Origin of the sequence: Mucilaginibacter sp. UR6-11, from assembly GCF_020880695.1 — a bacterium.
Classification (GTDB): Bacteria; Bacteroidota; Bacteroidia; order Sphingobacteriales; family Sphingobacteriaceae; genus Mucilaginibacter.
This window is the reverse complement of record NZ_JAJIWO010000008.1, coordinates 1-57671: the sequence shown is the minus strand read 5'-3', so window position 1 is coordinate 57671 and position 57671 is coordinate 1. Positions and strand designations below refer to the sequence as shown.

General features: G+C 44.8%; 60 protein-coding genes and 1 pseudogene (1 of these 61 running past the window's edge). 38 read left to right on the top strand and 23 right to left on the bottom strand.

Translation table 11 applies throughout. From position 1 onward, the window contains the following. Positions 1-132, bottom strand: the 5' portion of a protein-coding gene (locus tag LJ658_RS16865) for an ATP-dependent helicase (protein ID WP_230547711.1). 2163 nt of this gene lie to the left of the window's left edge; 132 of the gene's 2295 nt are visible here — the first part of the coding sequence; the start codon lies at positions 130-132; the stop codon falls past the left edge of the window. 213 nt (positions 133-345) lie between these two features. Here LJ658_RS16865 and LJ658_RS16860 point away from each other — a divergent pair, with 213 nt between their 5' ends. Next, on the top strand, positions 346-1752 hold the full coding sequence (locus LJ658_RS16860; RefSeq protein WP_230547710.1) for a hypothetical protein: 1407 nt from the start codon (positions 346-348) through the stop codon (positions 1750-1752). An 87-nt stretch (positions 1753-1839) separates the two neighbouring features. Here LJ658_RS16860 and LJ658_RS16855 read toward each other — a convergent pair whose 3' ends face one another. After that, on the bottom strand, positions 1840-2742 hold the full coding sequence (locus LJ658_RS16855; protein ID WP_230547709.1) for an SDR family oxidoreductase: 903 nt from the start codon (positions 2740-2742) through the stop codon (positions 1840-1842). A gap of 123 nt (positions 2743-2865) precedes the next feature. Here LJ658_RS16855 and LJ658_RS16850 point away from each other — a divergent pair, with 123 nt between their 5' ends. Beyond that, the gene (locus tag LJ658_RS16850; protein WP_230547708.1) at positions 2866-5505 is read left to right on the top strand and encodes a glycoside hydrolase family 2 TIM barrel-domain containing protein; all 2640 of its coding nucleotides are present in this window, start codon (positions 2866-2868) and stop codon (positions 5503-5505) included. A 131-nt stretch (positions 5506-5636) separates the two neighbouring features. Beyond that, positions 5637-6017: a VOC family protein gene (locus LJ658_RS16845; RefSeq protein WP_230547707.1), complete on the top strand. Its 381-nt coding sequence runs from the start codon at positions 5637-5639 to the stop codon at positions 6015-6017. Between the two features lie 100 nt (positions 6018-6117). Here the strand turns inward: LJ658_RS16845 and LJ658_RS16840 are convergent, their stop codons facing one another. The 6 genes from LJ658_RS16840 to LJ658_RS16815 all read right to left on the bottom strand — a co-directional run bounded on the left by LJ658_RS16840 (position 6118) and on the right by LJ658_RS16815 (position 13410). Then, positions 6118-7338, bottom strand: a complete 1221-nt coding sequence (locus LJ658_RS16840) for an ABC transporter permease (protein ID WP_230547706.1) — start codon at positions 7336-7338, stop codon at positions 6118-6120. Beyond that, positions 7325-8092 carry an ABC transporter ATP-binding protein gene (locus LJ658_RS16835; RefSeq protein ID WP_255670520.1) on the bottom strand — a complete coding sequence of 256 codons (768 nt, stop codon included), beginning with the start codon at positions 8090-8092 and terminating at the stop codon, positions 7325-7327. Before LJ658_RS16835 ends, LJ658_RS16840 begins: the two co-directional genes overlap by 14 nt. Then, entirely contained in the window at positions 8089-9273 is a 1185-nt protein-coding gene (locus LJ658_RS16830; protein WP_230547705.1) for an efflux RND transporter periplasmic adaptor subunit, read from the bottom strand. Before LJ658_RS16830 ends, LJ658_RS16835 begins: the two co-directional genes overlap by 4 nt. A 10-nt stretch (positions 9274-9283) precedes the next feature. Next, a complete protein-coding gene (locus LJ658_RS16825; RefSeq protein WP_230547704.1) occupies positions 9284-10609 on the bottom strand; it encodes a TolC family protein in 1326 nt (441 codons plus the stop codon). A 216-nt stretch (positions 10610-10825) separates the two neighbouring features. After that, positions 10826-12802 (bottom strand): ATP-dependent zinc metalloprotease FtsH, encoded by a 1977-nt coding sequence (gene ftsH / locus LJ658_RS16820; RefSeq protein WP_230547703.1) that lies wholly within the window; start codon positions 12800-12802, stop codon positions 10826-10828. An 86-nt stretch (positions 12803-12888) separates the two neighbouring features. Then, complete coding sequence (locus tag LJ658_RS16815; protein ID WP_230547702.1) at positions 12889-13410, bottom strand: ferritin-like domain-containing protein; 522 nt, start codon at positions 13408-13410, stop codon at positions 12889-12891. A 267-nt stretch (positions 13411-13677) separates the two neighbouring features. On the opposite strand from LJ658_RS16815, the gene LJ658_RS16810 reads away from it, so the two are divergent. Beyond that, positions 13678-14226, top strand: a complete 549-nt coding sequence (locus LJ658_RS16810) for a hypothetical protein (protein ID WP_230547701.1) — start codon at positions 13678-13680, stop codon at positions 14224-14226. A 22-nt stretch (positions 14227-14248) separates the two neighbouring features. On the opposite strand, the gene LJ658_RS16805 is transcribed toward LJ658_RS16810, so the two are convergent. The 3 genes from LJ658_RS16805 to LJ658_RS16795 all read right to left on the bottom strand — a co-directional run bounded on the left by LJ658_RS16805 (position 14249) and on the right by LJ658_RS16795 (position 16762). Next, positions 14249-15352 (bottom strand): acyl-CoA desaturase, encoded by a 1104-nt coding sequence (locus LJ658_RS16805; protein WP_230547700.1) that lies wholly within the window; start codon positions 15350-15352, stop codon positions 14249-14251. A gap of 99 nt (positions 15353-15451) precedes the next feature. After that, the gene (locus LJ658_RS16800; RefSeq protein WP_230547699.1) at positions 15452-16084 is read right to left on the bottom strand and encodes a phosphoribosyltransferase; all 633 of its coding nucleotides are present in this window, start codon (positions 16082-16084) and stop codon (positions 15452-15454) included. Between the two features lie 27 nt (positions 16085-16111). Next, positions 16112-16762: a dienelactone hydrolase family protein gene (locus LJ658_RS16795; RefSeq protein WP_230547698.1), complete on the bottom strand. Its 651-nt coding sequence runs from the start codon at positions 16760-16762 to the stop codon at positions 16112-16114. Between the two features lie 202 nt (positions 16763-16964). Between LJ658_RS16795 and LJ658_RS16790 the strand changes: the two genes are divergently transcribed. Beyond that, positions 16965-18302 (top strand): erythromycin esterase family protein, encoded by a 1338-nt coding sequence (locus LJ658_RS16790; protein ID WP_230547697.1) that lies wholly within the window; start codon positions 16965-16967, stop codon positions 18300-18302. Between the two features lie 85 nt (positions 18303-18387). Here the strand turns inward: LJ658_RS16790 and LJ658_RS16785 are convergent, their stop codons facing one another. Further along, complete coding sequence (locus LJ658_RS16785; protein WP_230547696.1) at positions 18388-19263, bottom strand: universal stress protein; 876 nt, start codon at positions 19261-19263, stop codon at positions 18388-18390. 193 nt (positions 19264-19456) lie between these two features. Beyond that, entirely contained in the window at positions 19457-20095 is a 639-nt protein-coding gene (locus LJ658_RS16780) for a nitroreductase family protein (RefSeq protein ID WP_230547695.1), read from the bottom strand. 336 nt (positions 20096-20431) lie between these two features. On the opposite strand from LJ658_RS16780, the gene LJ658_RS16775 reads away from it, so the two are divergent. Then, on the top strand, positions 20432-21055 hold the full coding sequence (locus LJ658_RS16775; protein ID WP_230547694.1) for a DUF4136 domain-containing protein: 624 nt from the start codon (positions 20432-20434) through the stop codon (positions 21053-21055). A 349-nt stretch (positions 21056-21404) separates the two neighbouring features. Here LJ658_RS16775 and LJ658_RS16770 read toward each other — a convergent pair. Beyond that, positions 21405-22907: pseudogene (locus tag LJ658_RS16770) on the bottom strand (excinuclease ABC subunit A); the annotation flags it as partial. Between the two features lie 91 nt (positions 22908-22998). Further along, positions 22999-23385: a YidH family protein gene (locus tag LJ658_RS16765; protein WP_230547692.1), complete on the bottom strand. Its 387-nt coding sequence runs from the start codon at positions 23383-23385 to the stop codon at positions 22999-23001. A 632-nt stretch (positions 23386-24017) separates the two neighbouring features. On the opposite strand from LJ658_RS16765, the gene LJ658_RS20585 reads away from it, so the two are divergent. The 21 genes from LJ658_RS20585 (at position 24018) to LJ658_RS16670 (ending at position 40618) form a co-directional block, all read left to right on the top strand. Then, positions 24018-24263: an ATP-binding protein gene (locus LJ658_RS20585; protein ID WP_370633088.1), complete on the top strand. Its 246-nt coding sequence runs from the start codon at positions 24018-24020 to the stop codon at positions 24261-24263. Positions 24264-24370: 107 nt separating this feature from the next. Then, positions 24371-24562, top strand: a complete 192-nt coding sequence (locus LJ658_RS16760; RefSeq protein WP_230547691.1) for a hypothetical protein — start codon at positions 24371-24373, stop codon at positions 24560-24562. 47 nt (positions 24563-24609) lie between these two features. Then, the gene (locus LJ658_RS20475; protein WP_255670519.1) at positions 24610-24744 is read left to right on the top strand and encodes a hypothetical protein; all 135 of its coding nucleotides are present in this window, start codon (positions 24610-24612) and stop codon (positions 24742-24744) included. 6 nt (positions 24745-24750) lie between these two features. After that, on the top strand, positions 24751-25092 hold the full coding sequence (locus tag LJ658_RS16755; RefSeq protein WP_230547690.1) for a class I SAM-dependent methyltransferase: 342 nt from the start codon (positions 24751-24753) through the stop codon (positions 25090-25092). Between the two features lie 710 nt (positions 25093-25802). Continuing rightward, positions 25803-26723 carry a hypothetical protein gene (locus LJ658_RS16750; protein ID WP_230547689.1) on the top strand — a complete coding sequence of 307 codons (921 nt, stop codon included), beginning with the start codon at positions 25803-25805 and terminating at the stop codon, positions 26721-26723. After that, entirely contained in the window at positions 26686-27471 is a 786-nt protein-coding gene (locus LJ658_RS16745; RefSeq protein WP_230547688.1) for a molybdopterin-dependent oxidoreductase, read from the top strand. Before LJ658_RS16750 ends, LJ658_RS16745 begins: the two co-directional genes overlap by 38 nt. Positions 27472-27691: 220 nt before the next feature. Beyond that, positions 27692-28513, top strand: coding sequence for a DUF2249 domain-containing protein (locus LJ658_RS16740; RefSeq protein ID WP_230547687.1), 822 nt, complete (start codon positions 27692-27694; stop codon positions 28511-28513). Continuing rightward, positions 28510-29796, top strand: a complete 1287-nt coding sequence (locus LJ658_RS16735; protein ID WP_230547686.1) for a cytochrome C oxidase subunit I — start codon at positions 28510-28512, stop codon at positions 29794-29796. The genes LJ658_RS16740 and LJ658_RS16735 overlap by 4 nt, the downstream gene beginning before the upstream one ends. Next, on the top strand, positions 29783-30115 hold the full coding sequence (locus LJ658_RS16730; protein WP_230547685.1) for a metal-sulfur cluster assembly factor: 333 nt from the start codon (positions 29783-29785) through the stop codon (positions 30113-30115). Before LJ658_RS16735 ends, LJ658_RS16730 begins: the two co-directional genes overlap by 14 nt. Continuing rightward, on the top strand, positions 30115-31296 hold the full coding sequence (locus LJ658_RS16725; RefSeq protein ID WP_230547684.1) for a hypothetical protein: 1182 nt from the start codon (positions 30115-30117) through the stop codon (positions 31294-31296). Before LJ658_RS16730 ends, LJ658_RS16725 begins: the two co-directional genes overlap by 1 nt. Before the next feature lie 79 nt (positions 31297-31375). Continuing rightward, positions 31376-32329, top strand: coding sequence for an iron-sulfur cluster repair di-iron protein (gene ric / locus LJ658_RS16720; protein WP_230547683.1), 954 nt, complete (start codon positions 31376-31378; stop codon positions 32327-32329). A 24-nt stretch (positions 32330-32353) separates the two neighbouring features. Continuing rightward, positions 32354-32782 (top strand): Rrf2 family transcriptional regulator, encoded by a 429-nt coding sequence (locus LJ658_RS16715; protein WP_230547682.1) that lies wholly within the window; start codon positions 32354-32356, stop codon positions 32780-32782. Between the two features lie 179 nt (positions 32783-32961). Further along, a complete protein-coding gene (locus tag LJ658_RS16710; protein WP_230547681.1) occupies positions 32962-33456 on the top strand; it encodes a cytochrome c in 495 nt (164 codons plus the stop codon). An 18-nt stretch (positions 33457-33474) separates the two neighbouring features. Further along, positions 33475-35460, top strand: coding sequence for a Sec-dependent nitrous-oxide reductase (gene nosZ, locus LJ658_RS16705; RefSeq protein WP_230547680.1), 1986 nt, complete (start codon positions 33475-33477; stop codon positions 35458-35460). Between the two features lie 51 nt (positions 35461-35511). After that, the gene (locus LJ658_RS16700; protein WP_230547679.1) at positions 35512-36087 is read left to right on the top strand and encodes a hypothetical protein; all 576 of its coding nucleotides are present in this window, start codon (positions 35512-35514) and stop codon (positions 36085-36087) included. Beyond that, positions 36084-36524 carry a nitrous oxide reductase accessory protein NosL gene (locus LJ658_RS16695; protein WP_255670518.1) on the top strand — a complete coding sequence of 147 codons (441 nt, stop codon included), beginning with the start codon at positions 36084-36086 and terminating at the stop codon, positions 36522-36524. The genes LJ658_RS16700 and LJ658_RS16695 overlap by 4 nt, the downstream gene beginning before the upstream one ends. Next, on the top strand, positions 36524-37759 hold the full coding sequence (locus tag LJ658_RS16690) for a nitrous oxide reductase family maturation protein NosD (protein ID WP_230547677.1): 1236 nt from the start codon (positions 36524-36526) through the stop codon (positions 37757-37759). Before LJ658_RS16695 ends, LJ658_RS16690 begins: the two co-directional genes overlap by 1 nt. Beyond that, positions 37747-38463, top strand: a complete 717-nt coding sequence (locus LJ658_RS16685; protein ID WP_230547676.1) for an ABC transporter ATP-binding protein — start codon at positions 37747-37749, stop codon at positions 38461-38463. The genes LJ658_RS16690 and LJ658_RS16685 overlap by 13 nt, the downstream gene beginning before the upstream one ends. After that, complete coding sequence (locus tag LJ658_RS16680) at positions 38457-39224, top strand: ABC transporter permease subunit (RefSeq protein ID WP_230547675.1); 768 nt, start codon at positions 38457-38459, stop codon at positions 39222-39224. Before LJ658_RS16685 ends, LJ658_RS16680 begins: the two co-directional genes overlap by 7 nt. Then, on the top strand, positions 39224-39643 hold the full coding sequence (locus LJ658_RS16675; RefSeq protein WP_230547674.1) for a hypothetical protein: 420 nt from the start codon (positions 39224-39226) through the stop codon (positions 39641-39643). The genes LJ658_RS16680 and LJ658_RS16675 overlap by 1 nt, the downstream gene beginning before the upstream one ends. A 282-nt stretch (positions 39644-39925) precedes the next feature. Next, positions 39926-40618 carry a Crp/Fnr family transcriptional regulator gene (locus LJ658_RS16670; RefSeq protein WP_230547673.1) on the top strand — a complete coding sequence of 231 codons (693 nt, stop codon included), beginning with the start codon at positions 39926-39928 and terminating at the stop codon, positions 40616-40618. Positions 40619-40901: 283 nt separating this feature from the next. On the opposite strand, the gene LJ658_RS16665 is transcribed toward LJ658_RS16670, so the two are convergent. The 7 genes from LJ658_RS16665 to LJ658_RS16640 all read right to left on the bottom strand — a co-directional run bounded on the left by LJ658_RS16665 (position 40902) and on the right by LJ658_RS16640 (position 48540). After that, the gene (locus LJ658_RS16665) at positions 40902-42125 is read right to left on the bottom strand and encodes an efflux RND transporter periplasmic adaptor subunit (RefSeq protein WP_230547672.1); all 1224 of its coding nucleotides are present in this window, start codon (positions 42123-42125) and stop codon (positions 40902-40904) included. Further along, positions 42118-43386 (bottom strand): efflux RND transporter periplasmic adaptor subunit, encoded by a 1269-nt coding sequence (locus LJ658_RS16660; RefSeq protein ID WP_230547671.1) that lies wholly within the window; start codon positions 43384-43386, stop codon positions 42118-42120. The genes LJ658_RS16665 and LJ658_RS16660 overlap by 8 nt, the downstream gene beginning before the upstream one ends. Continuing rightward, positions 43361-44584 (bottom strand): TolC family protein, encoded by a 1224-nt coding sequence (locus LJ658_RS16655; protein ID WP_230547670.1) that lies wholly within the window; start codon positions 44582-44584, stop codon positions 43361-43363. Before LJ658_RS16655 ends, LJ658_RS16660 begins: the two co-directional genes overlap by 26 nt. Continuing rightward, positions 44584-46476, bottom strand: a complete 1893-nt coding sequence (locus LJ658_RS20470) for an efflux RND transporter permease subunit (protein WP_255670517.1) — start codon at positions 46474-46476, stop codon at positions 44584-44586. Before LJ658_RS20470 ends, LJ658_RS16655 begins: the two co-directional genes overlap by 1 nt. Beyond that, complete coding sequence (locus LJ658_RS20465) at positions 46473-47747, bottom strand: efflux RND transporter permease subunit (RefSeq protein WP_255670516.1); 1275 nt, start codon at positions 47745-47747, stop codon at positions 46473-46475. Before LJ658_RS20465 ends, LJ658_RS20470 begins: the two co-directional genes overlap by 4 nt. Positions 47748-47790: 43 nt before the next feature. Further along, complete coding sequence (locus LJ658_RS16645) at positions 47791-48036, bottom strand: heavy metal-binding domain-containing protein (RefSeq protein WP_230547669.1); 246 nt, start codon at positions 48034-48036, stop codon at positions 47791-47793. 123 nt (positions 48037-48159) lie between these two features. Next, entirely contained in the window at positions 48160-48540 is a 381-nt protein-coding gene (locus tag LJ658_RS16640; protein ID WP_230547668.1) for a hypothetical protein, read from the bottom strand. A gap of 256 nt (positions 48541-48796) precedes the next feature. On the opposite strand from LJ658_RS16640, the gene LJ658_RS16635 reads away from it, so the two are divergent. From LJ658_RS16635 to LJ658_RS16605, 7 genes are all read left to right on the top strand, one after another. After that, complete coding sequence (locus LJ658_RS16635; protein ID WP_230547667.1) at positions 48797-48967, top strand: hypothetical protein; 171 nt, start codon at positions 48797-48799, stop codon at positions 48965-48967. Between the two features lie 13 nt (positions 48968-48980). Then, complete coding sequence (locus tag LJ658_RS16630) at positions 48981-49295, top strand: hypothetical protein (protein ID WP_230547666.1); 315 nt, start codon at positions 48981-48983, stop codon at positions 49293-49295. A gap of 171 nt (positions 49296-49466) precedes the next feature. Beyond that, positions 49467-50822, top strand: coding sequence for a site-specific integrase (locus LJ658_RS16625; protein WP_230547665.1), 1356 nt, complete (start codon positions 49467-49469; stop codon positions 50820-50822). Between the two features lie 10 nt (positions 50823-50832). Next, complete coding sequence (locus LJ658_RS16620) at positions 50833-51651, top strand: hypothetical protein (RefSeq protein ID WP_230547664.1); 819 nt, start codon at positions 50833-50835, stop codon at positions 51649-51651. A gap of 136 nt (positions 51652-51787) precedes the next feature. Continuing rightward, positions 51788-52066 (top strand): helix-turn-helix domain-containing protein, encoded by a 279-nt coding sequence (locus tag LJ658_RS16615; RefSeq protein ID WP_230547663.1) that lies wholly within the window; start codon positions 51788-51790, stop codon positions 52064-52066. 165 nt (positions 52067-52231) lie between these two features. Next, the gene (locus LJ658_RS16610; RefSeq protein ID WP_230547662.1) at positions 52232-52519 is read left to right on the top strand and encodes a hypothetical protein; all 288 of its coding nucleotides are present in this window, start codon (positions 52232-52234) and stop codon (positions 52517-52519) included. 4 nt (positions 52520-52523) lie between these two features. Further along, complete coding sequence (locus tag LJ658_RS16605; RefSeq protein ID WP_230547661.1) at positions 52524-53420, top strand: hypothetical protein; 897 nt, start codon at positions 52524-52526, stop codon at positions 53418-53420. Between the two features lie 445 nt (positions 53421-53865). On the opposite strand, the gene LJ658_RS16600 is transcribed toward LJ658_RS16605, so the two are convergent. Next, the gene (locus LJ658_RS16600; protein WP_230547660.1) at positions 53866-54072 is read right to left on the bottom strand and encodes a hypothetical protein; all 207 of its coding nucleotides are present in this window, start codon (positions 54070-54072) and stop codon (positions 53866-53868) included. Positions 54073-54547: 475 nt separating this feature from the next. On the opposite strand from LJ658_RS16600, the gene LJ658_RS16595 reads away from it, so the two are divergent. The 4 genes from LJ658_RS16595 to LJ658_RS16580 are packed head-to-tail and all read left to right on the top strand — an operon-like array spanning position 54548 to position 57497. Beyond that, complete coding sequence (locus LJ658_RS16595) at positions 54548-55417, top strand: hypothetical protein (protein WP_230547659.1); 870 nt, start codon at positions 54548-54550, stop codon at positions 55415-55417. A gap of 12 nt (positions 55418-55429) precedes the next feature. Then, complete coding sequence (locus LJ658_RS16590) at positions 55430-55615, top strand: hypothetical protein (protein ID WP_230547658.1); 186 nt, start codon at positions 55430-55432, stop codon at positions 55613-55615. Next, positions 55612-56262 carry a DUF6046 domain-containing protein gene (locus LJ658_RS16585; protein ID WP_230547657.1) on the top strand — a complete coding sequence of 217 codons (651 nt, stop codon included), beginning with the start codon at positions 55612-55614 and terminating at the stop codon, positions 56260-56262. The genes LJ658_RS16590 and LJ658_RS16585 overlap by 4 nt, the downstream gene beginning before the upstream one ends. 8 nt (positions 56263-56270) lie before the next feature. Next, complete coding sequence (locus LJ658_RS16580) at positions 56271-57497, top strand: hypothetical protein (protein WP_230547656.1); 1227 nt, start codon at positions 56271-56273, stop codon at positions 57495-57497. Positions 57498-57671 lie beyond the last annotated feature (174 nt).

Genomic DNA, 57671 nt, shown 5'->3' with positions numbered 1-57671 from the left:
GATCAAATGCGCCACCCTGTAGGTAATTACCCGTGTCTTGCCCGATCCCGCGCCGGCAATAATCATTACCGGGCCGTGTATTTGTTTAACCGCCGCCTGTTGTTCCGGATTTAATCCCGCTAAATAATCCAATGCTTTTCCCTCTTTTCTGTGAGCAGCGAAATTAAGGTTTTGGGCTGAAAGAAGAAAGCATTTTTGATGCCATGCTAACATTACCCGGTAAAAACTTCAGCCAATGGCGTAACAACATTTGCTTGAATTGCGTATACCGGCGTAATCTCCCTGAAGTTGAACAGCCTCACTGTGTCTGATTTCTGATTTAAACTATTAAAACCCTTGTCAACCATGAAAAAAGGTGCCTGCTTTTTGTTCATTATTTGTGCCGGCATTATACTGAGCGGTGCAAGTGCCTGTAAATCAACGTTTGTTAATCCGGAGATTATGCCTGTTGTGGTTCCGGAGCATTATGTTAAAATTTATAACGTCGGGACCGGCAGCGGTGACCTTATCATAGACGGCGACGCAGCTGAATATATAGATAACGCATTGATTATCATTGCCCCGGGTGTATATGGTTCAATCAATATCAATAACTTACATCCGGCAACCAAAATAACCATTAAGAATGGCAACGGCGTTGTAGCCATGGATGGTGGCAATTATACCGGAGGAAACAAAAATATGTACGCAGGCCTGAATTATAGAAATTGCAGCAACGTCGTCATCAGCGGTAATGGCTCTGTCGGCGAATATGGCTTTGATATCCACGACAACTTTTACAGATCTACCACAATTGCAGGGAAAAACAAGAACGTTACTTTACAATATTGCAGCTATGAGCGGATTGGCGATAGCCCGATATTCATCTACAGCAGTAACACTGCCTGGGACGGAACAGACAATACCATTAACAATCGCGATCTTAAATTTCTGCACAACAAATTTGAGTTTTGCCAGGGCACCACTCAACTGGGCGGCACTGTAACCACAATGGAAGTTAACGACCTTACAAAGGGGATAGAATTTGGTTATAACGAATGGATAAACTGCGACGCGGGCATACTGGTTTTTGCCGGTGCTGCTGACGGGATGCAGCTACATGATAACGTTTTCAAAAATATTAACCAGACTAACAATAATGACAACGGCTTTTTCCTGATTGTAGGTAATGGTGATTTTTACCGCAACTATGCAAACAGCTACCAGGGGCATATGATCAGGTTATGGTCGCTTAGCTTTGGTACTACACCTGCCGATTGTTTGATTTGTGATAATATCAGCATCGGCTCGCGAAAGTATAGTCCATTTGAATGGCAGTCAACCGAGGGGCTTAATGTCAAGGCCGCACCCAATACAACCTATGTAAATATCAAACTATGTAACAACACTGCCGGTAACTTAAACTACGAGCAACACCCCGAATTTGGCGCTTGTTTGGCAGACAACTACAGTATGCCTGCCGGTTCAAAATTGGAGGTGTATAACAATCTGTTATACAAAACTTTTACAGCAACCGGTATACCAAACCGGATTTTTCAATTCTCTGATGTTGAGTTGGAGGCCCGTGCTGTCGTAAATAAAAATACCTATTACAGTAAAAATACCGCTGCCGGTTTTGATGAAACAACCTTAAAACTTCTTAGCAACTCGCCGGCTAAAAATGCAGGATTAAAAGGCCATTTAATTAGTCCGGTAGACTATCATAAGCTGCCGTTTAATTTGTCAAAGCCATCAATCGGCGCGTCAAACTAAATCAATGTGAAAGATACTATCGACTGTAGTATGTATTTTAACAAGATCTACAATACCAGGTGTTGTAGATCCTGTTAAAATAGGATATTATGGCTGCCCGGCGCCGCCTGATGCACCATATATAGCCCCGGTTGTAAAGCTGGCATCGCTTGCAGCTAACTGTACATAGATGGATGCTAGCTCGGCCGGCTGGCCCGGCCTGCCAAATACGGTTTGGCTGCCAAAGTTCTTAAGCTTTTCCTGGCTGGCACCACCGCTTACCTGTATCGGTGTCCAAACGGGGCCGGGTGCAACGCCGTTAACTCTTATCCCTTTAGGGCCTAACTGTTTGGCCAACGATTTTATGTAATTCATAGTCGCAGCTTTGGTCTGGGCGTAATCGTACAAATCCGGAGTAGGGTCATACGCCTGTTCTGAAGTGGTGCCAATTATGACCGAGCCCGGTTGCAAATGCGGCAATGCGGCTTTAATGATCCAAAATGGGGCATAAATATTGGTTTTCATGGTCCAGTCAAATTGTTCGCTTGTAATGTCCAGTATCGAGTCGTTAGCCTGTTGCCGGCCGGCATTGTTTACCAGTATATCCAACCCACCTAAGCCCTCAATAGCTTTTTCAACTAACTCCTTACAAAATGATTCTTCCCGTAGGTCGCCCGGTATAGCCACGGCATTACGGCCGGCTGCCCTTATCAACTCAATTACTTCGCGTGCATCTTCCTCCTCATCCGGTAGATAGTTAATGGCAACATCTGCACCTTCGCGCGCATAGGCAATAGCTGCTGCCCGCCCCATGCCCGAATCGCCGCCGGTAATTAATGCTTTACGGCCCGTCAACCTGCCGGCGCCCTTATAAGTATCCTCGCCATGATCGGGGCGGGGTACCATTTTGCAGGCAAGGCCGGGCCAGGGCTGCGATTGTCCTTTAAACGGCGGTTGAGGATATTTTCCCGCCGGGTCTTCTAAAGGTATTGTTTGATTAGTATCGTTCATGATGTCGTGTTTATTCAATCAAACAACTATCACCTATTCGCTTGGTTTTAATTATATTTAAATAATACGCAAATGGTTGATAATTGTATAATTATTACATTTGAATACCAAATCAATATTACTATGCCAACCTTTTCTAAAGTCCTGTTATCAGCTTGTCTGCTGTTAGTTACGCAATATGCATCGGCACAAACCAGTTATGAGCTAAATACAGGTTGGAAATGCAGCCCAATCAAGTCCGTGACAGACCAGGGCGAAATAATTTCTGATCCGGCGTATCCGCTCAGTGGCTGGATACCCGCGGTTGTGCCGGGTACTGTATTAACAACTCAATTGTATAACAAACAAATCCCTGATCCTTTTTACGGGATGAACAATAAGCTGATACCCGACATCTACCACACCGGCCGCGATTATTATACTTATTGGTTCGCTAAAGACTTTAAAGAACCCATGCCAACAAATGACGGGCAGGTTTACTTAAATCTGCGGGGGGTAAACTATAGCTGCAACATATTTTTTAATGGCCGCCAGTTAAATGAGAAGCTGCATTCGGGCATGTTTTTACGCCAGCGCTATAACATTACCAAATGGCTTTCAAAAAAAGGTAATAACCGGTTAGCGATAATTGTATACCCGCCTGATCCGGTTGGTAACCCCAATGGCGGCCAGGGGGGCGACGGCACCATAGCCCGCAATGTAAGCATTCAATATACCGCCGGCTGGGATTGGATTCAACCTATCCGCGACCGTAATACGGGCATCTGGGACAAAGTAACCATTGACAAAACCGGCGGGGTGCAGCTACTTGATCCGCATGTGGTAACGCTGGTGCCTGGTGTGAGGTTAGCTACCGGGCTGCAGCAACCTGCAATTATACAGGTATCGGCACACCTCCAAAACGCAACGAGTGCGACGGTTAGCGGCTTTTTAAGATATGAACTGGAAGGTAAAACGATATCAAAAAAGGTAACCTTAAAGGCCGGCGAGCTACAGGAGGTCAGGCTGAGCGATTACTCACTGAAAAATCCAAAGCTTTGGTGGCCAAACGGCTATGGCGCGCAAAACCTTTATCATTTAAACCTGCAATTTGCCACCGCCGCAAATAAAATATCCGACCAGAAAAATATTGAAGTGGGCATACGCCAGCTCACTACCGAATGGAATGCCCATACCCAAAGCAGGCAGATTAATGTTAACGGGCAAAAGATCTTTATTAAAGGAGGAAACTGGATCGTGTCGGATGAGATGCTGCGTTTTTCAAAAATACGGTATGATGCCGAAATTCGTTTCCACAGGGATATGAACCTTAACCTGATCCGGGTTTGGGGTGGTGCCCTGGTTGAGCGCCCCGAATTTTATGAGGCCTGCGACAAATATGGTATCCTGGTTTTCCAGGACATGTGGGGATCGGGCGATTGTAACGGCCGCTGGTTTGACAAAATGAAACTGGACGACCAGGCAACCCGCCGCAAATATCCCGATGAGCATGGTTTATATATCAGATCAATAGAAGACCAGGTTAAAATGATCCGTAACTACGCCTCGCTGGCAATTTGGTGCGGTGGGAATGAGATTACGCAGCCTGACGATATTTTAGCCGCGGTGCGTGATACCATTCTGCCTAAATTTGATAACACCCGCTGGTTTGTAGATTTCTCCAATTCGCTGGATATGTCGAAAAACGAAAAGGGGCAAAATGGAGACGGGCCGTACAGTATCCAGCCGGTATCCGTTTTCTGGGCAAAACGTACGTATCCTTTTAATTCAGAAGTAGGTTCGGTGGGTATTGGCGATTACGAATCATTGAAAAGATTTATACCGGAGGCTAATCTGGTTGCGCCGCAGTATGATGCGGTAGCCCGGCGTGAAAAGATCGACTCGGTTTGGCAATATCATACTTATATCGGGTACGAAGATTATATTAACAGGTACGGGGTGGCTAAAAACGTAAAAGACTTTGCCGAAAAGGCCCAGCTGATAAACTACGATCAGTACCGCGCGCTAATGGAGGGATTTAGCGCCCATATGTGGGATTGGTACACGGGCAGCATCATCTGGAAAACACAAAATCCGTGGACGGCTATGCGGGGGCAGATGTATGATTATTACCTTGACCCTAATGCCTGTCTTTACGGCCTGCATAATGGAAGCGAGCCTGTACACGTTATGTTTAACCCTACAGACAGCGTAATAAGCGTGGTCAATAATACCTTCACCAGCCTTAAAAATATTAAAGTAACCGTGAAGCTTTATACCATAACGGGGCAGGAGCTGCCGATAACCACGTTGATGCAAACCGTAGCCGCTACCAGCGTTGCCAACGTCTTGTCTATAAAAAAAGAACTGGTAGCGGCGGCTGCAGATAAAGGCGCGTTTCTTGCCTTAAGGATGACCGGTGCCAATAAAAGGATACTAAGCGACAATGTGTATTGGCTTGCTGATAAATATGGCCAATATTCGGGCCTTAATGAAATGCGGCCATCAAACCTAAGGGTTAGCGCCAAACAATTATCCAAAGGAAAGATTGCGGTAACCCTAACCAATAGCAGGCAAAATCCGGTAGCTTTCTTTAACCGGGTCTCGTTAATTGACCCGGCAACAAAGCAGCGGTTGCTGCCTGTTTTTTATTCGGACAATTACGTAACAGTATTGCCGGGCGAGCGAAAAGTAGTGATATTGGAATATAATTTACCAGTAAAGGACCCGAAAGTTTCAATTCGCGGCTGGAATCTGATTGAACAAGTAATAGCAGCACAATAGCTGATCTCACTATAGTTTAACGGTGGATACAAAATAGTGAGCGAGGTTTTTTTACTAAGATATCCGGCGATTTTATTTTTGGCGAATAACACTTAATTTCAAACAGGAAAGCGCTTTAAATTCTGTCTCTTATGTCAAATCTTGTTTTTATATCGCCTTTTTTTATTGTTGCCGATTTACAGGCTTCGGTAAACTTTTACGTCCATAAGCTGGGTTTCGAAGTGCAGTATATAGGCCCTGAAGAGGAATCTTATTTTGCGATGGTCGGACGCGGCCCGGTTTCGCTCATGTTAAAAAGCAGTGGCCAGCCGCTGCCCAATCATACCCGGTACGACTGGGCACGCAGGGATGCTTTTATCTCTGTTACCGATCCCGATGCTTTATCTGAGGAATTTAGTGCCTCCGGAGTTACTTTTAATGAACCCCTTGGGGTTGATACCGATAACTTGCGCGGCTTTTCTGTTGTCGATCCTAACGGATATGTTTTATTCTTTGGAAAGCCCGATAAATAAACCTGGGGCAGAGGGGAATTTTATATCACTGACGCTGATGGCAACATGTGCTCTTGTGTCAAATTTTAACGACAACTGTTCAAGCCGACCTGGCGTCTCATCACTCATAATGTAAAGCATCGATTGGATTTAGTCCTGATGCTTTTTGCGCGGGATAGTAGCCGAAGAAAATGCCGGTAAGTGCGCATACCATAAAAGATAAAAGTACGGAAGACTCAGAGACGACGGTGGGCCAGTGCAGTGTTAATGTAACCGTTTTAGCGACCAGCAAACCGAGTAGTACACCTATTATTCCGCCGGTGATACTGATCAGGATGGCCTCTGTTAAAAATTGTAACAGGATGTCTTTTCCCCTGGCACCGATAGACAGGCGAAGCCCGATCTCGCGGGTACGTTCTGTCACCGAAACGTACATAATATTCATAATACCTATTCCGCCGATCACCAGTGAAATACCGGCGATTACAGTGAGTAAGATCGTCAGCAGGCTGGTAGTAGCACCCAGTGTATTGATCAGTTCCTGCTGGGTGCGGACGGTAAAATCATTTTCATCTGCGGGCTTTAAACGGTGTGACCCGCGCAAAATCTTCGTCAGTTCTGCGGTTGCCGAATCCGTTGTCTGCTCATTTGCGGCTGATGCATAAATATACTGGTAATAGATAGTAGCCATTATCCGGTTCTGCACCGTGCTAATGGGCGCGATCAGAATGTCGTCCTGGTCCTGCCCAAAAGCATTGAAGCCCTTTGTGGTCAATACGCCGATGATCTGGAAAGGGATCCGGTTAAAACGGATCACCCTGCCTACCGGATTGTCTCCATTCGGGAACAGGTTATCAATAACCGTTTGTCCGATCAAACACACCTTGGCTGACGACAATTCGTCTCTGAGTGTAAATGAACGGCCGCTTTTGATTGTCAATTTCCGGATGTCCAGGTATTCTGGAGCAACACCCACCATACTGGTCGGCCAGTTCAGCGCGCCGTTAATTGATTGTCCTCGTGTAGTGACTACAGGCGAAAATTCGGAAATAAACCTGGCGTCTCGTTGCAGGGCGGTAATATCCTTAGCGGTTAAGGTTTGAAAACTGGAGCCAGCGATCCTAACGCCGCCCGCTATATTACTGGCTGGCAGCACAGTGATCATATTGGAGCCCATGTTTGCCAGTTGGTCATGAATGCTTTGCTTAGAACCCTGCCCGATAGCCACCATCACAATAACGGCAGCTACGCCGATAATAATGCCCAGCATGGTTAAAAACGCCCGTAACTTATTCCTTTCGAGCGCCTTGTAAGCAATTCTTAAAAGGCTAAACAGGTTCATTTTTTATTTCATTAGATGTTACCGGCATGGCCGCCAAAACTTGTTTTGCTGATCGCGGATGATCATTTACGGTATCAGACTGTATCCTGCCGTCGCGCAGCGATATGGTACGACTGCTGAATGAAGCAATATCCGGTTCATGGGTCACAAATACAATTGTTTTCCCTTTCTTCACATTAAGCTCCTGCATAAGCACCATAATCTCGTAAGAGGTCCGGCTATCCAGGTTCCCTGTCGCTTCATCTGCCAGGATCATGACAGGTTCATTGATCAGCGCCCTGGCAATGGCCACCCGTTGCTGCTGTCCTCCTGAAAGCTGATTCGGTGTGTGGTCCATCCGGTCGGCTAGTTTAACTTCTTTCAGCGCATGTATAGCCCGCTCACGGCGCTCTTTGTTACTTATATCGCGGTTATATAACAATGGCAGTTCCACATTTTCTACCGCTGAAGTCCGGGGTAATAAGTTATAGGACTGGAAAACAAAGCCTAATTTTCGGTTACGCAGGTGGGCAAGTTCGTCGCGCGACAGGCTGCTGACGTCGGTGCCATCCAGCAGGTATTCCCCGCTGGTCGGCTGATCCAGGCAACCCATGACATTCAACAGCGTGGTTTTACCTGAACCACTGCTGCCCATAATAGTAATAAACTCCCCGGCCTGCACTTTAAAGGAAATACCATTGAGCGCGTGTACGGTTTCTCCGCCCATTTGAAAATCCCGCTTCAGATCATGAATCGTTACTATGGTTTTGTTCATCGTCTGCCCCCTCCTGTACGGCGCGGTATAAACGGACTGCCACTTGTCGCGCCTTTTACAATAGCTTTAGCCGTCTGACTGGTAACAACGATATCATTCGGGGTCAGCCCATTTAGGACTTCCACTTTAATGTTGTCGTTGATTCCTATTATGATCCGTTTTTTAATAAGCCTGTGTTCCTTCTGTAACCAAACCCATGCTGTCTGCCCGTTTTTTACATTCTGACCTGTTTCTGTGACTAGCTGATACTCTTTTTTTACGGATGAATCCGGCCGGTAACTCAATGCAGTTGAAGGGATTAACAACGCATGTTGTACTTCGCGTGTATAAATAGTGATATTGGCTGTCATACCTGGCTTCAGCTTCAGGTCTTTGTTAGGTGCATTGATGATCGTGGTATAGGTAACTACATTCGCTGATGTCGAGGGGTGAAGCCTGATATCTCTGACAATACCTGAAAATTGGTCATTGATAAAAGCATCCACGGTAAATGTAGCCCGGTTTCCAGCTTTTACCTCGCCAATATCCGCTTCGTCTACAGCTGCATAGACTTCCATTTTTGTAATATCCCGGGCAATAATAAAAAGCGTTGGGGTATTGAAACTCGCCGCCACAGTTTGTCCGACATTGATTGTGCGGTTTAAGACCACCCCATCTATAGGCGAATAAATATCTGCGTAGGAAAGATTTTTGGCGGCCAAACGTACCTGAGCTTCTGCAGTCTTTACCGCAGCTTTCGCGGCAGTATAGGTATTTAATGCAACATCATAGTCGGCCTTGCTAATAGCATCTGTTTTAAACAACAGATTTTGACGGTTATAATTATTGGTAGCAAAGAGCAATTGGCTTTCGGCGTTCTGCAAATTACCTTTATACTGGTCAAGCGTGGCCCTCAGCAACGACTTATCCAACTGGGCCAATAACTGGCCTTTCTTTACTTTTGAATTATAGTCCACATATAGATATTGGATGATGCCTGATACCTGGGTACCAACAGTAACCGTATCTTCCGGTTCTATCTTCCCGGTGGCCGTTACGCTTTGGGCAATATAACCGTACGCTGGCCTTTCAGTGAGCAGCGCAATCGGTTGTTCTTTAGTTCTGACAAAGAAATACCATATCAGCAAGGCCAGGGCTAATATCCCCGCCAGCAGCCCCCATCTTTTATAATTAATTTTCATGATCTCAGAATTAAAGTTTGATAGGCACACCGCTATAAAAATCATATACTTTTAAGGTTAGCAAGGCATTATATTTTGCTTGTATAAAAGCCTGCTGCGCCTGTAAAAACAATGTTTTTTGTAAGAGAAAATCCACTATGTTTGCCGTTCCAACCTTTAATTGTGCGCTGGCAACCCGATAACTTTCCTGGTTATAACGGTACTGGTTAAACGCTGCACCATATTGGCCCTGCGCGTTTAACGCATTGATATAGGCGCGCTCTACGGATTGCGAAAGCAACAGGGTGGTGTTTTTTAGGTTAAGTTGCGATTGTTCCACTTGGATTTTAGCTTCTTCCACCTTGGTCTTTACTGTCCTTTTGGTGAAAACAGGAACGGCAAGTGTAAGCGCGATCTGCTGGTTGAAATTGTTGTTTAACTGGCTGCCAAACCCGCCCCCATAGCTGTTATAGTCGGAATTGACCGATGCCCCCGCCGTCAAAGCCGGGCGATAACCTGCCCGCGCAATGGCCACTCCATAATTGGCTATATGGACACCAAGCTGACCGATCTTTACATCCGGGAAATTGTTTAAGGCATTTTGTTCGGATTCACGAAATGGCCTGACCGCAGCGGCGGCTATCACCGTGTCCGGCTTTTGGACGTCAAAAGCAGTTTCGTTGCTTAACAGTAAAAGCTGTTTTAAGGTAAGCAGGTCGGCTCGTTCGATATTGTGGGCGTTGACTAGCGTAAACTGGTCGGTGGCCAGTTGCGCCTGCAGTTGGATCAACGCACTGCGGGCAACGCTTCCGGCATCGTAAAGTTGCTGCTCCCGCTTGAGTTGCGCCTGTGCTGTGGAGACGACGGTGGAATCATAAATAATATTCTCCTTATCCAGTAAAATAGCGAGATAAGCTTGCGTTACCTGTAGGGTTAGATTATTTTCTTCCTGATCAATAGTTAATCCTGCAGATTGCACAGCCAGATCGGTCTGCCTGATGGTGTTGTTAATTACATTACCATTATATAGAGTTACCGACGAACTTAATCCGTAGCTACCCGACGTCGATGAGCCACCCCGGTAACCCGTAGTGTTGTCTCCGTTAGCATGAACAAAGGTTTGGGATTCTGTAGCGGATAAGCTGGGCAGACGCGATGCTTTGGCTAACTGATAGGCCTGTTGGCTAACTAACCGCTCCAGGCGCAGCGTGCCAATCTGCACGTTGTTGGCTATCGCATAACTAATACATTTTTCCAGGCTCCATGCCGGCCGGGCAGATGTATCCTGGGCATGAAGCCCGGAAGCAGGTAATGATAAGATCAGTAAAAATGAAAAATATTTGCCGCCGACCGTCATTGGTAAATAATTAATGGAACCGCTTTTTAATTCAAGCCATATTATTGATGAGCATTCAGCCTACTGTAGCGAACTTGGACAAAGTTGATATAACAGGCTGGAAAAAAACATGATGATGCGCATGCTATGAAGTGATCGAAAACAAGAGTTTTTTCCGAAGCATCCTCTACCATTAGCATGTCTTTTACTGCGTAAAATATTGCTGTCGGCTTCGTTTTAGGCGCCGGAAGTTACACCTTCATTTTTTTGTTGACTGATTGCCGGCGAAGCGGAGATACGTCTCCCCATAATGTTTTCCAGGTCTGCTTTATAGATCACTTCTTTTTTTAATAACAGGTCCGCTACTTTTTCGAGAGAGACTTTATTCTCTGCTAATAGCGTCTTGGCGTCCAAGTAGGCTTGTGCTATCAGTTTACGGATTTCCCGGTCGATTAGCTCACCCGTCGCTTCACTGAACGGTTTTTGGATAGCCAGGTCGCGTTGCTCGGTTGAATCGTAATAACTCAGGTTTCCCAGTTTTTCATTAAATCCATAATACACCACCATGGCATAGGCCTCTTTGGTTACCTTTTCAAGATCATCCAACGCACCCGAAGAGACCTCGCCAAAAATGAGCTCCTCAGCAGCCCTGCCGCCCAACGTAGCAGATAAATGCTCCTTAAAAGCAGTTTTGCTACGCAATTGCTTTTCTTCCGGTAAATACCAGGCCGCGCCCAGTGATTTACCGCGCGGGATGATCGAAACTTTTACCAGTGGATCTACGTTTTTTAATAGCCAGCTGATTACGGCGTGCCCGGCTTCATGAAAGGCGATTATTCTTTTTTCTTCGGGCGAAATGATCTTACTTTTCTTTTCAAGGCCGGCAACGATCCGGTCTATAGCATCCATAAAATCCTCTTTTTCTATTTTGACAGCTTTTCGCCGGGCAGCGATCAGGGCCGCTTCATTACAAATATTGGCAATGTCGGCCCCGGAGAATCCCGGGGTTTGTGCCGCCAGAATCTGTAAGTCAATGTTAGCCGCCAGGGTTAACCCAGCCATGTGCACTTTAAAAATGGCGACTCTTTCGTTCATATTGGGCAGTTCTAGGTAAATATGGCGGTCAAACCGCCCGGGACGGACCAGGGCCGGGTCCAGCATATCGGCACGGTTGGTTGCTGCCAATACGATGACGCCCGTATTAGTGCCAAAGCCGTCCATTTCGGTTAGTAGTTGATTAAGCGTGCTTTCCCGTTCGTCATTAGCGCCGCCCAGAAAGGCACCTTTTCCCCGCGACCGGCCTATAGCATCAATCTCATCGATAAAAATAATGCAGGGCGCTTTGTCTTTGGCCTGCTGGAACAGGTCACGCACCCGGGAAGCACCTACACCGACAAACATTTCTACAAAGGCGGCGCCAGAAATGGAAAAGAAGGGCACTTGCGCTTCGCCTGCCACAGCTTTCGCCAGCAACGTTTTACCCGTTCCGGGCGGGCCTACCAGGATCACCCCTTTAGGTATCTTCGCACCCAGCTTGGTAAATGAAGCCGGTTTTTTTAAAAAGTCGACAATTTCAAGGACTTCAACTTTAGCTTCATCCAGCCCGGCAACATCCGCGAAGGTCACCGTGCTGTTTTCTTTTTCGATCAGCGTGGCGGTTGATCTCCCAAAATTAAAGATAGAGGTTCCGCCCGGTCCGGTCATTCCGCCGCCGGCCCGTCGCATCAAAAAATTCAAGAGGACAAATAAGAGAATAAAGGGCGCCAACCAAGTCAGGATATTCATAAGCCAGTTACTCTGGTAGCTATAACTCACCGGAACTTTTTCATTTGCCGTGAAGGTTTTCTCTGCTTCGTCCAAATTGTGTTCAAAGGATTCTATCGAGCCGATTGTAAAAGTATAATGCGGCCCGCTATTGACGCCACTACCAAAGGCCGGTTTAAAAACATTTTTAAAGGCAGTATCGCCGGCAAATGACCTTTTGATATATACTTCAACCCTTTCCTTATTGATCACTTCCAGTTTTTCAACGGCTTTACGGCTCAGGATATCTTTTGAGAACTGCTGCCAGGTAATCTCTTTTAAGCCATAAGACGTTGTTAATAATGGTGACAGGACTACATAAAGCAAGAGGATAAGCCAAACCCAGCCGAATGCAGGATTGCCCTTTCCATTTAAAGGTCTTTTTGGCTTTACGGGCTGCTCCTTTTTCATAAATTAAAGTTGATAAGCACCAAGCTTATATCCGCCATCCGCATAATTCTTTTTTTGGCCTTATGCTACCTTTAGGTTGTGCCAAATTATTTGGACAATCTGATTGGTGCTTCAGCTTTTTTGTTGATCTCGTATTTGGCCAGCTGCGATAAGCGGTCGTCTATATTTTTTTCATTGATCTCCAGTTCATGAAAGATCGTTGCGAACTTCTCCATACCGAGGTCGCCGGCAAATGCGGAAGCTGTCCCGTAGATGCTGATCTTATAATGATTAATACCCTGTATGCTGGCAAGCAGGCAAGCGTCTGAAACCTCTGGGTCTGTACAATTTCTTAGTTTTTCATTGGTGTCTTCAATAAAGGCCTGCATTATCCGATTGGTCAGGCTCAATGAAGTGAAGTTCTCGGCGGAAAAAAAGCCTTCCATTTTCTGTACATGTTCTTCCACCATATTCAGGTATTTCTGCAATACCTGTTTTAACTGCAGTGACTGCGTTTTCATGATCCAGTCGGGTAGGTTCTTTCTCAGTTGAATCTCCCCGCTGGTAAACTTCCCGGCATTATAATCCAGCAAGTTATGTAAGGTGGCGATTGTTGAATTGTTTTCCATGACTTATGATTTTCAATTGTACCCAAATTTATTAGTCACTAAAGTTTTTAATGATGACCTGGATCACCCCGAAGGCTGATTGTCATCACCGTTGCCGTTTATGGCCAATTATTAAAACCGCTACAATGTTTTATTTAAAATATCCCGGAAATAGGTTAGTAGTTTTAACTGCGATTGCGATAATTGAGCTAAGTAATCTAAAAGTATGATGTAAGTCGTTTTTTAGTTTGCCCTCCCTGCTTATTTTAGCTTAGGAATTAAAACGCGATGATAACAGGAATAAATCTATGGCTTGATTCTTATGACGACATCTATTCGGATTTTGACAGCCGTCATTATCAGGCCCGAAAAATCTCTGAAGATTTTTTAGCGGAATTGCGGGTCGAGATCAAAAACTTGCCGGATACCCGGAATATGATCCTGTTACTGCCGGCTGAAATGCGCAATGAAGCGGCCGAAAAGATCATTGCGCCTGGCCTGCACCACTTTTTTACCTCCCAGTTTAGATGGCACCACAACCTTTACCGGCAAAAACTAACTAAAGGACTATTGTTTCTGATTGTTGGTGTGATGGTGATGCTGCTTAATTCCTGGATCATCTTCCGCGCCCAGGAATCTTTCATCATCATTTGCCTTAAAGTATTGCTTGAACCGGCCGGCTGGTTCCTGTTGTGGGCCGGACTGGACTTTTTACTTTATGACCTGGCCGGCTTTAAAAGAACCGAGCATTTTTACAGGGCGCTGAGCGAAATGAAAATCTACTTCCAGTCTTCTGTATTAAGCACGTCAGCAACAATCACTAATTTAAACAAGTGACCCGGCCATTGGCCTCTACCTCTCAGTTGCCATATTGTAAAGCGACAGGTTGCCCCAGTTCTTTCAGCCGGGTAATATGAGATCGGAGGGCTGCGAAAAAGCTGGGTTTTACATTATAAAACAAACCAAATTCCTTAGCTGTTTTTTCTACGATCGGCGCAATCCGCCGGTAATGCACATGACAGATATTTGGGAACAGGTGGTGTTCGATCTGAAAATTCAGACCGCCGATGTACCAGTTTAGCAAGCCGTTACGCTGTGCAAAATCCGAAGTGGTCAGCACTTCGTTTACTGCCCATTCGGTATGAATGATACCATCCTTGTCGGGCTCGAACTGTTGCGCGCCTTCTACTACATGGGCCATTTGGAAGACCGTACTTAAGATGCAACCTGCTGTCCAGTGCATAATCAGAAAACCGATTAATATTTGCCACCAACTAAAAGTGGTAAATAATATAGGCACGCCGATCAGGACGAATAAATAGGCCAATTTGATGATGACCATTTTGGCATATTCCATCGTAGGGTTGATATGGAATTTCCTGGTCACACCATCCTGGTTATATTTAGCCAGTTGGGTAAAATCGCGGGTGAGTTTAGACAAAGTCATTAGCCCATAAAAGAAAAAGGCATCGATATATTGGTAGCGATGTACTTTTTTTAAGGGTGCGTACTGCGACAAGCGGATCAGGCCGCTGACCGCGATATCTTCGTCATACCCTTCGATATTGGTATAAGCATGGTGCATCACATTATGCTGGATCTTCCAGTTAAAGACATTACTGCCCAGCAGATACATCGACGCGCCCATTAGTGTGTTAACCCATTCTTTATCGGAATAAGAGCCATGTACGGCATCATGCATAACGCACATACCAATTCCTGCCATGCCTATTCCCATGATGATTGCCAGTAGCAAACCGGTCCAGGCATTTACTTGCACTGTTAATAAAAGGACAAACGGCGCGATATAAAACAGCAGCATCGCCGCTGTTTGGGTATACAGACTTAGATTCCCTTTGGTTGAGATCTCTTTTTCCTTAAAGTATTCATTCACCCGTTGTCTTACCAAACTGGCAAACTGCTTTTGCCAGGGCTCATTGCTTGAAAATTTGATCGTTTGCATAATATTTATTCTTGATTAGTGTATATGCCTAAAAGCCTGCAATTTTGGCCCTACACGTAAAGCTTTATCAATGATAAAGATGTTATGGCGTTTACAGCTTTAACCGGCTTTTTTTAACCGGCCCAACTTTTCAAGATAGAACATTACCTCATCATCACTGACTTCGTTAAAGTTCTCATAGAATGCGCCGACGCCATGAAATTCCTCTGGTATGAGGACGGTCACAACTTCTTCAGCTTCTTTCGCTAATTTTTGTACCGCCTCTTTTGAAGCTACCGGAGATCCGACTATAATCTTACCGGGCTGGCCCTTTCGTATCAGCCTGACAGTACCCAGGATTGTGTTACCGGTCGCTATGCCGTCATCAACAATGATGACCGTTTTTCCACTGATATTTTCTGCGGGAGCGTCCCCCATGAATTTTTGATACATTTCTTTTAACCGCGCGCGTATGGACACAAGTTCCCGTTCTACATATCCAGGCGGAACATCCCGGTGGGGTATTACAAAATAATCCGACAGGCTGGCCGCCCCGATAGCATATTCTTTATTGTTTGGGTGCCCGATCTTTTTGGTCAAAACGACCTCGAGCGGAAACCCCAACTCACGGACTACCTGATAGGCAACCGGAATACCACCTCGTGGCACTGCAAGCACCACACCCGCGTCGTCTTTATATTTTTTGAGTTTGGCGGCAAGCAGCCGGCCGGCCTCTGTTCTGTCTTTAAACATAGCTGTAAAGATTTAATTTGCAGATAATTATGCCATAATAGCCGGTATATGGTCTCTAAACCAGCCGGCCGCTATTTCAGATACTTTTTCAAGTTTTCCGGGCTCTTCAAATAAATGAGTGGCCCCTTCCACAATCTCCAAATGCTTTTCGCACTTTAGGTCCTGAAATGCCTCCCGGTTAAATTCAAGCACTTGCGGATCCAAACTCCCGACGATCAAAAGGGTAGGGGATTGTACTGACGGCAACTCCTCCCTGGCCAGGTCGGGACGCCCGCCCCGGCAGACCACCGCAAATATCTCCGGCAATCTGGCAGCGGCTTTCAACGCTGAGGCCGCGCCGGTACTGGCGCCAAAATAACCAATGCTAAGCTCCCTGGCGGCCGGCAGTTTCTCCAGCCAAACAGTTGCAGCCACGAGCCGATCTTTGAGCAGGTCAATGGCAAATCTGTTATAATAATTTTGATCTTCTTCCGGTGTCAGCAGATCGAATAATAAAGTGCCAAAGCCATGTTCCTGAAGATAGGCGGCTACCTGCTGGTTGCGTTTGCTGAACCGGCTGCTGCCGCTGCCATGTGAGAAGATGATAATGGCCTTAGGATTATTTGGGTTGAATAAGTCACCCTTTAGCCGAACGCTACCTGCCGGTATACTCACCTGATTTTGATATTTTATTTCCATGAGATTAAGCTGTTTTAGATCAAAAATAACTCTTCGCCCGGCGCCCATCTGCCCTAAGCATTTCCTAACAAAACTAGTTACCAGCTGATCGACCTTCCATGATGCCGATCAGCTAACTGACTGATTGACATCAGGAAAATCAAGCCTGAAGGGAATTATTTTTGATAATGATAACGAGGGGCAAGAGCCAAAACAGAAAGACATGAAACATTATTTAACCAGGGAAGCACCATTAGACGAACCAGCGATTGTTGCTTCGATCAGCCGGCACGCCCATCCATTGGAAAATACCGCAGATCTTCAACCATTATTAGATCGCATTGGTGACGCCAAAATAGTGATGCTGGGAGAGGCCAGCCATGGCACGCACGAATATTATACCTGGCGGGCGCAGATCTCTAAAATATTGATCAGAGAAAAAGGCTTTAATTTTATCGCAGTAGAGGGGGACTGGCCCGATTGTTACCGGTTAAACCGTTTTGTCAAGGGTTATGATACTGATCATAAAACTGCAGTTAAGGTATTGCAGGAGTTTAACCGATGGCCCACCTGGATGTGGGCCAATTGGGAAATTGCTGCCCTGGCCGAATGGTTAAAGAAATACAACACCGGTTTGCCGGCTAACAAAAAGGCTGGGTTTTACGGCCTTGATGTCTACAGTTTGTGGGAAAGCATGGAATACATTATGCAGTATCTGCAAAAAACAGACCCTGCCGCTTTGAAGGTGGCTGAGAATGCTTACCGCTGTTTCGAGCCTTATCGTAAAGACGAAGGGCGTTCCTACGCGCACGCCAGTGCTTTTGTCCCCGAACTGTGCCAGGCAGAGGTAGTGGGCCTGTTGAAAGAGATACAGCGGAAATTACCGCAGTATAATACTGACCATGAAAATGTCTTCAGTGCCGAACAAAATGCAATGATCGCGGTCAATGCCGAAAAGTATTACCGGGCTATGATTAGCGGGGGGCCTAACAGCTGGAACATCCGCGACACACATATGGCAAACACCCTTAATCGTTTACTGGCCTTTCATGGTGAGGGTGCCAAGGCAATCGTTTGGCAGCACAATACCCATATTGGTGACGCAAGGGCAACAGATATGGCATTGGAAGGTATGTGGAATACCGGTGAACTAGCCAGGACACAGTACAAAAATAAAAACGTAGTACTGGTTGGCTTCGGGTCTTACCAGGGAACGGTAATGGCTGGCCAAAGCTGGGGGGCGGCCATGCAGGTACTGCAAATGCCGAAGGCCCGGAAAGCAAGCTGGGAATATTTATTACACGGTGCAGGTGAGGAAAATAAAGTCCTGATTATGAACGATTTTTCAGGAGACCATATGCTGATGGAAAATCATATCGGGCACCGCGCTATTGGCGTAGTATATAATTCGTTACATGAACGGTATGGCAACTACGTGCCCACCGTAGTTCCCCTGCGTTATGACGCCTTTATTTACCTGGATAAAACAACCGCGCTTCACCCGCTGCACATTAAGCCTGATGGCGATCAGATCCCGGAAACTTATCCGTTTGGGGTGTAATGGGATTAGCTTCTTCCGGTTTCTTTAGGCCGCCAGCTCTTCCGCAATGTGTTTTACGGAAAGGTTTTCGTCTTACGTTTGGCGACTATTTTCTTTGTTTCTGACTATTCTTCAGCGGAAAAACCAGCAAAGGTATTTTTTGATGAGCAAGCTCTCTTTCCACCTTGCTCTCACTGAACAGATTTTTAAAAAAAGAATAGTGGTGATGACTCATGGTCAGCATATCGGCCCCGGTTTGCTTGCTAACCCGGTTTAAGCGGCCTACCACGTCTCTGCCCCGAATCTCTTTAGACGAGATCGGCGGTCCTTTTAGTTTGGCCAACTGTTCGTTAAATATCGTTTCTTTTTGAGCTGCATCTCCTCGGTTTTCGCCATTAACTATTACATGCACCACCTCGATTCTGAACCCCAGCGTCTGGCTTAATTCTGACAGATAGCTGATCGCTTCGAGATCCCCAGGCTCATAATCTGTAGCAAAAACAACTTTCTCTAATTGGGATAACGCCGCCCGGGACGGCACGATTAGCACCGGGCATACAGCTGCTTCAATCACCTGCAGTGTATGGCTCCCCGTAAAGATATGCTCTATAGCGCAGCCGGCGGGCGCCCCTATAACTATCAGTTCAAATGCCTCTTCACGAAGCTGCCGTGCCAGTGCTTCCCTGAAGCCACCTTCACTGTAACGGGTGAGCAGCTGCGGCTTATAATCGCCGCCGGTATTGGTCATAAAATCCTCCAAGTCCTCCGTGACCTGCTGGAACTTGTCCTGGCTTTCTACTGATCCCGCTACGGTTTCCGCCAATAGTGGGCCTCCTAAATAGCCGGGCATTACCGGTATTTGAGGGGCGCAGTTCCATAACAGTAGCCTGTCATGTAATTGTTCGGCAAGCCGGATTGCAATCTCGGCCGCATGGGTAGCGCCTTTTGAAAAATCTGTGGGTACCAGGATTGTTTTCATCATTATTTTTTTTAGTAGCTATCGGTCGATATTTGTAATACGATCCTGTTATAAATGATGCTGATCAGAATTGAGCCAAGACACAACCCCTGTCACCATTTTCGCGCTCTTCAACGCACATAATCAGTGACCGGCGCTACTTTGCTCATTGGCATTTCCATAACTGTTCGTTTAAAATTTGCATGAATTGTATTTGTTAACAGCATTCCATACGGTCTATAAAGATCACGTTATGCTCTGCCCGCGGATGCGGTTCAGGTTTTTCTACGCCATAGCCCAAAATAACCGCTAGCTGCACCGTTTCGCCGTCAGGAACCTCCAGGCGATGAAAGACGGGGGTCTGCTCAATAAACTTCGCAAACCCAATAGGACAGCTATCCAGGCCAAGCGATTTAGCCGCCAGCATCAAGTTCTGCGCGCACATGCCAATATCCAGGCCGGCCCATTCATTATCTTTTGGCGCAGTAATAAATACAACTACCGGAGCGCCATGGAATATCGGGTCTTCCCCTCCGGAGTGCATGGTGTGCGGTAACTCATGTAAAAGTGTTTTGATAGTTGCCACCGGATGCTTGAGCGTTTCTTTGATCGCCATTTTTGGCATGATCTTTACGATCGCCTCTGAAAAAGAAGCGATTGTGTCTTTATGCGTGGCGATATAGAATTTCCAGGGTTGTCCGTTCATGGCTGATGGGGCCATACAGCCGGCATCAAGGATTTTATTCAGGACGTCGTCATCAATCATATCAGGCCGATATTTCCTTACTGCTCTTCTTTCAAAAATAGTTTTGAGCGTTTCGTTACCGGTAAGGTCATTAATTATGGCGGTTTTCATAACAGGTATTTTTATATGTAAGCAAACAATTCTAATTTCTCCGGCGGAACGCGACCGGAACGATCATAGCCCCGTATTTATGCAAAATGAATGAAAAGGAAATGGTTACACCATGATCATCATCAGCAACGGAGATGATATTTCTCATCCTCACCAGACATTTTTGCGTGGGAGGTTATTTAGGCCGGCGGGGCGGAATACTGCGGATTTTCTTTACACCGCTGTCGGCTTATTCCTTCACTATTAACAGCAATGACAAGCATCAAACGCTATTCTGACTCCCGTCATGACTTAGTCACGGGCAACTAAACAAATTTGTGCCTTAAATCGACGATAATGAAATGTTTAAAAGCATTTATCCTGTTTGCATTGGCCTGTGTAGCCGGGAGCTGTACCGCCTACCGATATTATGCAATTGAAAGTCCAACCGCGACTTTTCAGAAATACAGGACTTTTGCCTGGCTACCTGCCGTAGACACCACCGGCAACTACAGTGATATTGCTGATGAAAAGATCAAAGATGAGGTTAGTGCGCAACTGGAAAGGCGCAATCTGAAGTTGGAGGTTGCCCGCCCGGACCTGTTGGTGCGCTATGCCATACAGGTAAATGACAAGGTGAGGGTCTATAACCGCCCGGTGTATGTTTACGGCCCGCGTGCCATCTACCACGGTGTACCCCGTAACCGCTACGGCCGTTATTTTTATTTCCGGTATCCGGCTGATTTTATCGTCTATGTGGGGGACGAAATTGAACGTGTTCCCTACCGCGAAGGTACATTGGTCATAGATTTGATCGAGCGTAAAAGCCGGCGCGTGATATGGCGCGGTTACGGCGTTGGCGACATTGATGATCCGGAAAGAGCGCTGACCGATATCCCCAGGGTTGTGGAAGGCATTATGGCTAAACTACCTCTCATTCCGACAGCAGATTTTCATAAGCGCCTGGTCAGCCAGCGGTGACTGATGCTAAAGCAATAATGAAACAAATCCTGGGCATGATCGATTTGTAGCCTAACGACTCTATGCGGATTTTGCAGAACCGAATATTTGATGCCGGACGTTCTTTAAATAAAAGTTGATATGTCGCTGTATTCTCTGTCCTCGTAAGAATGGTATAGAAGTCTAAATAAAAAGCACAGTAATATCGAGTACTACTGTGCTTTTTTATTTGCGTAGATAAAGAGAATAGGCTTGAACAACTTCTGTGATTTTGGCAATTATTATATATAAATTAGATTCAATCAGAATACACAATCAGAGTTGAACCAGTATCTAGGGCATTATAGTATTTTCTCATCATCGTTTATTTGCGGGTAATGCCGGTGAGCTTTAGCCAATCTTTGGGAATTCTCAAGTGTTTGCTGACAGCTTTGGGGTTATCATACAGATAATGACGAGTCAGCGAGGCTTTCACTTCGCGCAAACCAGAGGGGATGCCGCTATAGAGGATATGCCCGCCTTGCTCGCCGGCAGCCGGGCCGACATCCACGATCCAGTCGGCATGCCGGATCACATCAATCTCGTGCTCTACCACGAATAGGGAGTTGCCGGACGCTTTCAGCCTGTCCAGTGCGCGCAACAGGGCTTCGGTATCTGCCGGATGCAAACCTGCCGATGGCTCGTCCAGCACATACACCACACCAAAGAGGTTGGAGCGCACCTGCGTGGCTAACCTTAAGCGCTGCAATTCGCCGGGCGATAAGGTCGGCGTGCTGCGGCTGATCGTTAAGTAACCAAGGCCGAGGTCCAGCATGACCCGCACGCGCGCTAAAAAATCTTCGGCAATGCGGCGGGCAACAACAACTTTTTCGGGGTGTTTGGAGGCGAGTTTTTTTAACGCCGGCGCGTCACCCTTGGCGTAGGGCTGAAAGATAATGGCGAGCTTATTCAGTGCGAGGGCCGAAAGCTCGGCAATATCGTAACCGGCAAACTTAATGCTCAGCGACTCCTGCCGTAAGCGTTTACCGCGGCAAAGCGGGCATTCGGTGCTCAGCATATACTGCGAAACCCGCTTTTTCATCAACAGGCTTTGAGTAGTGGCAAACGTATGCCGCACGTAGCGGCGAGCCCCGGTAAAGGTGCCCATATAGTCGGGCTGGCGTTTGTTTTGAATAAAGCGCTGGATTTCATCATGTGTATAGCCGGAATAAACCGGGACCACAGGTTGTTCTTCAGTAAACAGGATCCAGTCGCGATCTTTTTTGGGTAGTTCTTTCCAGGGGATATCGATATTGTAGCCCATAGTGGTCAGGATGTCGCGCTGGTTTTGTCCCTGCCAGGCGGGCGGCCAGGCGGCGATCGCTTTTTGCCTTATGGTCAGTGTATCGTCGGGCACCATAGTTTTTTCAGTGATCTCATACACCCTGCCCAGCCCGTGACATTCGGGACAAGCGCCTTCTGGGGTATTGGCCGAAAAGGCTTCGGCATAGATGATCCCCTGCCCGGAAGGGTAATCGCCGGCGCGGGAATACAGCATCCGCAGTAAATTGGCTAAAGTGGTGATGCTGCCGACCGAGGACCGCGTGCTGGCCGAACCGCGCTGCTGCTGTAAGGCGACCGCCGGCGGTAGTCCTTCGATCTCATCTACTTCCGGTATGGCCATCTGGTTGAATAAGCGGCGGGCATACGGCGAGACTGATTCCAGGTAACGCCGCTGTGCCTCGGCATACAAAGTACCGAAAGCCAGCGAAGATTTTCCAGAACCCGATATGCCGGTAAAAACCACTAGCGCATCCCTCGGGATCTCCAGGTCCACGTTCTTCAGGTTATGCTCCCGCGCACCTTTTACTTTCACAAATCCCTTAAATTCCATCGGCAGTTCAATCGTTAGACAGGCGGGTTAACAGGCCGAAGAGTGTTATTGTTTCGACTGCCAGGTGAGTTAGCGCCGAGATCCGGCAGCATTATAAGTTGGGTAGCAGGTAGTATAATAACAACAGGCTGGCGCCGATAACGCCCGCTGTCAGCACCAGCAATAAACGCGACTGCGGGTAAAAGGCGTTATTGAGCAACTGCTTTTCGATCCTGCGGTAACGCAGGTAACCGATAAGTGCGGTCAGCGCGCCGACCGCGACCAGGCACATGCCGATGATCGCGGAGAAACCTTTTTGCTGCGGTACATTTTGAGTGCCCACCACAAGCGAGATCTGCCGCACAAATAGCGAGAACTTGACGACGACGAAGCCGAAGCCCATCAGGGCGATGCTGGTCCGTATCCAGGCGAGGAAGGTGCGTTCATTGGCCAGGTGGTCGCCGGCACCGGCCTGGTGATTATTGGTTTGATCGGTCATGTAGGGGAAGCACGGATATCCGGGCAAGGTTTTAAGCATTCAGAAATGATCCCTGATAATAACTACCATTGATTGTTTTGCCACCTCCACCGTCCAGCAATCATGTAACTGGTAAAATAATTTTTTTCTTGTCCGTATGGATGCTTTAGCTTTGTTTACCAGGTAATTGGGCATTCTCGCATGACCGAGCAGCGCATCTCCATGATCGAATTCTATGAGCGGCTGCCGGTGGCGGTATATATCTGCGACCGGTACGATGTGCTCGTAGATTACAAGACAGCCGCCGCGGCCCTGTTTCCTGTTGCGCCCCCTAGCTGGTGTCAGGGACTGGTACCTCAATTTAGCAATCCATGATAAGCAGGGACGCAAAGTTGATGCAGCCTATAAGTCTGTTACTACGGGTATCAAAACGCATTCGGACGGTTACCGCGAGGAATTGGCGGCCCGGCCAGCAGATCACTTACCGGCACACGGGCTTTGTTCCCGTATACTTTGACCAGCTATTGCTGAAGAACTGCCTGCATAACCTGCTCCAATGCCATCAAATATTCAGGTGAAGACACGATGATCGACCTTGGACACCGAGATCAGCGAAGCCGGCTGCCTGCTGACGGTTAAGGATCACAGGATCGGTGGCTCCGAAGCCGACCAGGAGCATTTGTTCAGCGCTTTCTTCCGGGCGAGCAATACCGGCACGATCCAGGGACGGGACGGGCCTTGGCTTAAATATCGTGGCACGGCGTGCCAGCCTGCTGGGCGGGAAAATCGAGTTCAAAAGTTATCCCGGAAAGGGTACCACCTTTGTCTTGCTTTCCCGGTTTAACACTCATGCCTTAACCAGGCTCCAGGCATTACGGACGTCGCAGACCCGATCATGACGAATATCAGATTTTGATTTGATCAGGGTCATGGTAAGGCGGATTAAAATTTCCTTGTTTTGCCTTGTATCATTTGGCTTGTCTGCGAAAGTCGTTCACTATAAGTCATGGCAAAGAAAAAACTACAAGCGGTACCGATTGAAGACCCCACTCCGAAAATTCAGCCGGCGACTGAACCGGCTGTTGACCCGGAAGATCCGTTTCAGCCCGGTGACGATCCGGAGATCATCCCTTTTAAGGAACCCTTTGAGCCGCCGCCCTACGAGGTGCCGCCACCAGGCGGAAGGTCCCTAACCTGACTCAACCTTTCCTTAATAACTAATCAATTAATCTAATGAAAACGATAATGGAACAGTCAGTTTTATTTGACGAACACGTAACAGAATACGAAGCCTGGTTTGACACCTACGATCATGTATTCCGTTCAGAGGTAGCAGCTATACTCGAGGTATTTCCGGCAGGGACCATTTATCGGGCTTGAGTCGGTGTGGGAACCGGTCGTTTTGCTGAAGCCCTGGGTATTAAGGAGGGGGTTGACCCATTATCGGGCATGCGTGAAAAAGCAAGTAAAAGAGGGATCAATGTCCGCAACGCCCGGGCAGAGGCGCTTCCCTATAAGGATCTGAGTTTCCACGTTGTACTCATGGTTTTTTGTATCAGCTATTTCGAGGATTTACATGCGGCGTTCAAAGAAGCTTATCGAGTACTGAAAGACAAGGGGGGCCTTATTGTTGGGTTTATAGATAAAAACAGTCCCATAGGAGAATATTATGAAAACCGTAAAGTATTTTCTATAAACACGCTAATTTTTATTCGGTGGCCGGGATAACCGAAGAATTAAGAAAAGTTGGTTTTAAGGGATTGACTTTTTCCCAGACGCTCTTTCATCCGCTTGACGAGATAACAGAAACAGAAAGCCCTGGCCCAGGCTATGGGGAGGGGTCATTTGTCCTCATCAAATCTGTCAAATACGGCGTTTTTCCTGTACTCCGCCTTCGTCAGGCACGGTCCTGCAACCCCTGCTGGATAAAAGCCAGCAGTTTCTCCTCATGGTACGGCTTGGCGAGATAGCCTGCGACCCCGGCCAAACGACTGGCATCTCCTTCGTGCGGAGATCGGCTTGTAGCTTTTCGACCAAAGTATACCTATCCAGGGAGCAGTTTTAGAGGCCGCGTGCACAATGGCCGAAATGATCTCTGCCAAGCAAGTCACGTCGGATATCAGGTGAGTGAACCCAGGCCGCTTGTACATTGACGTAATTGTTTACGCGCTCGCGGCTAGTGATGCAGGCGGCTTATGACATGCGCCGGCGATAGAGGGATTTCTTACTTTGCGTTGCCTAAGACGAAATAAACCGTTTATTTCCAAAATTAGCTGTAGCTTTGATAGGATTCCTATTGCCATCTAGCCCTTAAATAATGTTTGTAGCCGACCCTCACCATATTCACCATATCATCGCCATCGGCGCTCCGGCGTCGCCAGACAACTGGCTGTCTGACCAGGATGCTTAACCAAGTTTTATATTTAAGTTAGGTTGCCATGTTCACCAACTTTAACGAAGCGGAACGGGCGATGAGATTCCCGGAAGACAGGCGTATGTTTATTGGGATCAATAGAACAGCGTTTATCCTGCTTTTGACCATGCTGATCGCCACAGCAGGGGTGGCATGGTTACAGTACTTGCTGTTCGGCTTGCCCACGGATCCATCGTTGACCTTGCCGGTGTTAACCGCCGCTGACCCTAAAGGATTCCCGCTCTGGCTATCGCTCAGCCACTGGATAAATTTCTTTTTTCTCGCCCTAATTATCAGGAGCGGTTTGTCTATTTTAGCGGATCATCCCCGTCTTTACTGGAACCGCGGCTGTTCGCCCCGTTCGGAGTGGTTGCGTTTTACCCCTGTAAAGGTGCCGGATGACCGGGTTTACACCGCAAAAGAAGATGGCCGGTATTTGAACCCGGTAGCCGGCTTGCCGGGGTACCGCCATTCCATAGGAATAGCCCGTTCATGGCATTTTATAACAGTTCCCTTCTTCCTGCTGAACGGCGTGGTATTTATAGGTTTTTTATTCTTTACCAATCAGTGGAAAGGTTGGTCCCGGCATCCTGGCAGGTGTTACCTGATTCGTGGAACATCTTCGTTCACTATGCCACCTTTCACCTGCCTGTCGAACCTGACGGTTTTTATCATTTTAATGCACTGCAGCAAATTTCTTACTTTGCGGTGGTTTTTTTTTGGCGCCTGTTGCCATGCTCAGCGGTATGTCGATGTCCCCGGCCATAGAAAATCGTTTCCATCGGCTACCCAAGTTATTCGGCAACCGCCAGGGCGCTCGCTCCGTTCACTTTTTGGTCATGATCGCCTACTTGGCCTTTGTCATCATTCACGTGGCAATGGTGGCTGCGACAGGGCTGACGAGGAATATGAATCATATCACAGTCGGTACGGACAGCACTGCTGACCGTTCGGGCCTTTATATTGGGCTTGGTGTTATTTTGTTTACAGTGGCATTTGGTTTCCTGGCGCATTGGATCTCCTGGCAACGGCCGCGGTCATTACAGCAAGCAGAGGCTAAAATTAATGGCACCTTATGGCTCAACACCATTAACAAACTCCGGCCTAAAGTTTATTATCAGCAAAAAGATATATCCCCTTATTTCTGGGTAAACGGGAAAATGCCCGAATCGGCTGAATGGCGCAACCTTGCAGCTAATCATTTTAAAGATTTCAAGCTCCAGGTCGGTGGCCTGGTTGAAAATTCAGTACAGCTATCATTAGAAGATCTGAAAAAGATGGGTGCAGAACAAAACATTACCATGCACCATTGCATACAGGGGTGGTCGGGAATTGCAGAATGGGGTGGTTTACCTATGAAGACATTAATAGCCTTGGTCAGGCCCCATTCTTCGGTGACAACGGTGGTCTTTTATTCTTTCGGCGAAGGGCTTTATGGCGGCGCTTATTACGATACGCACAGCCTGGATAACTGCCTGAAACCGAAATCGATCCTGGCCTGGGAAATGAATTACCAGCCGCTTCCCGAAAAGCATGGGGCGCCACTCAGGCTGCGTATCGAAAATCAGCTCGGCTACAAAATGGTCAAATGGATCAATAAAATAGAATTTTTAGATACCCATCAGTACATCGGCAAGGGTTTCGGCGGTAAAAATGAAGATGATGAATATTTCGATCTGTTGGCCGACACCTAACAGAGGACTATTCACAGCTATTGTTTGAGTCCGAACCTGAAATCTACTTTCCTGGAATAAATGCGGTGTTGTCCTGATTTTAATTTCCTGATAGGATTTCCCTATCCGAGACAAATAATTACAAATAAATCACAAATAGTCACACTATTTGTGCTATAATCACAAGTAAAACATGATTGAAATCATATTTTACTTGTGCTGAACCTCGCATTTTTGCATGATGGAACTCACAATTAACCCGCAAACAAAAATCAGCCAACTGCTCGAAGTCGACCGTGACCTGGTGATCAGGACGCTGGTCGGTTTAAATAAAAAATTTTCAAAACTTAAAAATCCGTTACTACGAAATTTATTGGTAAAAAGGGTTAGCATCGCTGATGCCTGCAAAATATCAAAAACTGAACTCACTGATTTTATGTGGAGCATGAAGCAAATCGGGTTCAAAGTAAGCGCAGATACATCAGTTGAAAATGATATAGCTGTGCGGAGGGCATCTTTCCGAGAGCCATTGGATTATCTCGAACTTGATGTCCGCCCTGTGCTGGCGCAGGATAAAGATCCCTTAAAAAAAATATTAGCCTGTATTAAGAAACTCGAAGACGGTCAGGGACTAAAACTTATCAATACCTTCGAACCGTTGCCGTTGATCCATTTGCTGGCAGAAAAAGGATTTTCCTTCCGTGTGGAACAAACGGAACCAAACCTGGTCGTAACTTATTTTAGCAAAACAGGATCTACTCCGGACGAAGCGGTAACCATTCCTTTAACAGCCCCGGCCGCTGATAATGACCAATTCAATCGCCTCCTGAAAAGATTTGACGAACACCGCATTATTTTTCTTGATGTTCGCCAACTGGAGATGCCAAAACCTATGCTGGCCATCCTGGAGCAAACGCCGAACCTGGTTGCCGGCAACGCCCTGTTTGTCTACCACAAAAAGATACCGGTATACCTGCTGCCGGAGTTGGAGAAACAGGGATTAACCTATGTCTTTAAAACGATCGGCCCCGCCAATATCAACATGCTGATTTATAAAAAATGAGTGGGATCAAGCAGAACCCTGGTCTTTATAAGATCGTGGTAACCCATTATGTGGTCGCCGCGTTTTGTTTTTTGATCCTGTCTGTCATGATGCTGTTCTCCGTGAAGGCCTTTACCGGGCATTATTTTCATCCTCAGATTCTCGCTATTACACACATGGCGGCACTCGGTTGGGGAACGATGATCATCCTGGGCGCATCTTACCAACTTATCCCGGTGGTTCTGGAAACGGAGCTGTACAGCGAAAAACTGGCCTGGATGAGCTTCGCGCTCTTTATGCCGGGGCTGACCGCCCTCGTCTATTCATTCTGGGTATTTGTACCGGGCATTCATATGCAAAGCGGCGCGATCTTATTGCTTTTGGCCGTCCTCTTATTTACGATTAATGTATACCTGACCGCTAAAAAGAAAAAACAGGAAACCATCCAGGAGGATTTTATCTTCAGCGCCTGTATTTGCCTTTGTCTGACGGCCGCTTTAGGCGCGGCATTGGTCTTTAATTTTACGCTGTTGATATTTCCGCAGGATCAACTGCATTTTCTTAAATTGCATGCGCACATGGGGCTGATTGGGTGGTTCCTGCTGATGCTGATCGGCGTGAGTTCCAAACTGGTACCCATGTTCCTGGTATCATCGTATCAAAACACCAAATTGCTCACCTACAGTTATTACCTGATCATAGGCGCGCTGCTATACTTCCTGGTAGATTCTTATCTCTTTGGACTTAGCCTACGGACCTATTTAATATTCACGATTGGTGCTGCCGGAATAACCTGCTATTTTATCTTCATTGTAAAATGCCTGCGATCCCGATTAAGAAAACACATCGACCTGCCGATGATGAACAGTTTCATGTCGTTTATCCTGTTAAAGATAGCTACGCTGACCGTTCCGTTTATTATTTACTTCCACCTTAAAAACAACCCGGTGACCATTCGCTTCTCAATGATCTATGGCGAATTTATGCTGATGGGCTGGATCACCGCGTTAATATTGGGGCAAACTTTTAAGACACTGCCTTTTATTGTTTGGGTTAAACACTACGAACACCTGACGGGAAAATTTAAAACCCCCATGCCAGCGGAGCTGTTCGCGGAGAACCTGCTGAAGGCGCAAACCGTGTCCTATCTGATTTTTTGCCTGACCTTTATGCCGGGCTGTTACCTACTGTTCCTGCCGCTGATCTATATCGGGATAGCGATGCTTATGGTTACCGCCATGCTGTATCTGTCCAACATCTTTACTGTACTATTTCATAAAACAGTAACTTATGGCAAGCTTTGATATTACCGACCCTCTTTCTTTTTTAAAAGAGCAAATGATGGAAACACTCCGACTGGTGATCGATCCGGAACTGCACATTAATATTATCGATCTCGGCCTGGTCTATGGCATTGACATAGACGCGGAGAAAAAGCTGGTCAACGTTGAGATGACCTTATCTTCATCTTACTGCCCGATGGGCGAAAGCATAATATCCGCCGTAAAAAATTGTATCGAGGGGCACTACGACGATTATGCAGCAGCAGTTGACCTTGTTTGGGAACCGGTCTGGTCATATGATAATATATCCGATGAAGGTAAACGCTTACTGGGTATGTAATGAAACACTTTACCACGCTGAATTACCCCCGCTGGGCGATCGTTAATTTTATCGTACTCAGCATCTTCGGCGTAACGTTGCGTTATATGCAGCTTTACGATATTCCCGGAATTGATTACCTGTTCATCCTGCACGCCCACTCGCACTTTGCTTTCTCAGGCTGGATGTTCTTTTCCATCGCTTTTTTGATCGCGTTATTATGCGGTGACGGCAAAATTGGTCCCGGTTTCAAAATTGTCCTTTTACTAACGCTGGTCAGTGCTTATGGTATGCTGGCCAGTTTTTCCTGGCAGGGCTATAAACCGGTTTCCATTGGTTTTTCAACCCTTTTCGTAGGTGTGACCTTTCGTTTTACCTGGCTGGTCTTCAAAAGCAATTTAAAGGAACGCATCAATGCTATAGCTTACGGATTCATCCGGGGCAGCCTTGTCTTCTTGTGCCTGTCTACGCTCGGGCCGTTCGCTTTGGGTCCGCTGGCGGCCCTGGGACTGAAAGAAACAGCCTGGTATCAGGACGCGGTTTATTTTTATCTGCATTTTCAAATGAATGGCTTTATGCTACTGGCGGTTTTGGGATTGTTGGCTTCCGTTGCTTCGGTTAAGCAGGTAACCCCACATTCGAAGCGATGGCTCAACCTTTTTATCTTTTCCACGATACCGCTGTATTTTATTTTCACCTTGTGGAGCAAACCCGGTAATCTTATATGGATGCTGGTTTTTATTGGCGCAGTCTTAAATCTGGTTAGCTGGCTTGTGCTGTGTTTTAGTTTTAGAAGCCACTGGCGTGATTTGACTTTTATAGAAAAAGCGGCTATCATAGGTCTGACTTTCAAATGCATCTTTCAGCTATTGGTTTGTATTCCGGCTATTGGTGACTGGACCTTTCTCAATCGTAACCTCATCATCGGTTATATCCACTTACTTACCTTGGGCGTCATCATGCCGCTGCTGATCGGGCAATTGGTTAGAAAAGGCATGATCAGGTTCTGTAAATTAATTGCCACCGTAAATATCCTTTATGTCATCCTTGTAGTGATCTATCTTTGTCTACTATTTATACAACCCTTGTTATCGTTGTTTGCTATCGTAATCGCAGCTTATCAGCTCCTGTTATTTTTACTTTGCCTTTCCTTCCTTCCCATTGGTTTTTTATTGTTTTTTAAGACAAAAAGCAGCCTATAAGAACGAGATGTGACGACAATCACTTTTTTGTTAAATAATAAAAGATAAATTTATCTTTTATTATTTAAACATCAACAAAATGGAAGTATTAGACATTCTGGACGTGACCGTGATCGAACCACGGTTTAAACATCCAACGATCTTTGACAAGTTCGATTCACTGTTAGCTGGCGAGGCCTTTATTATTCACAATGACCACGACCCTAAACCTTTGTATTATCAGCTCCTGGCTGAAAGGGGACAGGTATTCTTTTGGGATTATCTGGAAAGCGGCCCCAAAGTATGGCAGGTGAAGATCGCAAAAAAGACCGAAACGGACAACACGGAAACTATCGGTGAGATCGTAGCCAGGGATTACCGCAAAGCGCAGGTCTTTAAAAATTTAGGTATTGACTTCTGCTGCGGCGGTAAAAAAACCATCGCTGAAGTTTGCGAGAAAAAAGGGATAAACCCTGAAGAAGTGAAGCGCCAACTAGCCGCCGTCAAGGACGAAACATCCGCCACCAGTGAGAACGATTTTCAAAACAGGGACCTCGGTTTTTTGAGTGACTATATTATCAACACCCACCACCGTTACGTGCGGGAGAATACCCAGTTTATACTGGATATTGCGCAAAAAGTAGCCAGGGTGCATGGTGAAAGACATCCTGAACTGATCAGAGTAGCAGCATTGTTTGAACGAATAGGCAACGACCTGACCCTGCACATGGTGAAAGAGGAAAAAATACTGTTCCCTTTCATCAAAGAGCTGGCACAGGTTTACAACTCTGGGGGGATGCTGCCTTATGCGGATTTTGGCAAAATCTCCGTACCCATACAGGTCATGGACGCTGAGCATGAGCAGGTCGGGGGGGATTTTGAAACCATACGGACGATCACTTCGAACTACCAGCTGCCTACGGATGCCTGTAGTTCTTATACAATCCTGTTCAAAAAGCTAGAAGAGTATGAAAACGACCTGCATCGCCACGTCCACCTGGAAAGCAATATCCTGTTTCCGAAAGCGATCCAATTGGAAAAAGAATTATCTTAGATTCGTTAATCAACAGCAGGAACTATGATACTCTCCAAATCATGCGAATACGCTATCAGGGCCACCGTTTATGTCGCCCTTAAAAGCAGGAAAAATGAAAAGACAGGGATCATAGAAGTCGCTGAAGCAATTGGTTCGCCCATGCATTTTACAGGTAAAATATTGCAAACGCTGGTTCGCAAAAAGATCCTTTCGTCTGCGAAGGGCCCCACAGGCGGCTTTTATGTTGAAAATGGACAGGACCTTTTCCTGATTGATATTGTCCGGGCCATCGATGGCAACGGCCTGTTTACTTCCTGCGTGTTGGGATTGGAAAGTTGTTCGGAAACGCAGCCCTGCCCGATGCATGAACAGGTTAAACCAATTCGTGACCTGTTAATGGCCGAGTTCAGCAAGAAGCCGGTAACCGGGCTGGTAGAAGAGTTCCAGCAGCATAAGTACTTTTTAAAGTAAAATTTTGGTTAAATAAAAGACAATAACATCTTCTATTTATATGACTAAAACACATATTGTAGACTTCACAATTAAGAAATTCCTAATATAATATGATTTAAATCATATTATATACTGCGCAGCGTCATGACGCGGCCTCTTATTTACTGATAGTTTTATCAAAAATTAAAAACAACAAAATGAAAAATCTAAAAACCTTATTGATGGCTGCACTGGTGTCAGGTTTGACCTTTTTATATGCCTGCAGTCCTTCGAATGGTGGATCCGAGACAGACAACGGCGCAGCGGCTACACCAGCTGCAACGGTAGCCGCGGATATTGATCCGGCGGCAAAAAGCGACAGCAAGGGCATTGGCCGGTTCACCGATGTGAAACTGGCTGCTATCGACCCCGCTATGGCGGATAAAGGAATGGTTGTCTTTAACGCGAAGTGCGCTGCCTGTCACAAGGTGACCGATCAGAAGATCGTTGGGCCGGGTCTGAAAGACATCACCAAAAGACGCACGCCCGAATGGATCATGAACCAGATCACCAATCCGATGGAAATGGAAGCGAAAGATCCGGTTGGCAAGGCGTTGCTTGAAAAGCACCTCACCCAGATGACTTTCCAGAATGTAACGGATGACGAAACCCGGCAGATCCTGGAATACTTTAGAAAAAATGACAGCAAATAACCTTAACTCTTGCAGATTATGAAATTTTCACCTTATAATAAATTACTGGTATCGGCGCTGGCCTTGTTAGCCGGCAGTACCATTTCTGGCTGTAAACCGGGCAAGGTAGGCTCGGCAGTTGACGCAGACGCCGCAAAGAAGGTGTATGTTGCACCAGGCAAATACGATGAAGTTTATGCGTTTTTATCAGGCGGCTTCAGCGGGCAGGTGGCAGCCTACGGTATCCCTTCGGGGCGTTTGTTAAAAGTGATTCCGGTTTTTTCACAAAACCCTGAAAATGGCTACGGTTATTCGGAAGAAACCAAGCCGATGTTAAATACGTCGCACGGTTTCGTTCCCTGGGACGACTCCCACCACCCGGAATTATCCAAAACAAACGGCGAAGACGATGGGCGCTGGTTATTCATTAACGGGAACAATACCCCGCGAATAGCAAGGATTAACCTGGCTACTTTTAAAACGGTAGAAATACTTGAATTGCCTAATATCGGCGGTAATCACGCTTCTCCGTTTTGTACAGAGAACACAGAGTATGTAGTGGGTAATACCCGTTTTAGCGAGCCTTTGGATAACAGTAACGGCGATGTGCCCATTAATAGCTACAAGAAAAATTTCAAAGGGGCCGTATCTTTTGTTAAGGTGGATAAGGACAACGGGGCGATGAAGCTTGCATTCCAGCTGATCGTCCCGCCGTTTAACTATGACCTGGCACATGCGGGTAAAGGCCCCTCACACGACTGGATATTCTTTACCTGTTATAATACAGAACAAGCAAACACCCTATTAGAGGTAAATGCGAGCCAGCGGGACAAAGATTTTATCATGGCCGTGAACTGGAAAAAAGCGGAAGAACTAATAGCCGCCGGAAAAGGCGCTAAAATAACCGCCAAATATGCGCACAACGTTTATAACGAAAATACGCACACCGCCACCTCAGTTATCGAAACAGGAACGCAAACTTTGGATGTTACCAAATTCCCGGGCCTGGTGTATTATTTGCCCTGCCCAAAATCACCACATGGGGTTGATGTAACTCCTGACGGAGAATACATGGCGGCCAGCGGAAAACTTGCGGCGGTGATCCCTGTTTTTTCCTTCAAAAAGATGCTTGCTGCAATAGACAAAAAGCAGTATGATGGCATGATCGAAAGCGTTTTACCGGTATTAAAGTATGAAGCTGTTCTACATGGTGAGGTTAAAAAACCAGGTCTCGGACCTCTACATACTGAATTTGACGGCAAGGGCTATGCCTACACCACCATGTTCGTATCATCCGAGGTCGTGAAATGGAAGATAGATAACCTGGAAATTATCGACCGGATACCTTCTTATTATTCACCGGGCCACTTGTCAATTGTAGGCGGCGATTCAAAAAAACCGTTTGGCAAATACCTGCTTTCACTGAACAAAATTACCAAGGACAGGTACCTGCCAACAGGACCGGAACTGGCCCAGGCTTGCCAGCTCATCGACATCACAGGCAACAAAATGAAGCTTTTGCTGGATTTTCCGACCATCGGCGAGCCGCATTATGCGCAAATGATCCCTGCTGAAAAGATCGTCAAGAACCAGGTGAAATTCTTCAAACTGGAAGACAACAAAAATGCCTATGTAACTAAGTCTGAAAAAGACACCAGGGTAGTCCGGAAAGGCAACCGGGTCGATGTTTATATGACGGCTATCCGGTCACACCTGGCGCCTGATAACATTGAAGGGATCAAAATTGGCGACGAAGTTTATATCCATGTAACAAACTTGGAACAGGATTGGGACGTACCGCATGGGTTTGCGATCAAAGGGGCTAACAATGCAGAATTGCTGGTTATGCCCGGTGAGACCTGTACCCTGAAGTGGGTTCCCGGACTGGCCGGTATTGTTCCATTCTATTGTACTGACTTTTGTTCAGCGCTTCACCAGGAAATGCAGGGCTACTTCAGGGTATCTCCTGCAGGTTCAAATGTGCCCATTAAATTTTCTATCGGCGAAAACCCGGTAACCCAATAATTAAATCATAGCGTACAGTGTATTTGCACTGTACGCTATAACTCTCCGATCATGAAAATCCATACTAGAGTGCTGATCTTCATCAGCTGCTTGCTGATGCTGAGCGCCGGTTTTCTTCCGTTGTGGCATATTTTACTGGATGCGCCGCAATATCCGGAAGGCCTGGAAATGAAGATCTGGCTGAACGGTCTGTCTGGCAACGTTGCGCAGATCAACGGCCTCAATCATTATATCGGCATGAAGTTCATTTCGGTTGATGACTTTAAAGAATTTAAGATCCTGCCCTTTGTTTTTGGCGGGTTGACACTGCTCGGCTTTGCCGCGGCTCTTGCCAAAAGCCGCAAGCTATTGTGGGCCTGGTTCATTGGTTTATGCCTGTTTGCTATCGTTGGTTTCGGTGATTTCTATATGTGGGAATATAATTACGGCCACCGGCTAAATCCGCATGCAGCTATAAAAGTGGAGGGTATGAATTACCAACCCCCGCTTTTTGGCTATAAGCAACTGCTCAATTTCACGGCGGGTTCATTACCTGATACCGGGGGCATCCTGGCAGGATTAGGCGGGCTGCTCATCGTCGCCGCACTTTTTTATAAACCGCAACTATCATCAAACAAAATCAAATGAAAACGTTGAAAATAGTAATACTGCTTTTGTGCGGTCTTTTGGCCGCCTGCAGTCACGCGCCAGAACCGATCCGCTATGGTAAGGACGCCTGTTCGCATTGTAAAATGACGATTATGGATAAACGCTTCGCTGCGGAACTGATCAACGCAAAAGGCAAAATATTCAAATTTGACGCGGCAGAATGTATGGCCGCATTTTTAAAGGAAAATCCCGCCGTTGCTGGTGATGTCAAAAGCGTCTTTTTGGTTAATGATTTTACCAAGCCGGGACAATTTACAGACGCCCGTAAATCCTTCTTTCTCCGGGATAGCTCGCTCTCCTCACCTATGGGCGGGAATCTGGCGGCTTTCATATCCCGGTCAGCGGCAGAAGGGGCAAAAAAGGACAGATCAGCGCAGGTATTTGGCTGGCTACAGCTGCTAAGCAGTAATAAATAATGAGATCACTTATCGTTAAAATAGGTTTGCTTTTTATAATGCCCTTGCCGGCATGGGCCAACACCATCATCGTGGCTCCCGGAACGAACGTAGCTACCATTAAACTGGCGGTGACTATTGCAAGAAACGGCGATACAATACGCGTAAAGAAAGGAACCTACATTTCCCTAAATACGCTCATTGACAAAGAACTGACTATTTTAGGCGAGGGCAGGCCTGTGCTGGATGCGCGTTTCCAGGAGGAAGTTCTGACGATCACTTCAGGCCATGTAAAATTGGACGGTTTTGTGATCAAAAATTCCAAGACGGGTTCCATGCGCGATTTTGCGGGTATCCGGCTTAGCAATGTGGAATTCGTCACCATCAGTAACAATACCCTAATCAATAACTTTTTTGGGATTTATTTATCCAACTGTAAACATATCCGGGTCGTGAATAACCACGTCACCGGTTCCAACAACATCGAGAACTCCGGTAACGGCATCCACTTATGGAAATGTAAGGAAATACTGCTCAACGGAAATTACGTAACCAGGCACCGGGATGGCATCTATTTCGAATTCGCCAAAAAGTGCCTGATCGAAAATAATTTCAGCGAAAAGAATATCCGTTACGGCCTGCATTTTATGTTCTCTGATGATGACACTTATCGTCACAACACCTTTAAAAACAATGGCTCCGGCGTCTCGGTGATGTATACCCGGCGTATAGCCATGTTGGATAACACGTTCATCGAAAACTGGGGTAGCTCCATCTATGGTGTATTGCTCAAAGAGATCACCGATGCGCGGATCGAAGGCAATCATTTTATCCGGAACACTACCGGCATCTATATGGAAAACTCTGACCGCATCACGGTTACCCATAATGACTTTATTTCCAATGGCTGGGCCATGCGGGTACTGGCCAGCTGTAATAAAGACCATTTTACCCAAAACAACTATAAAGGAAATTCTTTTGATGTTACCACCAACGGGACGTTAAAAGAAATCTATTTCAATGATAACTATTGGGACAAATACGAAGGCTATGATCTGAATAGGGATGGTACCGGGGATATTCCCTACCGCCCGATTAGCCTGTACGCGCAGATCATCGAACAGAACCCGCAGAGCGTTATGCTCATGCGCAGTTTTATCGTTAACCTGATCGACAAGGTTGAACGCGCTATTCCTTCCATCACGCCTGAATCTGTTAAAGACAACAAACCCAAAATGAAACCATGGAAAAGATAATTGCGGTTGACGGACTTAAAAAGTCATTTGGGCGGCTGGAAGTACTCAAAAATGTGAGTTGCGATTTTGCACGGGGCGGGGTGGTGTCTATCCTCGGACCCAATGCTTCAGGAAAAACAACGCTGATCAAATCGATCTTAGGCATGGTGATCCCGGATAGCGGCAACATCCTGTTCAAGGGCAATTCCATCCTGAATACCTTCGATTATAAAAAACACATCGGGTATATGCCGCAAATCGGGCATTACCCGGACAACATGAAGATCGGCCAGCTTTTTAAAATGGTGATGGATATCCGGGAGCAGGACGCCGTTGACACCGATCTGCTGAAAGCTTACCAGCTGGAAAGTATGTACCAAAAGACCATGCGTACCTTATCGGGGGGAACGCTTCAGAAAGTAAGTGCGGCTTTGGCATTTATGTTTGACCCTGATGTACTGATACTGGATGAACCATCTGCCGGCCTTGATCCGCTGGCCGCTGAAGCGCTGAAAGAAAAGATCCTGGAAGAAAAATCGAAGGGGAAGCTTGTCCTTGTAACTTCCCATATCCTGAGTGAAGCCGACGAAATATCCGATCAAATTTTGTATCTTTTTGAAGGGCAGATCAAATTTTATAAAACGTTAGCGGATCTGAAACAGGAGACCGGAGAGCAGAAATTAAGCAGGGCTTTAACCAAAATTTTAAGTACACCATCATGTTAAAGATCGCCAAATATATTATCCTGGATATTGTACGAAGCAAAGTACTGCTGGCGTATACACTCTTATTACTCGCTATCAGCCTGACCATTTTTATGTCCGACGCGGATGTGACCAAGGGACTGGTAAGTATTACCACCGTCATCCTGATCATTGTCCCACTGGTAAGCATCGTTTATGCCACTACGTATTATTTCAACGCAGCAGAGTTTACCGAAATGCTGGTATCCCAGCCGATCAGCCGGCGCGCTATTTTACTGGGGAAATTCATTGGCATAAGCAGCTCTATCTTGCTCGCTTTTATCATTGGTGTTTGTATCCCGGTTGCCCTTTTTGCCTTTTCACTTACCGGCATAACGCTCATGGTATCCGGCTGCCTGCTTACCTTAAGCTTTATATCACTGGCTTTTTTGACGTCTACAATCACCCGGGATAAAGCCAAAGGCATCGGCCTTGCCTTGATGCTCTGGTTTTATTTCTCAATCATATTTGACGGGCTGGTTTTACTGTTCCTGACGCTGTTTGCCGACTATCCGCTGGAGAAGGTGATGATCGTGTTGACGGCATTAAACCCCATCGATCTTGCGCGGATACTGATCCTCCTGCAATTGGATATTTCTGCTTTAATGGGTTATACCGGCGCGCTGTACCAGCAATTTTTTGGCAGCGGTATAGGGATCGTGTTTTCGCTGTTGATGCAACTGGTCTGGACCCTGGTTCCTCTGCTTTTTGCGCTTAAAATATTTAAAAAGAAGGATCTATAATGAAAAAATTAATCACTGTTATTGTGTTTACCCTCGCTTTTTCTACTCTTCATGCAGCGGGCCACTATCAGCATGAAAAAGCTTTCGAGGAATTAGTGCTGAATAATGGCACCAAGTGGAAGATTGACCAAGCTACCGGTAATAATGTTGACCGCCTCCAGCAGATCGTCAAAAAAGTCAATGGCCATAAGCTAGCTGACTATCGCCCTGCCGGCACCGCGCTGCAGGCAGGGATAAATCAAATGATCAAAGAATGCCGGATGAAAGGGCCGGATCACCTGGCCCTGCATAAATGGCTGGAACCGCTGATGGAACAGGTTACTCAGCTTAACCGCGCAACAAGTGCAGCAGCGGCCAAAAAGCATTTCAACGAAGTGAAAAAGCGCTTACAGCTATTCAATCAATATTTCCGGGCATAAACCTATTCAAACGATTAACAGCATAGCTTTTGACCGTCTCGATGCTCCCGTAAACAAAGATCAATTACAGTAAGCTCCATTATGAATTGGGCCCGGCGATAGAAGCCTGCTAACCAAAAATAAAAAAAATGGGATGAAGCACGTCCGCGGATGGAAAGCAGACCCTCCCTGATAGATCAGAAAAATTTTTACACTGGGTTCGTCATTTTGCGAAATTGAGGATTGCTTTTTTCTTTTAACAAATTATCCTATCATTACTAAACGAAATAAAAGCAGAAGTTAATGAACAAACCCCAGAAAGGTTGTAACCTCGAAAAATGTTTTCTATGCAGTAACACGGTACCTGAATGGCGCGAGACCATCAACCTTCATAAACAAAACCTGAAATTCAAAAAAGGCGAAGTGATATTTAGCGAAGGGCAACCGGTCAAGGGTATTTATTTCGTTTATTCCGGGATTGCAAAAGTTCAAAAAAAATGGAGCGATAAAGAGCTTATCATCAAGTTTGCTGCCGATGGCGCCATCCTGGGGCATCGCGGACTGGGCAGCAAAATGGTCTATGGCGTGTCTGCCACAGCGGTCGAGCCCCTGATGGTTTGTTTCGTGGATATTAAATTCTTTGAGGCCTCGTTAAAAACCAATAGCGACCTGAGCTATAAACTCATGGTCCTTTTTGCCGAAGAGCTTGACATCTCTGAACGCCGAATGCGCGATCTGGCGCATATGCCGGTAAAAGGGCGGGTAGCTCAGTCCCTGCTTTCGCTGGAGGAGCAGTTTGGCAAAGATCTGAATGGGAATATCAATTTAACACTTTCCCGACAGGATCTTGCTGCATTTTCTGCCTCAACCTATGAAACCGTATTCCGCGTAATCATGGACCTGACAAAAGATAGTATCATAGCAGTCGCGGGAAAACAGATCAGGATAATTGAGCGCCAGAAACTGATTGCATTAACGGCCGGTAATCCACTATGATCCGGTGCTGCGTTGCATTATAGCGGGTTACCGTGTTCTCGCCGAGCTTGTCGTTTATGATAGTGAAACGGGCAAAGAATTATTCAGCGCATCAATGTCCCGTGACGTGGACGACCTGTACTGGGATGCCGGGACTAACCCAATCTATATCAGTGGCGGCGGGCGCAACGGTTCCGGAACCGGGTTTGTTTCTAATCGCCGCAAGAGGGGGGGGCAAAAAGCGGAATTATTGGTCTATAAAATAAATGAATAATTATTAGAAGCTTTGTATTGGGGCGTTCAATCACATTTTCATTCCGGCCATGTTTTCATTTCCGTTTTTAAATATGGACTCGCTGTTTAACAAATAAGCGCCGTTAGTAACCACGATGTCACCACTTTTTAATCCGGAAAGAACGGGAACGTAAGATTGATTTCCCAAGCCAACTGATACCATTTTAGCCGAAAAACTGCCATCCGGATTTTTGACCCAAACTTTGCTGCCTATGCCATCCGTTAATACTGCCGAAGCCGGTACAGCCAATAAACGGTCCTTGCCATTTGCAATCGAAATATAGGCCAGCATCCCGGGCCGTACCAATCCTTGCGGGTTAGGGATACTCACTCGCACGAGGTCCACCTTCGACGCATCTGACAGTTCAGGATTAACAAATTCTACTTTCCCTTGAACCGCCAGGCCGCCAAGGTCGGGGAAGGATACCCTTACGCGGTCGTTCTCTTTATAGTTCACCGATTCACCGCCGTAAAGCTGGGCTTGTACCCACAGGCTGCTTAGCGCCTGGATTTTTAATATCGGCATCCCTTCGGTAACATAATCACCTTCGTGTATGGCTATTTCGCTAACCGTTCCGCTAACCTTGCTTAAAACGGTTGTTGTTGCCGATACTTTACCCGAAGCAGTTAAGCCCCTGATCTGTGCCGGTGACAGTCCCCACAACCTGAGCTTGTTTTCGGCAGCGTTAATCAGTTGCAGGTAATCAACATCCGGGTTATGCAGTATTTTTTGTTGCTGTTTAGCCAGTAAATATTCTTTTTCGGCTTCCTGCAGATCATCGCTATAAATAGCATAAACTGGCTGACCTACGGCTACCTTTTCACCAATTGTACGCACAAATAATTGCTGTACCCGCCCGGCTACCCTGGCGCTTAGTTCTTCTGCTTTATTATCATCGGTAGTTACTGTTCCGCTCAATGTTTTTTCGGTACCGGTATTTTCTTCGCGGACAGTATCTGTTTCTATGGCTGCAAGCTGGAGCTGCGTAGCAGTTAGTGTTATTCTATCCGAAGCAATAGGATGATCGCCCGTTAGTTCAACCTTGATCAATTTCATGCCACAGATAGGGCAATTGCCCTGATGCTCCTCATGAACTTGCGGATGCATGGAACAGGTATAATAGGCTTTCTCACTCTTTGTAAAGGCCAATGCCTGCGGTTTTTGTTTACACGCGGCAAACAAAAAGCTTAGCAGTATGATAAGAGCGGCATATTTTATAAATGGCTTATTCATGGCTTTTTATTTTAATAAAACTTTCGCTGTCTGTTAAGTATTGAGCATTGGATGCCAAGCTATCTGTTGCAGCTACCCCTTTGGTAATATTGATCTCGTTACCGGCCGTCGCACCTGTACTAACCGGATGAGCATGATAGGAGGCACCATTTTTTAACCAAACAATTTGTGTCTGTCCCAAATTAACCAGAGCCGATCGTGGTATCCATAAGCCCTTGGTTTTTCCCGATTCTATTTCGGCTTTTATCAGGCTGTTTACCTTCAGCTCGTGGTCCATATTATCAAGGTAAACGCGAACGCTTGTCGTTCTATCCCCATCCTGCAAAACCGGTTCAATAAAGTTCACTTTTCCCTGGATCACCTTGCCTGGCACATCGGGCAGGGTAATTTTAACCTGTTGATTTAACCTGGTAGCTGAAATGGAGGAGCGATCAATTTTGATGATGGCCCAAAGCCTATGCGGATCAACTACATTAAAAAGAGTTTGCCCTTTTTCTACATACATCCCTTCTTTAACGGCCAGTGGCAGGTTTTTTGTAAAATTTACAGTTGTTTTTGCTTCAGGAGTACCTGCCATCTGGCTATGCGCCACATCGTGCACATGGCCGTTGTAAGGGCTGTAAACCGGCAGGCTGTAAAAAGGTTTCCCCGTTTTAATTACCTGCGCAATTTGAGCGGCGGTCATTCCCAGCAACAATAGTTTTTGCCTGGCTGCATTGAGCAGGGCAGTTTCCTGTGATGAGTTTTTGCTGATAAAGATCAGGTCCTGCTGAGCTGTAACCATCTCCGGACTGTAGATATCAAAAATACGCTGGCCGGCGTGAATTTCCTGGAAAGCATATTTAATATATAACTTCTCAATACGGCCGGAAAAACGAGATGCGATATTATTGAAAGTTCGCGCATCAAAATCCAGGTAACCTTGTGCTGATATAGTTTGAGCTACTTCCTTTTGTTCGGGAACAATAGCATTAACATTGGATAGCACAGCGGAATTTACAGGTTGTAAAACCGTATTTAAACTAATGCCTGCACCTTCGCTTGCCTGGCCCGATTTCTTAACAAGCGTCATACCGCAAATAGGGCAACTACCCGGCTGATCCTCTAATATCTGCGGGTGCATCGGGCAGGTGTATTGCACCGCACTTTTAGCGACTGTTCCTACGGATGCCGGTTTGGGGTTGGAGCAAGCATTGACAAGCACCAGGATGCCAAGCATTGCTACCAGGGATATTTTAATTTCTTTCATTTTCTTTTTCATAAGCTACCTGTAAGGTTAATAGTTCCTGAAAGCGGTCGAGGGCCGACATTCTTGCCATTTGTAAATCCTTAATACCATTCAGCACCGACGCCAGATCGCCGGTATTCTGGTCATAAGCCTGTAAAGCGGTTTTATAACTGTTCTGCAAAGCGGGGATGATATTTTGTTGATAGTTATTGATTTGCCTTTTTTTACTGCTCATATCCGTTCTTAATGCGGCCAACTGGCCGGCGGCCTGGTTCAACATATCCTGTCTCTTTTGCTGCAGCTCCTGCACCTCGTATCGGATGCCTTTCAAATTGGCTTTATATTCCTTGGAAGCCCAGGGTACAATAGGTATCGAAACTGACGCCATCAGGATATATTGGTTGGCCATCCCACCATAACTAAACATGTGCCCGGCCTGTATGCCAAAATCCGGCTTACGTTTGCCGTATTCCATTTGGGCACTCAATTGCTGCAAATCAATACTCTTGCTTATTCCTTTGATATCGCTGCGGTTAACGATTAAGCTAGCCGTATCCGTTATCGCATTTGCGTAGTCTTTTAATACAATAGTTGTATCAACCGTAAAACTGGTTTGCTTGTCGCGGTTCATTAGCGTGTTTAACGCAATATTTTTCTGAATGATCTCATTATTCAGTTGTTCGCGGGTGTTGTCCAGTTCAAACCGGTCAGCTTTAGCTTTGTAAATATTGCTTAATTTTTCCTTGCCGTAAGTCAGCCGTATATTAGCATCCTTTAGCATATAGTCCAGTAGCCCCTGGGTATTTTGTAATAAAACCAGTTTCTTTTCCAGTACCACCCGCTCATAATAGTATTGTTTCGCCTGGGCGATCAGTTGATTTTTTAGGTAGTCCTTGTCCGTCGCGGTTAGTTTGGATTGGGCATTCAGATAACCTTCTTTGGCTTTAAGCTTAGCCGGGTTGATAAACATTTGCTCCGCCTGTATCATAAACGAACCGCCGTTTGGATTCAGTTGATAAGGTACCTGGTACTGCCCGGCGCTTACCTTTGGCGCGTCTAAACTTTTGGCACCTGAGGCGTAAGCGTCCTGTGCATGCGCTTTGGCATCATAGGCCTGCAGTGCCGGATTAATGGCAACTTTAGCTAAAACGCTATCCAGGGGCAGGCGCTGCGCTTTTGCAAAAAAAGCCGCCAGCATCAATGCGGTCAATATGATTAGATATTTTTTCATTATTCCTTTACCTCCAATACTTCCAGTTTGCCATATTTTTTTAACTCATGTTCTTTAACCATCAAAAAGATCAGGGGAGTAACCAGTAAAATATGCGTGGATGATGTTAATACCCCGCCGATCATCGGTAACACAATTGGCAGCATGACGTCGCTGCCCGTACCGGTGGACCAAAGGATAGGGACCAGGCCGAATAGGGCGACACAAACAGTCATCAGCTTCGGCCTTAACCGTTTTACAGCGCCATTCATCACGTATTCGCGCAGTTCCGCCCGTGAGATCGTATTTTTTGAATTCCCTTTAAGTGCAACCAATTGCTGCATCGCGTCGTTCAGATAGATCACCATCACTATTCCCGTTTCCACCGCAATGCCAAACAGGGCTATAAAACCTACCGCTACTGCAACAGACAAGTGAACACCGAAAAAGTATACCATATAAGCGCCGCCGATCAAAGCAAACGGGATGGAGATCAGGCTGAAAAATGCTTCGCGGATGGAATGGAAGGCAAAATATAAACAGGCGAAAATGATGACCAATACTATCGGCAAAACCAGTTTTAAGGTATGCTCCGCACGGATCAGGTTTTCATACTGGCCGCTCCATTCAATGTAATAGCCCCTGGGCAAGGTTTTTACCATCGTAGTCAACCTGTCTTGTGCTTCTTTTACCGTGCTGCCCAAATCCCGGTCGCGCACGTTAAATAATACTGTTCCCCGCAATAGCGCGTTTTCCGACTGGATCATAGCTGGCCCGTTGCTGATCTTGATATCGGCAACTGCGGATAGCGGAATTGGACCATTATTAGCAGTTTGTACCAGGGTCTGTTTGATGGCCTCCAGGTTACTCCGGTAATCCTGCGCCAACCGGGCGTTTACACTAAAACGTTGGCGTCCCTCAACGGTCGTCGTCATGTTCATGCCACCGAGGGCGCTTTCTACTACCTCGTTCACATCATCCACACTGAGTCCGTACCGGCCAATGGCTTCCTTGTTCACTTGTATATCCAGGTATTTGCCTCCGGTAATAGGGTCAACATATAGATCTTTAACACCATTTAAACCGGTTAATGCCTGCTTCATTTGGTTGGCTAAGGTGTTAATAGTGTCAAGACTCTGCCCGTAGACCTTTAATCCGACATCGGTACGGATACCTGTGGATAACATATTGATACGGTTAATGATCGGTTGTGTCCACCCGTTTACCACGCCGGGAATTTGTAGTTTGGCATTGAGTTCATTAATGATATCTTCTTTTTTAAGCCCTTTGCGCCATTCATCTTTCGGTTTTAACAAGATGATGGTTTCCGTCATACTGACAGGCGAGTTATCAGTCGCGGTACTGGCACGCCCGGCTTTACCCAAAACGCTTTTAACTTCAGGCACGCTTTTGATGATCTTATCCTGTACCTGTAACAACTGTTTGGCCTGAGCATTAGAAACATCAGGTTGGGTTACCGGCATAAACAGAATGGTTCCCTCATCGAGCGGCGGCATAAATTCCGTCCCTAAACTGAGCATCAAGGGGATGCTGACCAATAAAGCAAGGATATTAATGCCGATAGTTGTTTTGCGCCAGGTCATGCACCAGTTTAATAACGGGTGATAAACTTTTTCCAACCCCCGGTTCAACGGGTTACGGTTATCTGTCCGTAATTTTCCTCTGAGGAAAAAGGAAATGAGTACCGGCGCAAGCGTTACTGCAAGTATGGCATCGATAGCAAGGATAAAAGATTTCGTCCAGGCCAATGGCCCGAATAATTTCCCTTCCTGGCCTTCCAGTAAAAATACCGGGAGGAAAGATGCGACAATAATCAGCGTAGAGAAAAATACGCCACGGCCAACCTGCTTGCACGATGCCTCTATAATTTTGATTCTTTCTGCTGTGTTCATGATCTTTCTTTTTCCTGGGCAATGGCTAAATTGCGATGCGAGTTTTCTACCATTACGATACCGTTATCTACGATTACCCCGATAGCCAGGGCGATACCGGTCAGCGACATGATATTAGAACTGATGCCAAACGCATTAAGTAATATAAAACTGGTGGCTATGGTGACGGGGATCTGGATAATAATGCTCAAAGCGCTGCGCCAGCTAAACAGAAACAGGATGACGATGATCGATACAGTGATCATCTCTTCGATCAGTGTATGCTTAACCGAGTTAACCGCGCTTTCGATCAGTTCGCTGCGATCATAAGCCATGTTGAAGCTGACACCGGCGGGCAAACCTTTTTGGATCTCAGCCATCTTATCCTTTACGGCGTGGATTACTTTATCGGCATTTTCCCCATAACGCATCACTACGATTCCACCAACCGCTTCGCCGTTTCCGTCACGGTCAAAGATGCCAAGCCGTTCATCTCCTCCCATCTGTACGGCAGCAATGTCTTTGATCTTCACCGGTATGGTATTGTTCACACCAACCGGGATATTTTCGACGTCGTTCAGGCTTTTGATATAACCCAGCCCGCGAACGATATAGCCGGTGCCGTTCATTTCGAACTTGCGCCCGCCTACATCATTATTATTGCTTTTAACGGCTTTTAACACTTGCGATAAGGGAATATTGTAGTAGTTGAGTTTATGTGGATCGATGGTTACCTGGTATTGCTTTTCAAAGCCACCGAAGGAAGCAACCTCGCTCACACCAGGCACTGTTTGCAAACCGAGTTTAACATACCAGTCCTGCAAAGCCCGCTGTTCGCCCAGATCCATGTTTTTTACATCGAGCGTATACCACAGGATATGGCCTACGCCGGTACCATCCGGACCCAAAGTGGGTGTTATGCCCTGTGGTAATAAACGCTGCGCATAGTTAAGCCGCTCCAATACCCGGCTGCGTGCCCAATAGATATCTGCCTTATCCTCAAAAACGATATAGACGAAGCTCATCCCGAACATGGAAGTCGCGCGGATGGCTTTTACTTTCGGTATGCCCTGCAGGTTACTTACCAAAGGGTAGGTCACCTGGTCTTCCATGATCTGCGGGCTGCGGCCCTGCCATTCGGTAAATACGATCACCTGGTTATCCGAAAGGTCGGGAATAGCATCAATAGGGTTCTCCCTCACCGAGTAAGCGCCCCAGGCAAACAGGGCAATGGCAACTAGTAAAATAATGTACCTGTTTTTTAATGACAGGGTGATCAATTGATTAATCATCTTAATTGGTTTAATCACCCCGCGATAAGCGGGGGTGTCAGGTTTACATTTTCTTAGTTGCCGCTTTCTGTTTGGCAGCAGCCTTTTTAACCAGGGTCATACCACATTTCGGGCATTTACCCGGTTTATCGCTGGTCACTTCCGGATGCATAGTGCAGGTGTATTGTACTTTGGCAGGTTTTACCTTTTTGGTTTTCGTGGTATCAGATAATGGAGTACTTACGCGTGCAGCAAAAACGGTTGCGACCGAAAACAGGATGGCCATAGCCATCAGCATTGCTTTTTTCATGGTTGTAAAAATTAAAAAATGGATAAAAAGCATAGACAAGCTTATGCGTGATTATTAATTAAGATTGGATTACAAATGGAGTAGAGCCGGCTACAGAAATGTATGGCTATCTAAAATTACATATCAGATCCGGTAAGCGCAGTTACGCGTATAGATCGGTGTCGTTACCACGGGCGGCGCGTTGCTGCTATGAGTAATTTTGGCGGACAGAATCTTCCTGATAGTCTCGTTATCCAAATGGATAAAAGCTGGCAGGATCGACGGCAACAGCTGACTAAAAGAAAGTGAAAGTACCTTAAAATGACTGTCTTTTACTTTGAAGCTTTTAATCTCGTGCTTGCAGCAGTTGTTATTGTTTGAAGATTGCGCTCCGTCATCGTCCGCCGCCGCATAGGTGATCGTTACAGCAGCGAGCTTACCGCAACAATAAAAACGGTTTATCCCCATACCCACGCAGGATAAGAGATAAATTGCCGTTAATAAGATAAGCGCTGCGCGTTTCATTGCTCAAATATATTGATTTATCATTCAGAACTCAAGGTATTCACTTTCTATTCACTACAGCACGCTGTAGCTATAAGCAACGGTTATCGCAAAACCGATCAAGAACATCATGCCCGGGTTCTTTGTTCTGACTTCAAAAAACGCCATTTATAAGTTACTATTAAATGATCACTATCACATAACTAAATGTTTTAGGTCGTTGTTCAGCAGGTTAGGAGCTTTGAGACCGTATTAACAGGCAGCATGGCTGCACGATGTGCGAGGCGGGCTGTCATCGTTAAAAGGTGTACGGGATAAGGAACTGCTTGCGATCAATAACCAACTGTCACGATTAGCCGAAAAGGTAGAAAATGCTGAAGAAAAATTGATGGACGATACCATCAATGCCAAAACCTATAAAAAGTGGAACAAGAAGTTTCACATCTGAGAAAGCGCAGCTGATGGCAAGGAAGGAAGAATTGGAAGAGAATTTGGAAGACTATATCGAACAAGAATTGCTTGTTTTGCCGTATTTGCTCAATTTACCGCATATTTTCGAGGAGGCGACCATCACGCAGCAGCACGCGATTTTAAAGGAGGTGTTCAAACAAGGTCTCACGTTTAAAGAAGGTACGTTTAGAACACCCTCGCTGCACCCGGAGTTCGTTCATAACAGATTGAAATTTAAACAATTAGGGCTGCTCATTGATGAACAGCCCTATGATGATTTTTGGAGAAATCTCCTTTTGCGGAGAGCTAGGGATTCGACCTTTTAAAGATTAGAGAAGAGTGCGCTATATAAGAAAGCGTGTTTTAAGGTACATTAAGGTGCTATTTTAAAAATAAATCAAAATAGTCCAAACCTACACCACTAAATAATCGCACCCTAATTTGCACCCTAATTTAAAAATAGTTACATTAGTTAAGGTTTTATAACTATCAACACCATGAGTACCTTACGTTTTGCTTTACGCAGCGACAAAGTCGACAAGTCCGGCAAATGTCCTATTGAATTGATTTATCAAATTGCTGGACAACGAAAAAAAATCTTTCTGGAAAAGGACGGTAAACTAATAAAGCTAAATTATATCAACTGGAGCATAGAAACGCAAACGGCAGTTTATGTTGCTTATCCTAAAGCAAAAAAGTTACTTTATGCCAACATTGAATTTGCGAACATTTTGCAAAGTCGAGGCATTCAAGGGATTGCTATACTTGAAAGTGAAGCAGACGGAATAAACAGCGTCATAGCTGGGACCCGTTTGCAGATCGCCAACATTGAAAAGCTATTTGAACTGAACAAACAAAAGTATTCCGATGAAGATGTTATAAATAAATTCAAAGAGGCAAAAACCGGTGTAACCAAAAAGACTGAACACCGGGAATTACTTTTTGATTTTATGGATAAGTACATTACTGATCACGAACCCAGGAGGGCAAAAGGGTCATTGTCGGTTTATAAGTCTGTTAAAACGCATTTGCAAAACTATCAAAACTCGACCGGAGATAAGGTAAGGTTTGAAAGTATCAACAAAGCCTTTTTTGAGCGTTTCCAAAGCTTTCTAATATCGGACGGTAAACTGAATAACACAACCATTGCAAAGGTGCTAAGCACGTTAAAAACGTTTCTAAGCTACGCGGAGGAAAATGATATTCTTGTAAACGGAAATTATCGTAAATTCCAGATCAAGCGAGAAAAGTTAGAGGTTATTGCGTTAACAAATGACGAATTTACAGCCTTGTTAGAGAAGGATTTTACAGAAAATAAGAAATTCGACCGTGTGCGGGATATATTCTGCTTTAGTTGTGCAACCGGTTTAAGGGTATCAGATTTAATACAGCTTAAACGAGAACACATCAAAAAGGACGAAATTAAGTTGACCGTTAAAAAGACAAAAACAGAGCTGATTATTCCGCTCAATAAAATATCAGCAGGGATTCTCGATAAATATAAGGACCAAGCAAAGCCATTGCCAATGATCAGCAGCCCAAAGCTAAACGAATACATCAAAGAAGCTTGCGAAGCGGCGGGCATTGACGACCAAATCGAAATAGTAAGATTTCGCGGGGCAAACAGAGAAACAACAATTTACCCAAAATATAAACTTATTCGCATCCACACCGGCCGTAAAACGTTTGTAACCCTATCACTTGAAAAGGGGATGAGTGCAGAACAGGTGATGGCTATTACAGGTCACAGTGACTATAGTAGTTTTAAACGTTACGTCGACATTACAAAAAAACTCTCAAAGGTAGTAATGGCTAAGGCGTGGGGTGAAGTTAACCATCTGAAAGCGGTTTAAGCTGGTTCCAATGAGTGTAGAAAAATTAACAAATGAGAAATTAGCTGAATATGGTTTTATTGATTGCTCAGAAATTAAAAGTTTTTTAATACCTGGGCACTACAATAAAAGACTTTTTAAGGATAAAAATATTTATTATGCCTCTAAAGCTGAGGGTTTAATTTATACAGATATTGACGCAGCACGGAAAATTTACTTGCACGGAAGTTTGATAGCGTTCCCGTTTGGATATTATGAACTCTTAAAAGAGTACTATGAAATGAGACTGAATGAATTTGTTAAAAAAAACCTGGCTTTCATAAATGATGAATTATTCTTTAAAAATATATTTAGGAGTGAAGAAATAGAAACGACGAAAAACAATATCAGCTTCTATTCAGGTGTTAAAGACTGCAAACGACAATTCGAATATTACTTAATTTATCTAAATGGGCTAGACTACGATCAAATAGGGCCCAAAATACAAAATCAACAGTCGGCGCCCGCTGCAAGATGCTTGCCTGTAGGAAAAATAATTGAGCTTTATGACGTGCTTTCTGGAGTTGCTTTTAATAATTTAAGTGATGTGGAATTTATTACGTGTTTTGACATAGCTAATACCCCCACAGTAAAACCTATATTCATAAATAGCAATCAAAATGTATTTACTTATGCATTGAGCCTTATTGACGGCATAAACAGTAAAATAGCCTTATCCAATTTTGGTATTAAGAATTTCGACCAAATGAAAGGCCGGCCGCTACCGAAAAGTAAAAGGCAATTTGAATTAATGATAAAAAAAATAATAACTATATCAATGAAAGGTGCTATTGAAATTAAGGCAAAATAACGAATCACTAACCAATTATCTTTAATATCCCCTTTTGTTTAATTACAGAGGGGGTTTTTGCTTCATCAAAGTAACCTATTTCTAACCTATTACGTGCTGAAGTTTGAACTATACGAACATCAAAAAAAGTATAGTTATGCTAGAACAAATTCAAATCATTTCGACCCCTGCGGGTCTACAGGACTACATCAACAGTGCAGTAAAACATGCGTTTGATAATTTGGCAATGTTCCCAAACAGTAAGCCAATTGAAAGCCCATTGAGTGTAAAAGAACTCTGTGATTTTCTAGGAGTGACAGAACCGACAGTCAGCCGATGGCGTAATAAAGGGAAAATACCCTATATGCAAATAGGCAGCCGAATATTATTTAATAAATCAGCAGTTTTAGATGCATTAGAAAACAAAAAAAAATAAGGTTAAACTATGGTAGCGCATAATTTAACCTTGAATATTTTTTAGTAGCTAACTTGGTCTATTGAGCAACAACGACCACTCTACAAATGTAATAAAAAGCTATTAAAAAACATTGAACCGTTAAAATAATGCGTCCTAGGCTTAACCATGTTAATCAATATTATCATGGCAAAAAAAACAAAGGTAGCGGAGACATCCTTACAGGCTTACCGCGAGATCATAAGAGAAGGCTTAATCAAAAAGGAAAAGACAATTGTAATAAAATTAATGCGGAATATTCATAACCCGGTCACAAGTCGGGAAATAATGAATATTACCGGCAAAGAGCGGGGCAATATAACCCGTGTACTTTACGACTTATTAAAACAGAGCATTGTAGTAATAAGTCACAAAGATAAATGCTCGGTTACTGGCCGTACAGTCCAATTTTATAAACTGGCAGATATTCAATAATTTTATGATTGACGGCATTGTGCTAAGTTCAAACAGCATCGACTTGCGTCAAAGAATAGAGGCCAGCCCCTTGCTATCGGAAACTTTAAGGAACCACACGACTATCAAAACCGGGGAAAATTATACTACGGCAAAATATAATGATGTTGAGTTTACGATATTTTCATCAGGTAGAATACAGATAAGAGGGTCATTACACAAATATTATAATTGCATTAGCAACAACTTTATAGGTAAGCAGAAACACAATGCGAATGATTTTAACATCGCCGATATAAAAGGCGTGTTGGTTAGTTTATCCGCTTCATTTGGTCCCGAAATACTAAATTGTAAAGTTGATAGTATAGAATTTGGCTTGAACGTAAATACTAGCTGCTCTGCCAGGTATTTCATCGAACAAAATATAACGTTACTAAAATCGGGAGCACGACTTAAAAATCCAATTATTGAAAATAGTATACACGGATTTAACTGCGGGGTAAAATATATATTCTGTGATTATTGGCTTAAAGTTTATGATAAGGGGGCAATGTATAACATCAGTGAAACCCTATTACGTTGCGAATACAAGGCGTTAAAGATGCGGGTCATAAAAGATGCTAAATTGACTACACTAAGCGATATATCAGATAAAAATGCGCTACAGGTCTTATTTAATAATCTTATAGATATTTATGGCTATTTGCTAATACGAGAGCAATTTAATGAGAAAGATTTTTCAGCTAATGATCTACGTCTGTACGATCAGGGGTTTAATCCAGATTATTGGAAAGGGATAGATAGGCAAGAACGAAAACGGAAGAAAAAGCAGTTTGATAAACTGTATGCGGACCATGCAAAGACAAATCTAAAAGGGGAGATTTTAAACCTGCTGACAACTAAATTTAGTGAACTCACTTAAAGTGCCTACATTTTCACCATGGGTCAACGGAGCTGAACGCCACTGAATTCAGAACGCTTGGGAGACAATGTAAAAAGCTAGAAAAACAAAATTGCCTACATTTTCACCATTTATATATACGGTGAAAATGTAGGCAATTTATCATTATCATTTAGTGAGGCACTATCAATAAAATACACAGTATAGTAAAACGAATTGGAAGGGTTAAGAGATGCGTTAAGTGGCGTTGCGAAAAATATTAGTTTATCAAGGACTCCAAAACCACGCTTAAATACTTTACAAAACTTTACATTTTGAGCATCGTCTAAATGCCGATTGCGATATAATGATGATTTTATCACTCTCACAATGCATGAATAAATAAAAGCGGGATTATAGAACAATAACGAATTTTCCGAGTCAGTCACGCGGGTGAGTGAAGCCAATTAATTTCCTTCAGCACATTTTAAAATTCGATAAGCGGCACCCATCCTGGTTCCTCCTTGTGGATTTCTGCTAGAGCGTTTGCATGTTTTTTAATCACTCTTTCATGGTCCTTTCTGTATTGGACAGCCATCCATGCCTGTGAGCGCTGTTTTTGAGCTCCAGGTTTTGTTTTTTTATCCCAAGCGATCTTTTTGCTTGTCCCTAAATTTAAATGTACTACGTGCATATTTCATTATTAGTTCGATGGTTGATAATTCTAAACGGGCTTATAAATGATGCTCAAAAATAAATAAACTGGTTGAATTACTCGTTTTATACAACCCACTATATTAACAGATAAGAAGGTTTTTCCAACGTCATATACGCGCGCGTCTAAAGAGAGACCAACTAACGGTCATTATTCATTGAAATGCTTTAAGGTTTTTCTAAGATCGCTAACGCGCGTAATATCAATATTTGACGCTTTTTTACTTTTAGCTATTTTTTAATTCTTTTATAAAACTTCCTAAACTTAAAGCAATGGTATCCCTTACTGTGAAGTGGTTGACGATTATTTCGGTATCACACCGTGCGTGCAATCGGAATTATGCAGTTCAAAGCAAGCACAGAATACCCAAATAGTACCGTACATGACATCGAAATGCAAAAGAGTGTATCATTCTTAAATACCTTTATAGAAGTTAATACCAAGATATATAAGTATGAAAAAATTAGATTTAGCACCAATTGCGCCGGGTATCTCAATGTATGTAAAGGGCGGCACTTTGTCTTTTTTACAGTTAGCGTTCCAGGAACCCATTGCTGAATGTGAAAAGTCACGTATTGGATCAAGTTACGATTCAACTAAGGGTTATATATTAAACGGCTGTTTAAATAGCGGTAGCGGATCCAATTATGTTATCAGTGCGGGTTCTGTATTCTTTAACGGAGAGGTGTACATAGTTCCCGCAGCTTCGTTTACAATATCAGGTCCAAATGTTGCAGTGGGAGTAATAACAACTACTCAATTTATTGCAGATGCAGACCCCACAGATTTTACAGATGGCAACCAAAGGAACGTCCATAACATACGCCAAATAAATTTTCAGTCAGGGCTATCAGGTAGCGGGGCTTTTGATTTTAATAATGCCGTCAATCTTTTATACCGGCCAATAGGCGCAATAGGCCAAACTATCATTTGGAAAATGCCGGGTGCGGGTTCGCAAAATACATTATTAGCTACCTATTTTGACGCAGGAACCGGAAACGGAATACATCCATTAACTCTCGACTGGAAAATAGACGCAACAATGAGCGGGCATGTTGCGGCCGGTTATTTATCGGGCGATCCTACATACGGAACGTTAGGAGCAAATAAAGGTGCTGACACCTATCAAATAGCGGCAACTGATTTGCCAACGCTAAGTACCGATCCCAAGTTTGAAAGTGTCGGGCCTGGTACTGATTCTGCCTACATCACTGGCGGCGTAGCGACAAAGGGGGCACTCACGGTTAATGCAGGTTCACCGAATAACCCCATAGGCCTAATACAACAAACAGTAATCAAATTATTCATAACTAGGTATCAATAATATTGGGATAATATGGATTTAAAAATTGTAAATGAAAGGCGCTTGTCTGGCGACCTGAAAAGAGCCGCGGAACTAGCTGAAATTCCTTATGCCGATGCAAAAAAAGCTATAGCTAGGAAGAAAAGCAAATATCATGACAAGTTGTGTCATTTTCTCGGGGCAATTATAAAGGGTAGGGAGGACTTGAGAAAAGCATGACTGGTTTACCTTTTAATGTTCCTGCTATCGTTGAGTCACCGGGGCCAGTTTTAAGTAATTTGGTCACCCCAGCTGTTGTAAGAAATGCCAGTCAATTAGCTAGGGCGTTCAATCTACAAAACGTTCATATTTCACAACCTCAACAATCTGACTTTTTAATTCCACAAAGCGGCTCTATTGATCCGCAGCTATACCTTTCATCTTTAGGCACTAAAGTATTAGTCGATTTAACATTTCATGGGCAAACTTATCAAAATGAATTAGGGCAAGTCTTTACATTCCCTGACATCACTCTAGAGACCGTCTTATTAAGTGTTGGGCAAACAAAGAATATTGTTAAAACCGCTATACAGGGCCGCAAGGGTACGGTAAAGGAGTATATAGGACTGGGTGATTATCAGCTAACGATCAACGCAATCATCACAGGTCAAAACGGTTCGTTTCCAAAGGGCGATGTGCAGGATATGATTATCATGGCCGAATGCCCCAACGCAATAACCGTAACATCATGGTATTTGAATATGTTTTCTATTAACTCAATTGTTATTGAAAGCTATGATATTAATCAGGATGAAGGCCAATATTCAAGACAACCAATTAGCCTAAACGCTTCATCAGATCAGCAATCCAATTTGAAATTCATATAATTAACGTTATGCTAATAGTTACAACGAGAATATTAATTAGTCAAACACCGTCAAAAAAATATCCAGACCGGAACAGAGAATTCGACTTAGATTTTGTTGTTGAAATTGAGGCCAATAATTCATGGCGAGACTTTACAGATGGGTGTAAAATAACTTTGCCTAAAAATTTCAAATATGTTAATACGACAGGACAGGCTGTATATCCCAACAATGTAACGGGTATCGGGTCCAATATAGGTGGATTCGATGTAAACTCAACGCCCTTGTTTCTGCGTGGCGATCAAGTAACGGTAATAGCAGGGTATAAATATAAATTAGGTAATCAAAACTTTGTAGATACAGCAACAATTTTTGAAGGTTACATAAGCAGAGTTTCATCTAAAAAGCCTTTCGTTTTAGAGTGCGAAGATAACATGTGGAAATTGAAGCAGCTTCCGGCCCCAAATAAACTATTTAAAGCCAGGGAGTATACCCTAGAATCAATGATGGCTGAGTTGTTGGCTGGCTCTCCATTTACTGTAAATAGAAAAGAGTCAACTCCCATAGACGATTTTAGGGCATTGAACGAAAGTGTAATGGATATTATCGCCAGAATGCATAAGGATTTCAATATTTACGCTTATTTCATAGGAAATGAATTATACATAGGGCATCTAGTGATTTACCAAAATCCCGGCAATAATTATAAATTTATTTTTCAGGAAAACATAATTGAAGACGAACTGGAGTATAACAGAAAAGATGACATAGTCTTATCGGCAGTTGGTTATTCAACAAACACAATCAAAACAGCTGGAATAACAAAAGATGGGGCTACTAAAACTAAAAAGCAACGAATAGAGGTATTGGTAACGTTACAAAATGATGTATTTACTGCAACTAAAACGCTTCCTGGTCAAAAGGCAGAATATCCGCCAAACTTTACAGGCGAAAGACGAACTATATATTATCCTGGCACCTCAACAGATGTAGATAAAATTATAAAGTACACAGAGCAAGAGCTGAAAAGGCATTATTATGATGGATTTACCGGAAAGTTTACAACGTTTGGAATACCATTTTGCAAGCAAGGAGATAACGCTGAAATTTATGACGCTATATTGCCAGAACGCAACGGTACGTACAAAATAAAGGGAGTAGAATATAAACTATCTGTTGAGGGTGGCTTAAGACAAATAATTGAATTAGATTATAGGATAGGGGACAATAAAGATCCTATGCCAAGACTATCCTGAATTCATAAAGGACTAATTGAAAAGTACACCTTTAAAAGGTAGCTATATATCAGTTGTAATAGCCACTACTTGATCTGACAGTTATTTGGTTTTAAAAGTTGTCAGATGTGATTTGTGAATATAGCTTTTTCTCGTCTAAATGCATCGACTCAGATTCTTCTGAGCCCTTTTTGT

Excerpts from the sequence above, each read along its gene's own strand:
- LJ658_RS16715 (WP_230547682.1), top strand. The coding sequence starts at position 32,354 with ATGATACTCTCCAAATCATGCGAATACGCTATCAGGGCCACCGTTTAT.
- LJ658_RS16805 (WP_230547700.1), bottom strand. The coding sequence starts at position 15,352 with ATGCAAACGATCAAATTTTCAAGCAATGAGCCCTGGCAAAAGCAGTTT.
- LJ658_RS16800 (WP_230547699.1), bottom strand. The coding sequence starts at position 16,084 with ATGTTTAAAGACAGAACAGAGGCCGGCCGGCTGCTTGCCGCCAAACTC.
- LJ658_RS16760 (WP_230547691.1), top strand. The coding sequence starts at position 24,371 with ATGGCAAAGAAAAAACTACAAGCGGTACCGATTGAAGACCCCACTCCG.
- LJ658_RS16645 (WP_230547669.1), bottom strand. The coding sequence starts at position 48,036 with ATGAAAAAAGCAATGCTGATGGCTATGGCCATCCTGTTTTCGGTCGCA.
- LJ658_RS16845 (WP_230547707.1), top strand. The coding sequence starts at position 5,637 with ATGTCAAATCTTGTTTTTATATCGCCTTTTTTTATTGTTGCCGATTTA.
- LJ658_RS16825 (WP_230547704.1), bottom strand. The coding sequence starts at position 10,609 with ATGACGGTCGGCGGCAAATATTTTTCATTTTTACTGATCTTATCATTA.
- LJ658_RS16665 (WP_230547672.1), bottom strand. The coding sequence starts at position 42,125 with ATGAATAAGCCATTTATAAAATATGCCGCTCTTATCATACTGCTAAGC.
- LJ658_RS16740 (WP_230547687.1), top strand. The coding sequence starts at position 27,692 with ATGGAACTCACAATTAACCCGCAAACAAAAATCAGCCAACTGCTCGAA.
- LJ658_RS16815 (WP_230547702.1), bottom strand. The coding sequence starts at position 13,410 with ATGGAAAACAATTCAACAATCGCCACCTTACATAACTTGCTGGATTAT.
- LJ658_RS16855 (WP_230547709.1), bottom strand. The coding sequence starts at position 2,742 with ATGAACGATACTAATCAAACAATACCTTTAGAAGACCCGGCGGGAAAA.
- LJ658_RS16860 (WP_230547710.1), top strand. The coding sequence starts at position 346 with ATGAAAAAAGGTGCCTGCTTTTTGTTCATTATTTGTGCCGGCATTATA.
- LJ658_RS16725 (WP_230547684.1), top strand. The coding sequence starts at position 30,115 with ATGAAACACTTTACCACGCTGAATTACCCCCGCTGGGCGATCGTTAAT.
- LJ658_RS16730 (WP_230547685.1), top strand. The coding sequence starts at position 29,783 with ATGGCAAGCTTTGATATTACCGACCCTCTTTCTTTTTTAAAAGAGCAA.
- LJ658_RS16605 (WP_230547661.1), top strand. The coding sequence starts at position 52,524 with ATGATTGACGGCATTGTGCTAAGTTCAAACAGCATCGACTTGCGTCAA.
- LJ658_RS16795 (WP_230547698.1), bottom strand. The coding sequence starts at position 16,762 with ATGGAAATAAAATATCAAAATCAGGTGAGTATACCGGCAGGTAGCGTT.
- LJ658_RS20465 (WP_255670516.1), bottom strand. The coding sequence starts at position 47,747 with ATGATTAATCAATTGATCACCCTGTCATTAAAAAACAGGTACATTATT.
- LJ658_RS16790 (WP_230547697.1), top strand. The coding sequence starts at position 16,965 with ATGAAACATTATTTAACCAGGGAAGCACCATTAGACGAACCAGCGATT.
- LJ658_RS16620 (WP_230547664.1), top strand. The coding sequence starts at position 50,833 with ATGAGTGTAGAAAAATTAACAAATGAGAAATTAGCTGAATATGGTTTT.
- LJ658_RS16585 (WP_230547657.1), top strand. The coding sequence starts at position 55,612 with ATGACTGGTTTACCTTTTAATGTTCCTGCTATCGTTGAGTCACCGGGG.
- LJ658_RS16625 (WP_230547665.1), top strand. The coding sequence starts at position 49,467 with ATGAGTACCTTACGTTTTGCTTTACGCAGCGACAAAGTCGACAAGTCC.
- LJ658_RS16655 (WP_230547670.1), bottom strand. The coding sequence starts at position 44,584 with ATGAAAAAATATCTAATCATATTGACCGCATTGATGCTGGCGGCTTTT.
- LJ658_RS16630 (WP_230547666.1), top strand. The coding sequence starts at position 48,981 with ATGGCAAGGAAGGAAGAATTGGAAGAGAATTTGGAAGACTATATCGAA.
- LJ658_RS16850 (WP_230547708.1), top strand. The coding sequence starts at position 2,866 with ATGCCAACCTTTTCTAAAGTCCTGTTATCAGCTTGTCTGCTGTTAGTT.
- LJ658_RS16600 (WP_230547660.1), bottom strand. The coding sequence starts at position 54,072 with ATGCACGTAGTACATTTAAATTTAGGGACAAGCAAAAAGATCGCTTGG.
- LJ658_RS16750 (WP_230547689.1), top strand. The coding sequence starts at position 25,803 with ATGTTCACCAACTTTAACGAAGCGGAACGGGCGATGAGATTCCCGGAA.
- LJ658_RS16735 (WP_230547686.1), top strand. The coding sequence starts at position 28,510 with ATGAGTGGGATCAAGCAGAACCCTGGTCTTTATAAGATCGTGGTAACC.
- LJ658_RS16610 (WP_230547662.1), top strand. The coding sequence starts at position 52,232 with ATGGCAAAAAAAACAAAGGTAGCGGAGACATCCTTACAGGCTTACCGC.
- LJ658_RS16785 (WP_230547696.1), bottom strand. The coding sequence starts at position 19,263 with ATGATGAAAACAATCCTGGTACCCACAGATTTTTCAAAAGGCGCTACC.
- LJ658_RS16660 (WP_230547671.1), bottom strand. The coding sequence starts at position 43,386 with ATGAAAAAGAAAATGAAAGAAATTAAAATATCCCTGGTAGCAATGCTT.
- LJ658_RS16835 (WP_255670520.1), bottom strand. The coding sequence starts at position 8,092 with ATGAACAAAACCATAGTAACGATTCATGATCTGAAGCGGGATTTTCAA.
- LJ658_RS16710 (WP_230547681.1), top strand. The coding sequence starts at position 32,962 with ATGAAAAATCTAAAAACCTTATTGATGGCTGCACTGGTGTCAGGTTTG.
- LJ658_RS16780 (WP_230547695.1), bottom strand. The coding sequence starts at position 20,095 with ATGAAAACCGCCATAATTAATGACCTTACCGGTAACGAAACGCTCAAA.
- LJ658_RS16675 (WP_230547674.1), top strand. The coding sequence starts at position 39,224 with ATGAAAAAATTAATCACTGTTATTGTGTTTACCCTCGCTTTTTCTACT.
- LJ658_RS16695 (WP_255670518.1), top strand. The coding sequence starts at position 36,084 with ATGAAAACGTTGAAAATAGTAATACTGCTTTTGTGCGGTCTTTTGGCC.
- LJ658_RS16680 (WP_230547675.1), top strand. The coding sequence starts at position 38,457 with ATGTTAAAGATCGCCAAATATATTATCCTGGATATTGTACGAAGCAAA.
- LJ658_RS16595 (WP_230547659.1), top strand. The coding sequence starts at position 54,548 with ATGAAAAAATTAGATTTAGCACCAATTGCGCCGGGTATCTCAATGTAT.
- LJ658_RS16765 (WP_230547692.1), bottom strand. The coding sequence starts at position 23,385 with ATGACCGATCAAACCAATAATCACCAGGCCGGTGCCGGCGACCACCTG.
- LJ658_RS16640 (WP_230547668.1), bottom strand. The coding sequence starts at position 48,540 with ATGAAACGCGCAGCGCTTATCTTATTAACGGCAATTTATCTCTTATCC.
- LJ658_RS20475 (WP_255670519.1), top strand. The coding sequence starts at position 24,610 with ATGGAACAGTCAGTTTTATTTGACGAACACGTAACAGAATACGAAGCC.
- LJ658_RS16840 (WP_230547706.1), bottom strand. The coding sequence starts at position 7,338 with ATGAACCTGTTTAGCCTTTTAAGAATTGCTTACAAGGCGCTCGAAAGG.
- LJ658_RS16685 (WP_230547676.1), top strand. The coding sequence starts at position 37,747 with ATGGAAAAGATAATTGCGGTTGACGGACTTAAAAAGTCATTTGGGCGG.
- LJ658_RS16590 (WP_230547658.1), top strand. The coding sequence starts at position 55,430 with ATGGATTTAAAAATTGTAAATGAAAGGCGCTTGTCTGGCGACCTGAAA.
- LJ658_RS16745 (WP_230547688.1), top strand. The coding sequence starts at position 26,686 with ATGAATCATATCACAGTCGGTACGGACAGCACTGCTGACCGTTCGGGC.
- LJ658_RS16580 (WP_230547656.1), top strand. The coding sequence starts at position 56,271 with ATGCTAATAGTTACAACGAGAATATTAATTAGTCAAACACCGTCAAAA.
- ric (WP_230547683.1), top strand. The coding sequence starts at position 31,376 with ATGGAAGTATTAGACATTCTGGACGTGACCGTGATCGAACCACGGTTT.
- LJ658_RS16700 (WP_230547679.1), top strand. The coding sequence starts at position 35,512 with ATGAAAATCCATACTAGAGTGCTGATCTTCATCAGCTGCTTGCTGATG.
- LJ658_RS16830 (WP_230547705.1), bottom strand. The coding sequence starts at position 9,273 with ATGAAAATTAATTATAAAAGATGGGGGCTGCTGGCGGGGATATTAGCC.
- ftsH (WP_230547703.1), bottom strand. The coding sequence starts at position 12,802 with ATGAAAAAGGAGCAGCCCGTAAAGCCAAAAAGACCTTTAAATGGAAAG.
- LJ658_RS16810 (WP_230547701.1), top strand. The coding sequence starts at position 13,678 with ATGATAACAGGAATAAATCTATGGCTTGATTCTTATGACGACATCTAT.
- LJ658_RS16690 (WP_230547677.1), top strand. The coding sequence starts at position 36,524 with ATGAGATCACTTATCGTTAAAATAGGTTTGCTTTTTATAATGCCCTTG.
- LJ658_RS16670 (WP_230547673.1), top strand. The coding sequence starts at position 39,926 with ATGAACAAACCCCAGAAAGGTTGTAACCTCGAAAAATGTTTTCTATGC.
- LJ658_RS20470 (WP_255670517.1), bottom strand. The coding sequence starts at position 46,476 with ATGAACACAGCAGAAAGAATCAAAATTATAGAGGCATCGTGCAAGCAG.
- LJ658_RS16615 (WP_230547663.1), top strand. The coding sequence starts at position 51,788 with ATGCTAGAACAAATTCAAATCATTTCGACCCCTGCGGGTCTACAGGAC.
- LJ658_RS16775 (WP_230547694.1), top strand. The coding sequence starts at position 20,432 with ATGAAATGTTTAAAAGCATTTATCCTGTTTGCATTGGCCTGTGTAGCC.
- nosZ (WP_230547680.1), top strand. The coding sequence starts at position 33,475 with ATGAAATTTTCACCTTATAATAAATTACTGGTATCGGCGCTGGCCTTG.